The organism is Streptomyces sp. NPDC002324 (assembly GCF_053593335.1).
This window is the reverse complement of record NZ_JBSFCF010000002.1, coordinates 1-54,695: the sequence shown is the minus strand read 5'-3', so window position 1 is coordinate 54,695 and position 54,695 is coordinate 1. Positions and strand designations below refer to the sequence as shown.

At 70.9% G+C, this 54,695-nt stretch carries 56 protein-coding genes, 1 rRNA gene, 2 pseudogenes and 1 riboswitch (1 of these 60 running past the window's edge); of the genes and pseudogenes, 23 read left to right on the top strand and 36 right to left on the bottom strand.

Annotation, left to right across the window (positions count from 1 at the left end; genetic code table 11):
- Positions 1-989, bottom strand: partial view of a thiolase family protein gene (locus ACWCRJ_RS03255; RefSeq protein ID WP_450937654.1) — the 5' portion only. Its footprint begins 181 nt before the window's first position; only the first 989 of its 1,170 coding nucleotides appear in the window; the start codon lies at positions 987-989; its stop codon lies beyond the left edge, outside the window.
- Between the two features lie 103 nt (positions 990-1,092).
- On the opposite strand from ACWCRJ_RS03255, the gene ACWCRJ_RS03250 reads away from it, so the two are divergent.
- Positions 1,093-1,560, top strand: a complete 468-nt coding sequence (locus tag ACWCRJ_RS03250) for a winged helix-turn-helix transcriptional regulator (RefSeq protein ID WP_450937653.1) — start codon at positions 1,093-1,095, stop codon at positions 1,558-1,560.
- 24 nt (positions 1,561-1,584) lie between these two features.
- Here the strand turns inward: ACWCRJ_RS03250 and ACWCRJ_RS03245 are convergent, their stop codons facing one another.
- The 3 genes from ACWCRJ_RS03245 to ACWCRJ_RS03235 are packed head-to-tail and all read right to left on the bottom strand — an operon-like array spanning position 1,585 to position 4,441.
- On the bottom strand, positions 1,585-2,298 hold the full coding sequence (locus ACWCRJ_RS03245) for a cupin domain-containing protein (RefSeq protein ID WP_450937652.1): 714 nt from the start codon (positions 2,296-2,298) through the stop codon (positions 1,585-1,587).
- Complete coding sequence (locus ACWCRJ_RS03240) at positions 2,292-3,227, bottom strand: DUF6807 domain-containing protein (protein WP_450937651.1); 936 nt, start codon at positions 3,225-3,227, stop codon at positions 2,292-2,294. The genes ACWCRJ_RS03245 and ACWCRJ_RS03240 overlap by 7 nt, the downstream gene beginning before the upstream one ends.
- Entirely contained in the window at positions 3,224-4,441 is a 1,218-nt protein-coding gene (locus tag ACWCRJ_RS03235; RefSeq protein ID WP_450937650.1) for a Gfo/Idh/MocA family protein, read from the bottom strand. The genes ACWCRJ_RS03240 and ACWCRJ_RS03235 overlap by 4 nt, the downstream gene beginning before the upstream one ends.
- A gap of 359 nt (positions 4,442-4,800) precedes the next feature.
- Here ACWCRJ_RS03235 and ACWCRJ_RS03230 point away from each other — a divergent pair, with 359 nt between their 5' ends.
- The 3 genes and pseudogenes from ACWCRJ_RS03230 (at position 4,801) to ACWCRJ_RS03220 (ending at position 6,429) form a co-directional block, all read left to right on the top strand.
- On the top strand, positions 4,801-5,676 hold the full coding sequence (locus tag ACWCRJ_RS03230; RefSeq protein WP_450937649.1) for an undecaprenyl-diphosphate phosphatase: 876 nt from the start codon (positions 4,801-4,803) through the stop codon (positions 5,674-5,676).
- Positions 5,677-5,811: 135 nt separating this feature from the next.
- On the top strand, positions 5,812-5,991 hold the full coding sequence (locus ACWCRJ_RS03225; RefSeq protein ID WP_450937648.1) for a hypothetical protein: 180 nt from the start codon (positions 5,812-5,814) through the stop codon (positions 5,989-5,991).
- Positions 5,949-6,429 (top strand): annotated as a pseudogene (locus ACWCRJ_RS03220) (phosphotransferase-like protein). The gene ACWCRJ_RS03225 and the pseudogene ACWCRJ_RS03220 overlap by 43 nt, the downstream one beginning before the upstream one ends.
- A 239-nt stretch (positions 6,430-6,668) precedes the next feature.
- Here ACWCRJ_RS03220 and ACWCRJ_RS03215 read toward each other — a convergent pair.
- Positions 6,669-7,409 carry an SDR family NAD(P)-dependent oxidoreductase gene (locus tag ACWCRJ_RS03215; protein ID WP_046919543.1) on the bottom strand — a complete coding sequence of 247 codons (741 nt, stop codon included), beginning with the start codon at positions 7,407-7,409 and terminating at the stop codon, positions 6,669-6,671.
- A gap of 249 nt (positions 7,410-7,658) precedes the next feature.
- Here ACWCRJ_RS03215 and ACWCRJ_RS03210 point away from each other — a divergent pair, with 249 nt between their 5' ends.
- The 3 genes from ACWCRJ_RS03210 to ACWCRJ_RS03200 all read left to right on the top strand — a co-directional run bounded on the left by ACWCRJ_RS03210 (position 7,659) and on the right by ACWCRJ_RS03200 (position 10,983).
- Positions 7,659-8,627: an expansin EXLX1 family cellulose-binding protein gene (locus tag ACWCRJ_RS03210; RefSeq protein WP_450937647.1), complete on the top strand. Its 969-nt coding sequence runs from the start codon at positions 7,659-7,661 to the stop codon at positions 8,625-8,627.
- Between the two features lie 132 nt (positions 8,628-8,759).
- Positions 8,760-10,019, top strand: coding sequence for a serine hydrolase domain-containing protein (locus ACWCRJ_RS03205; RefSeq protein ID WP_450937646.1), 1,260 nt, complete (start codon positions 8,760-8,762; stop codon positions 10,017-10,019).
- A 130-nt stretch (positions 10,020-10,149) separates the two neighbouring features.
- Positions 10,150-10,983 carry a DUF6585 family protein gene (locus tag ACWCRJ_RS03200; protein WP_450937645.1) on the top strand — a complete coding sequence of 278 codons (834 nt, stop codon included), beginning with the start codon at positions 10,150-10,152 and terminating at the stop codon, positions 10,981-10,983.
- Positions 10,984-11,043: 60 nt separating this feature from the next.
- Here the strand turns inward: ACWCRJ_RS03200 and ACWCRJ_RS03195 are convergent, their stop codons facing one another.
- Both ACWCRJ_RS03195 and ACWCRJ_RS03190 read right to left on the bottom strand, forming a co-directional pair.
- Positions 11,044-11,169, bottom strand: a complete 126-nt coding sequence (locus tag ACWCRJ_RS03195; RefSeq protein WP_450937644.1) for a hypothetical protein — start codon at positions 11,167-11,169, stop codon at positions 11,044-11,046.
- A gap of 119 nt (positions 11,170-11,288) precedes the next feature.
- On the bottom strand, positions 11,289-11,888 hold the full coding sequence (locus ACWCRJ_RS03190) for a hypothetical protein (protein ID WP_450937643.1): 600 nt from the start codon (positions 11,886-11,888) through the stop codon (positions 11,289-11,291).
- A gap of 430 nt (positions 11,889-12,318) precedes the next feature.
- On the opposite strand from ACWCRJ_RS03190, the gene ACWCRJ_RS03185 reads away from it, so the two are divergent.
- A complete protein-coding gene (locus tag ACWCRJ_RS03185) occupies positions 12,319-12,912 on the top strand; it encodes a DUF4291 domain-containing protein (RefSeq protein WP_450937642.1) in 594 nt (197 codons plus the stop codon).
- 74 nt (positions 12,913-12,986) lie between these two features.
- Here ACWCRJ_RS03185 and ACWCRJ_RS03180 read toward each other — a convergent pair.
- Positions 12,987-13,175, bottom strand: a pseudogene (locus ACWCRJ_RS03180) (DUF4291 family protein); the annotation flags it as partial.
- A gap of 41 nt (positions 13,176-13,216) precedes the next feature.
- Here ACWCRJ_RS03180 and ACWCRJ_RS03175 point away from each other — a divergent pair.
- Complete coding sequence (locus ACWCRJ_RS03175; protein ID WP_450937641.1) at positions 13,217-13,711, top strand: nuclear transport factor 2 family protein; 495 nt, start codon at positions 13,217-13,219, stop codon at positions 13,709-13,711.
- 193 nt (positions 13,712-13,904) lie between these two features.
- Complete coding sequence (lnt, locus tag ACWCRJ_RS03170) at positions 13,905-15,479, top strand: apolipoprotein N-acyltransferase (RefSeq protein ID WP_450937640.1); 1,575 nt, start codon at positions 13,905-13,907, stop codon at positions 15,477-15,479.
- On the opposite strand, the gene ACWCRJ_RS03165 is transcribed toward lnt, so the two are convergent.
- The gene (locus ACWCRJ_RS03165; protein ID WP_450937639.1) at positions 15,425-16,333 is read right to left on the bottom strand and encodes a Gfo/Idh/MocA family protein; all 909 of its coding nucleotides are present in this window, start codon (positions 16,331-16,333) and stop codon (positions 15,425-15,427) included. The genes lnt and ACWCRJ_RS03165 overlap by 55 nt on opposite strands.
- A gap of 73 nt (positions 16,334-16,406) precedes the next feature.
- Here ACWCRJ_RS03165 and ACWCRJ_RS03160 point away from each other — a divergent pair, with 73 nt between their 5' ends.
- Positions 16,407-16,919: a DinB family protein gene (locus tag ACWCRJ_RS03160; protein WP_450937638.1), complete on the top strand. Its 513-nt coding sequence runs from the start codon at positions 16,407-16,409 to the stop codon at positions 16,917-16,919.
- A 165-nt stretch (positions 16,920-17,084) separates the two neighbouring features.
- Positions 17,085-17,597: a hypothetical protein gene (locus ACWCRJ_RS03155; RefSeq protein WP_450937637.1), complete on the top strand. Its 513-nt coding sequence runs from the start codon at positions 17,085-17,087 to the stop codon at positions 17,595-17,597.
- Positions 17,598-17,627: 30 nt separating this feature from the next.
- Here the strand turns inward: ACWCRJ_RS03155 and ACWCRJ_RS03150 are convergent, their stop codons facing one another.
- From ACWCRJ_RS03150 to ACWCRJ_RS03120, 7 genes are all read right to left on the bottom strand, one after another.
- Positions 17,628-18,233, bottom strand: coding sequence for a hypothetical protein (locus tag ACWCRJ_RS03150; RefSeq protein WP_450937636.1), 606 nt, complete (start codon positions 18,231-18,233; stop codon positions 17,628-17,630).
- Positions 18,234-18,390: 157 nt separating this feature from the next.
- On the bottom strand, positions 18,391-19,074 hold the full coding sequence (locus tag ACWCRJ_RS03145; protein ID WP_450937635.1) for a uracil-DNA glycosylase: 684 nt from the start codon (positions 19,072-19,074) through the stop codon (positions 18,391-18,393).
- Positions 19,075-19,206: 132 nt separating this feature from the next.
- Complete coding sequence (locus ACWCRJ_RS03140) at positions 19,207-20,787, bottom strand: ABC transporter substrate-binding protein (protein WP_450937634.1); 1,581 nt, start codon at positions 20,785-20,787, stop codon at positions 19,207-19,209.
- 187 nt (positions 20,788-20,974) lie between these two features.
- The gene (locus tag ACWCRJ_RS03135; RefSeq protein WP_450937633.1) at positions 20,975-21,742 is read right to left on the bottom strand and encodes an SDR family oxidoreductase; all 768 of its coding nucleotides are present in this window, start codon (positions 21,740-21,742) and stop codon (positions 20,975-20,977) included.
- A gap of 12 nt (positions 21,743-21,754) precedes the next feature.
- Positions 21,755-22,516 carry a 3-oxoacyl-ACP reductase FabG gene (gene fabG / locus ACWCRJ_RS03130; RefSeq protein ID WP_450937632.1) on the bottom strand — a complete coding sequence of 254 codons (762 nt, stop codon included), beginning with the start codon at positions 22,514-22,516 and terminating at the stop codon, positions 21,755-21,757.
- A gap of 171 nt (positions 22,517-22,687) precedes the next feature.
- The gene (locus ACWCRJ_RS03125; protein ID WP_450937631.1) at positions 22,688-23,098 is read right to left on the bottom strand and encodes a DUF3037 domain-containing protein; all 411 of its coding nucleotides are present in this window, start codon (positions 23,096-23,098) and stop codon (positions 22,688-22,690) included.
- Positions 23,095-23,850, bottom strand: coding sequence for a HipA family kinase (locus tag ACWCRJ_RS03120; RefSeq protein WP_450937630.1), 756 nt, complete (start codon positions 23,848-23,850; stop codon positions 23,095-23,097). The genes ACWCRJ_RS03125 and ACWCRJ_RS03120 overlap by 4 nt, the downstream gene beginning before the upstream one ends.
- Positions 23,851-24,049: 199 nt before the next feature.
- Between ACWCRJ_RS03120 and ACWCRJ_RS03115 the strand changes: the two genes are divergently transcribed.
- Positions 24,050-24,535, top strand: coding sequence for a Rieske (2Fe-2S) protein (locus tag ACWCRJ_RS03115; protein WP_450937629.1), 486 nt, complete (start codon positions 24,050-24,052; stop codon positions 24,533-24,535).
- Here the strand turns inward: ACWCRJ_RS03115 and ACWCRJ_RS03110 are convergent.
- Positions 24,522-25,226 (bottom strand): cysteine hydrolase, encoded by a 705-nt coding sequence (locus ACWCRJ_RS03110; protein WP_450937628.1) that lies wholly within the window; start codon positions 25,224-25,226, stop codon positions 24,522-24,524. The genes ACWCRJ_RS03115 and ACWCRJ_RS03110 overlap by 14 nt on opposite strands.
- A 108-nt stretch (positions 25,227-25,334) precedes the next feature.
- On the opposite strand from ACWCRJ_RS03110, the gene ACWCRJ_RS03105 reads away from it, so the two are divergent.
- The gene (locus tag ACWCRJ_RS03105; RefSeq protein WP_450937627.1) at positions 25,335-25,796 is read left to right on the top strand and encodes a pyridoxamine 5'-phosphate oxidase family protein; all 462 of its coding nucleotides are present in this window, start codon (positions 25,335-25,337) and stop codon (positions 25,794-25,796) included.
- Positions 25,797-25,854: 58 nt separating this feature from the next.
- Here ACWCRJ_RS03105 and ACWCRJ_RS03100 read toward each other — a convergent pair whose 3' ends face one another.
- On the bottom strand, positions 25,855-26,763 hold the full coding sequence (locus tag ACWCRJ_RS03100) for a LysR family transcriptional regulator (protein WP_450937626.1): 909 nt from the start codon (positions 26,761-26,763) through the stop codon (positions 25,855-25,857).
- Positions 26,764-26,837: 74 nt separating this feature from the next.
- Between ACWCRJ_RS03100 and ACWCRJ_RS03095 the strand changes: the two genes are divergently transcribed.
- Complete coding sequence (locus tag ACWCRJ_RS03095) at positions 26,838-27,767, top strand: DMT family transporter (protein WP_450937625.1); 930 nt, start codon at positions 26,838-26,840, stop codon at positions 27,765-27,767.
- 13 nt (positions 27,768-27,780) lie between these two features.
- Here ACWCRJ_RS03095 and ACWCRJ_RS03090 read toward each other — a convergent pair whose 3' ends face one another.
- On the bottom strand, positions 27,781-29,112 hold the full coding sequence (locus ACWCRJ_RS03090; RefSeq protein ID WP_450937624.1) for an aminotransferase class I/II-fold pyridoxal phosphate-dependent enzyme: 1,332 nt from the start codon (positions 29,110-29,112) through the stop codon (positions 27,781-27,783).
- A 35-nt stretch (positions 29,113-29,147) separates the two neighbouring features.
- Between ACWCRJ_RS03090 and ACWCRJ_RS03085 the strand changes: the two genes are divergently transcribed.
- Positions 29,148-29,834, top strand: coding sequence for a pyridoxamine 5'-phosphate oxidase family protein (locus tag ACWCRJ_RS03085; RefSeq protein WP_450937623.1), 687 nt, complete (start codon positions 29,148-29,150; stop codon positions 29,832-29,834).
- A gap of 364 nt (positions 29,835-30,198) precedes the next feature.
- On the opposite strand, the gene ACWCRJ_RS03080 is transcribed toward ACWCRJ_RS03085, so the two are convergent.
- The gene (locus tag ACWCRJ_RS03080) at positions 30,199-31,209 is read right to left on the bottom strand and encodes an EamA family transporter (protein WP_450937622.1); all 1,011 of its coding nucleotides are present in this window, start codon (positions 31,207-31,209) and stop codon (positions 30,199-30,201) included.
- A gap of 138 nt (positions 31,210-31,347) precedes the next feature.
- Entirely contained in the window at positions 31,348-31,908 is a 561-nt protein-coding gene (locus ACWCRJ_RS03075) for a Clp protease N-terminal domain-containing protein (RefSeq protein ID WP_450937621.1), read from the bottom strand.
- 314 nt (positions 31,909-32,222) lie between these two features.
- On the opposite strand from ACWCRJ_RS03075, the gene ACWCRJ_RS03070 reads away from it, so the two are divergent.
- Positions 32,223-32,651: a type II toxin-antitoxin system Rv0910 family toxin gene (locus ACWCRJ_RS03070; protein ID WP_450937620.1), complete on the top strand. Its 429-nt coding sequence runs from the start codon at positions 32,223-32,225 to the stop codon at positions 32,649-32,651.
- A 182-nt stretch (positions 32,652-32,833) separates the two neighbouring features.
- Here ACWCRJ_RS03070 and ACWCRJ_RS03065 read toward each other — a convergent pair whose 3' ends face one another.
- The gene (locus tag ACWCRJ_RS03065; RefSeq protein WP_450938135.1) at positions 32,834-33,472 is read right to left on the bottom strand and encodes a PadR family transcriptional regulator; all 639 of its coding nucleotides are present in this window, start codon (positions 33,470-33,472) and stop codon (positions 32,834-32,836) included.
- A gap of 110 nt (positions 33,473-33,582) precedes the next feature.
- Here ACWCRJ_RS03065 and ACWCRJ_RS03060 point away from each other — a divergent pair, with 110 nt between their 5' ends.
- The 3 genes from ACWCRJ_RS03060 (at position 33,583) to ACWCRJ_RS03050 (ending at position 35,988) form a co-directional block, all read left to right on the top strand.
- The gene (locus tag ACWCRJ_RS03060; RefSeq protein ID WP_450937619.1) at positions 33,583-34,233 is read left to right on the top strand and encodes an HAD family hydrolase; all 651 of its coding nucleotides are present in this window, start codon (positions 33,583-33,585) and stop codon (positions 34,231-34,233) included.
- 29 nt (positions 34,234-34,262) lie between these two features.
- Positions 34,263-35,042 carry an SDR family NAD(P)-dependent oxidoreductase gene (locus tag ACWCRJ_RS03055; protein ID WP_450937618.1) on the top strand — a complete coding sequence of 260 codons (780 nt, stop codon included), beginning with the start codon at positions 34,263-34,265 and terminating at the stop codon, positions 35,040-35,042.
- Positions 35,043-35,178: 136 nt separating this feature from the next.
- The gene (locus tag ACWCRJ_RS03050; RefSeq protein ID WP_450937617.1) at positions 35,179-35,988 is read left to right on the top strand and encodes a PhzF family phenazine biosynthesis protein; all 810 of its coding nucleotides are present in this window, start codon (positions 35,179-35,181) and stop codon (positions 35,986-35,988) included.
- An 85-nt stretch (positions 35,989-36,073) separates the two neighbouring features.
- Here ACWCRJ_RS03050 and ACWCRJ_RS03045 read toward each other — a convergent pair whose 3' ends face one another.
- Both ACWCRJ_RS03045 and ACWCRJ_RS03040 read right to left on the bottom strand, forming a co-directional pair.
- A complete protein-coding gene (locus ACWCRJ_RS03045; RefSeq protein ID WP_450937616.1) occupies positions 36,074-36,874 on the bottom strand; it encodes a CPBP family intramembrane glutamic endopeptidase in 801 nt (266 codons plus the stop codon).
- 90 nt (positions 36,875-36,964) lie between these two features.
- Complete coding sequence (locus tag ACWCRJ_RS03040) at positions 36,965-38,479, bottom strand: glutamate--cysteine ligase (RefSeq protein WP_450937615.1); 1,515 nt, start codon at positions 38,477-38,479, stop codon at positions 36,965-36,967.
- A gap of 568 nt (positions 38,480-39,047) precedes the next feature.
- On the opposite strand from ACWCRJ_RS03040, the gene ACWCRJ_RS03035 reads away from it, so the two are divergent.
- Positions 39,048-39,632: a hypothetical protein gene (locus ACWCRJ_RS03035; protein WP_450937614.1), complete on the top strand. Its 585-nt coding sequence runs from the start codon at positions 39,048-39,050 to the stop codon at positions 39,630-39,632.
- A 400-nt stretch (positions 39,633-40,032) separates the two neighbouring features.
- Entirely contained in the window at positions 40,033-40,233 is a 201-nt protein-coding gene (locus tag ACWCRJ_RS03030) for a DUF5999 family protein (RefSeq protein ID WP_013005137.1), read from the top strand.
- 115 nt (positions 40,234-40,348) lie between these two features.
- Here ACWCRJ_RS03030 and gcvP read toward each other — a convergent pair whose 3' ends face one another.
- Positions 40,349-43,234 carry an aminomethyl-transferring glycine dehydrogenase gene (gcvP, locus tag ACWCRJ_RS03025; protein ID WP_450937613.1) on the bottom strand — a complete coding sequence of 962 codons (2,886 nt, stop codon included), beginning with the start codon at positions 43,232-43,234 and terminating at the stop codon, positions 40,349-40,351.
- A 172-nt stretch (positions 43,235-43,406) separates the two neighbouring features.
- A riboswitch (glycine riboswitch) is annotated at positions 43,407-43,503 on the bottom strand.
- Between the two features lie 124 nt (positions 43,504-43,627).
- Here gcvP and ACWCRJ_RS03020 point away from each other — a divergent pair.
- Positions 43,628-43,996: a PRC-barrel domain-containing protein gene (locus ACWCRJ_RS03020; protein ID WP_450937612.1), complete on the top strand. Its 369-nt coding sequence runs from the start codon at positions 43,628-43,630 to the stop codon at positions 43,994-43,996.
- A gap of 93 nt (positions 43,997-44,089) precedes the next feature.
- Here ACWCRJ_RS03020 and ACWCRJ_RS03015 read toward each other — a convergent pair whose 3' ends face one another.
- The 11 genes from ACWCRJ_RS03015 to rrf form a co-directional block, all read right to left on the bottom strand.
- Complete coding sequence (locus ACWCRJ_RS03015; protein WP_450937611.1) at positions 44,090-45,442, bottom strand: DNA polymerase IV; 1,353 nt, start codon at positions 45,440-45,442, stop codon at positions 44,090-44,092.
- Positions 45,443-45,499: 57 nt separating this feature from the next.
- Positions 45,500-46,183: a MerR family transcriptional regulator gene (locus tag ACWCRJ_RS03010; protein WP_450937610.1), complete on the bottom strand. Its 684-nt coding sequence runs from the start codon at positions 46,181-46,183 to the stop codon at positions 45,500-45,502.
- Positions 46,184-46,507: 324 nt separating this feature from the next.
- Positions 46,508-46,981 (bottom strand): bifunctional nuclease family protein, encoded by a 474-nt coding sequence (locus ACWCRJ_RS03005; RefSeq protein WP_005475662.1) that lies wholly within the window; start codon positions 46,979-46,981, stop codon positions 46,508-46,510.
- Between the two features lie 84 nt (positions 46,982-47,065).
- Complete coding sequence (gene ftsR, locus ACWCRJ_RS03000; protein WP_450937609.1) at positions 47,066-47,821, bottom strand: transcriptional regulator FtsR; 756 nt, start codon at positions 47,819-47,821, stop codon at positions 47,066-47,068.
- A 41-nt stretch (positions 47,822-47,862) separates the two neighbouring features.
- A complete protein-coding gene (locus tag ACWCRJ_RS02995) occupies positions 47,863-48,834 on the bottom strand; it encodes an FHA domain-containing protein (RefSeq protein ID WP_078907371.1) in 972 nt (323 codons plus the stop codon).
- A gap of 62 nt (positions 48,835-48,896) precedes the next feature.
- Positions 48,897-49,772 carry a DUF881 domain-containing protein gene (locus ACWCRJ_RS02990; protein WP_450937608.1) on the bottom strand — a complete coding sequence of 292 codons (876 nt, stop codon included), beginning with the start codon at positions 49,770-49,772 and terminating at the stop codon, positions 48,897-48,899.
- 5 nt (positions 49,773-49,777) lie between these two features.
- The gene (locus tag ACWCRJ_RS02985) at positions 49,778-50,110 is read right to left on the bottom strand and encodes a small basic family protein (RefSeq protein ID WP_009343209.1); all 333 of its coding nucleotides are present in this window, start codon (positions 50,108-50,110) and stop codon (positions 49,778-49,780) included.
- A complete protein-coding gene (locus ACWCRJ_RS02980) occupies positions 50,107-51,012 on the bottom strand; it encodes a DUF881 domain-containing protein (RefSeq protein ID WP_450937607.1) in 906 nt (301 codons plus the stop codon). The genes ACWCRJ_RS02985 and ACWCRJ_RS02980 overlap by 4 nt, the downstream gene beginning before the upstream one ends.
- Before the next feature lie 98 nt (positions 51,013-51,110).
- Positions 51,111-53,606, bottom strand: a complete 2,496-nt coding sequence (locus tag ACWCRJ_RS02975; RefSeq protein WP_450937606.1) for a sugar phosphate nucleotidyltransferase — start codon at positions 53,604-53,606, stop codon at positions 51,111-51,113.
- A 116-nt stretch (positions 53,607-53,722) separates the two neighbouring features.
- The gene (locus tag ACWCRJ_RS02970) at positions 53,723-54,331 is read right to left on the bottom strand and encodes a CDP-alcohol phosphatidyltransferase family protein (protein ID WP_037704781.1); all 609 of its coding nucleotides are present in this window, start codon (positions 54,329-54,331) and stop codon (positions 53,723-53,725) included.
- 109 nt (positions 54,332-54,440) lie between these two features.
- A 5S ribosomal RNA gene (gene rrf, locus ACWCRJ_RS02965) occupies positions 54,441-54,557 on the bottom strand.
- Positions 54,558-54,695: the final 138 nt, after the last annotated feature.

Genomic DNA, 54,695 nt, shown 5'->3' with positions numbered 1-54,695 from the left:
TCGGCGCCCGTCTCCTGCTGCCAGGCGAGGACCACACTGGAGAACGCCTCGTTCACCTCGAAGAGGTCGATGTCGTCGAGGGCCAGCCCGGCCCGCCGGAGCACCTTCTCCGTGGCCGGCACGACACCTGTGAGCATCAGCAGCGGATCCGAGCCGGTGACGGCGAAGCTGTGCAGCCGGGCGAGCGGGCGCAGGCCGAGCCGGGCCGCCGTCTCCGAGGACGTGATGAGGACGGCCGAGGCACCGTCGTTGACGGGGCTCGCGTTCCCCGCGGTGACGTTCCACTCGATCTGCGGGAACCGCTCGGCGAACCCGGGGTCGTGGAAGGCGGGCCGAAGTCCGGCGAGGATCTCGGGTGTGGTGCCGGGCCGTACGCACTCGTCGCGCGTCAGGCCCTCCAGCGGCGCGACCTCGGCGTCGAAGAGGCCGCCGTCCCAGGCCGCGGCGGCCTTGCCGTGGGAGGACACCGCGAAGGCGTCCATCTCGTCCCGGCCGAGCGACCACTTCGCGGCGATCAGCTCGGCGCTGATGCCCTGCGGGACGAGCCCCTCGGGGAAGCGCGCGGCGACACCGGGGCCGAACGGGTCCTTGCCGGGCGGCACGTTGGACCACATCGGCACGCGGCTCATCGACTCCACCCCGCAGGCGACGACCATGTCGTACGCCCCCGACATCACGCCCTGGGCCGCGAAGTGCACGGCCTGCTGGGAGGAGCCGCACTGCCGGTCGACCGTGGTCGCGGGCACCGTGTCCGGGAAGCCCGCCGAGAGGACGGCGTAGCGGGTGGTGTTCATGGCCTGCTCGCCGACCTGGTCGACGGTGCCGCCGATGACGTCGTCGACGAGCGCGGGGTCGACGCCCGCCCGGTCGACGAGGGTGCGCAGCGTGTGGGCGAGGAGTTCCACGGGGTGGACATGGGCCAGGGCGCCGTTCGGCCTGCCCTTGCCGATCGGGGTGCGTACGGCTTCGACGACTACTGCGTCACGCATGGGCGGGCCTCCACGACTGCCGGGGGACTATCAGTGAGTAGGGATTTCAAACTCACCATAGTTCGGCGCGTTGGAAAAGCAAACCCTCCCCTAGACTGGGCGCATGCCCGCCTCCGCAGATCCGCGCCCCTGTTCCATCGCCGACGCCCTGGCGCTCGTCGGTGAGAAGTACTCGCTGCTGGTCCTGCGCGAGGTCTGCCTGGGCAACAGCCGCTTCGACCAGCTGGTCCGCAACATCGGGGCCCCGCGTGACGTACTGGCGACCCGCCTCAGGCGCCTCGTGGACGCGGGGATCCTGCACAAGCACGCCTACAGCGAGCGCCCGCAGCGCTTCGAGTACCGGCCCACGCAGGCGGGTCTCGAACTGGAGCCGGTCCTGATGACACTCATGGCGTGGGGCGACCGTCATCTCCGGAAGGACGACGACCGCCCCATGGTGGTCGAGCACATCTGCGGCAACGAACTGGTGCCGGCGGTCACCTGCACGGCCTGCGGCGGCGCGGTCCGCCACGAGGACCTGATGGCACACCCGCAGTCCCCCGGCTGGTCGGTGTCCGGACCGACGGCGTAGGCCCGCCCGGAGGCGCCGGGTCCGTCAGGTGCCCCGGTAGACGTCCAGCCGCCCGCACATCCCGAACTTCCCGTAAGCCGAGGGCTCCTCGGCCCGTACGACGGCGTCGGCGAGGTGGGACAGGTCCCCCCGCTCCAGCCGGTCCAGCTGCTCCCCCGTCGCGGCGGCGGCGGCCCGCGCCCCCCGCTCCCAGCGCGCCCGCCACTCGGCGAGCCGGGGCCGGACCAGCGCGGCGGCGGCCCGGTGGAACGCGGCGAGCGGCTCGGGGCCGGACGCGTCGCGCAGCGCCCGGTAGCCCTCCAGGGCGAGGTCGCGACGGGCCCGGGCGGCCCGCTCCTGTTCCTCCTTCGGGGCTTCCACCGGGATGCGGGTGGCGGCGGCGTACGTGTCCGGGTCGGTCAGGTACTCCGGGGGCAGCGTGAGCACGGCGTCACCCGCCTCCGGCAGCCCGCTGTTCTGCATGAGGACGGTGATCCGCAGGTCGTCCTCGTTGACCAGCCGGTGGATGGTGCCGGGCGTGAACCGGGCGACCGTCCCCGGCGCGAGCGGCGTGACCTCGTACCCGGAGGTCGTCAGCGTCTGTACGGCCCCCCGCCCGCCGGTGACGACGTACGCCTCCGAACAGGTCAGGTGCATATGGGGAGTTCCGCCGCAGACCCCGTCTGCCGCGGGCCAGTCGTAGACGGCCAGGTGCGAGACGGCGACCCCGCCGGGCAGTCCCTCGTATCCGCTCACCACGGGTGCGCCTTCAGGTACTTGGCGATCTCCTCCCGTTCCCAGGCCCCGTCCGCCACGACGACCCGGTAGCGACGGGTGAGCGTGTCGCCGGGAGCCAGCGCCAGCTCGTCGTAGAAGGCCCAGGAGGGGGCGACGGCGGCGAAGGGCTCGTTGCGGACGAACCAGTGCGCCGGGTGGGCGCCCTCGGCTCCCGTGTGGTCGTTCTCAGGGGCGTGCGCGAAGACGAGCGTGGCGTGTCCGTCGGAGCCGTCGTGCTCGCCCGAGTAGGCCAGCCAGGCGGCCTGCCGCCCCATCAGTTCGGGCCCCGCGGAGTCGGGCCCGATGATCCGCCCGTCCCGGAAGGCACGCGGGCCGCGCCAGAACAGGCCCGTGTATCCGGCCATCTCCCGCCCGGCGGTCGTGGGGCTGCCGAACAGCAGCGGCTCGTCGCGGCGGTTGGTGATCGCGCTCGTCCAGGTCAGCGCCCAGGACCCCGACCCGGTGTCCACGTCGTGGATCTCGATCCGGCGCTCCTCGTCGGCCCACAGCTCACCCGTGTGCGGGTGCCAGGTCAGCCGCTCGGCGATCACGACCCGCTCGCCGTCCGACTCGACGACGTCGAAGCCGGCGTGCGCCATCGAACCGACCCGCTCCGGGAGCGGCAGATACCCCTCCCCGTGCACGTACGAGTTGCCGCCCCACAGGTTCTGGCCCGACAGATGCGAGGCCGTCAGCTGCAGCCCCTTGTGCCAGCGGTGGTCGTTGGGCCGGAAGTCGGTGACGACGTCCCCGGCCAGCGTCCGGACCGGGTGCAGATACGGCTTCGGCGCCTCCCAGGCCGCCTCCGGCCGGTAGACGTAGCTCAACAGCTCGACACCGGTGGTGGGTTCCGTGACCGTGATCCGGTCGCCGTGGGCGTGGACGACGCGCAGCCCGTCGTGGAAGGTCATGCCGTGGTCTCCTCGGTCGCGTCGGCGGACACCTGGACGGTTCCGGGCGCCCACCCGGGGGCGCCGCCGTGCATGGCGGTGTAGTACGGATCGCCGGGCCCGATCTCCCCACGCCGCACGGTCACGTCGGTGAACGCCGACTTGTACAGGGCGGCGATCAGCTCCAGGCTCGTACGCCCGTCGGCGCCGCTGCTGCGCGGCCGCTCGCCGGCCCGCATGCTCGCCACGAGCTCGCGCAGCTGCGCCAGGTGCGAGCTGGGCACGTCCTCGCCGAAGTCCCGCCAGGCCGCCGCGTCGGCCTCCGGGGTCCCCGGGGCGGGGGTGACGGACCAGTCGGCGTTGGAGTGGCCGTACAGATGGGTCAGTTCGACGGTGGCGCGCTCGCAGTCGATGCGGATGCGGCTGACCTCGTCGGGGCTGAGGACGCTGTTGACGACGGTGGCCAGGGCGCCGCTCTCGAAGCGCACGAGGGCCGTGGAGACGTCCTCGGTCTCCACGTCGTGGACCAGCCGGCCGGCCATCGCCCGGACCTCGCTCCACGGGCCGAGCAGATCGAGCAGCAGGTCCATCTGGTGGATGCCGTGCCCCATCGCGGGCCCGCCGCCCTCCGTCGCCCAACGGCCGCGCCAGGGCACCGCGTAGTAGGCGGCGTCCCGATGCCAGGTGGTCTGGCAGTGCGCGACGAGCGGGCGACCGAGGCTCTGCTCGGCGATCAGCTGCCGTACGTGCCGCGCACCGGAGCCGAAGCGGTGCTGGAAGACGATCGAGGCGTACGGCCCGCCGCTGTCCGCCCCCTCCTCCGCCTCGACCGCGTCGAAGTCGGCCAGCGTCGGCACCGGCGGCTTCTCGCACCACACCCAGGCGCCGGCCCGCAGCGCGGCGATCGTCTGGTCCCGGTGCAGGGTCGGCGGGGTGCAGACGCTGACCAGGTCGGGACTCTGCTCCGCCAGCATGCGGTCCAGATCGGTGTAGCCGTGCGGGATACCGTGCTCCGCGCAGAACTTCGCCACCGCGTCGGCGTCGATGTCGACCGCCGCCACGACCTCGGTCTCGCCCTCCTCGGCGAGCCGCGCGAGCGCGGGCAGGTGGGAACCTCCGCCGATGGCGCCGATGCCGATGATCGCCGCACGGACACGCCGGCCGGCGAGCGGGGCCTGCGGTCGGTTCGGCCGGTGGTCCGCAGCCGGGCTCGGGTCGTTGCTGGGTGTGGACATGGACGTGATCAGCACTCCATCGAACGAGACATCGGACATCGGCCAACGCCTGGTGGCGGGGGCTCCGGCGGTGCGGCGGGCCCTCACGACGGCAAGCGCTTTCCCTCGCCAGCAAAGTATGTGCGGACATAGTGACTGGTCAACACCACGGATCCGGCCGTTCCACGCCTCGGGACGCCGACGCTCCACCCGTGCCGCGCACACCCTCCGCCCGCCTGCCGAGCGGCCCTGCGAAACCCCTGTGACAGGCCTGTCCCCACGGGGCGCTAGGCTGCCCCCAGCACCTGTGATCACCCGCCCCGCGGCGCGGCACGTCTTCCGTCGGCCCTCCACGATCAGCGCTTGGACCACGTAACTTCATGTCTTGGTTTGAATCCCTCATCCTCGGACTCGTCCAGGGGCTGACCGAATTCCTCCCCGTCTCCTCCAGCGCGCACCTGCGCCTGACCGCGGCCTTCTCCGGCTGGGAGGACCCGGGCGCGGCCTTCACCGCGATCACCCAGATCGGCACCGAGGCCGCCGTGCTGATCTACTTCCGCAAGGACATCGCCAACATCATCTCGGCGTGGTCGCGCTCGCTGTTCAACAAGGAGATGCGCCGCGACCACGACGCCCAGATGGGGTGGCTGGTGATCGTCGGCTCCATCCCGATCGGTGTCCTCGGCGTGACCCTCAAGGACCAGATCGAGGGCCCGTTCCGTGATCTGCGCCTCACGGCGACCATGCTCATCGTCATGGGCATCGTCCTGGGCGTCGCGGACCGCCTGGCGGCCCGCGACGAGACGGGCGGCAAGCACCGCGCCGCCCGGGAGCGCAAGAGCCTCGAACAGCTCAGCGTCAAGGACGGCCTGATCTTCGGCCTCTGCCAGGCCATGGCCCTCATCCCCGGCGTCTCCCGCTCCGGCGCCACCATCAGCGGCGGCCTCCTCATGGGCTACAAGCGCGAGGCCGCGGCCCGCTACTCCTTCCTGCTCGCCATCCCGGCCGTGATCGCCTCGGGCGGCTACGAGTTGAAGGACGCGATGGAGGGCGGCCACGTCTCCTGGGGACCGACGATCTTCGCCACGATCATCGCCTTCTTCGTGGGCTACGCGGTCATCGCGTGGTTCATGAAGTTCATCTCCACCAAGAGCTTCATGCCGTTCGTCTGGTACCGCATCGCGCTCGGCATCGTCATCGTCGTCCTGGTGTCCATGGGCGTGCTGAGCCCGCACGCGGGCGAGTCGGCGGGCTGAGGCGGGCCGAGGCGGGCCGATCCGCGCCGGCATGATCGGACCGTTCCGTCCCGACTCCCTTCCGTGACCAACCACATACGGCATCCGTAGCCGCCCCGTAGCGCACTGTCAGCCGGGGCGCCTACTCTTGTCGACATGTCCCCCGATCCCCTTGTCCGTGGTTCCGTGCGGTCCGCCGACGACCTGAACGACCGGATCCGAGCGCTGTGGCGGCGCGCCGGCGCGTCGCTGTCGGCCCAGGAGCGGGCCGAGTACGAGCTGTTGGTCGCGGAGTGGGCCGCGGCGATACGCGCGGACGTCGTCGAAGCCGCGTGAACCCGCACGGCAAGTCGAGCATCGCTGCGGAACTGCTCCGCGTCCTCGACGAACCGTCCTTCCACGATGACGCCGCCCCCCGCGGCCGCCGGCATGGCCGCCGCGGGCAACCTGGTCGTCATGGACCACGTCCTGAGCGCGGAATGGCGCCTGCGGGACTGCCTCGACCTCTTCGTGCCGCAGGACGTGGTGTTCGTCGGGGTGCACTGTCCTCGCGCCGAACTCGAACGCCGCGAGCGGCAGCGGGGCGACCGGCCACCGGGACTGGCCGCGCAGCAGCAGGCCCAGGTCCACGCGCACGGCCTCTACGACGCCGAGTGCGACACGAGCCGGGCGGATCCGCCGCAATGCGCGGCCCGCATCAAGGACTTCCTGTCCCACAGACCGACACCGCCCGCGTTCCAACGCCTACGCGACGAACGGGACACTTCCGGCTGACCGCACCCCGGACAGGGGCGCGGGGAACCGCGTGACCACACCCCGGACAGGGGCGCGGGGAACCGCGTGACCACACCCCGGACAGGGGCGCGGGCAACCACCGGCCGACCTGCCCCCGACAGGGGCGCGGGGAACCGCGCGAGCGACCACCCACAAGCGGCAGTCGACCGACACCCCGGGCCTACCCGCACGACCCGCACGACCCGCAGACGGACCGCGAACCCCACCCCCACGCCGCGTCAGCGACCGCCCGACACCCGCAGCACCGCACCCGTGGTGTACGACGCCTCCGGGGACATGAGCCAGGCGATGGCCGAGGCGATCTCGTCGGCGCGGCCGGGGCGCCGCAGCGGTACGGACGCGGCGATACGGTCGGCGCGCTCCGGGTCCCCCATCCGCGCGTGGATCTCCGTGTCGATCACCCCGGGCGCCACCGCGTTGACCCGGATGCCGTCCGGCCCGAGTTCCTTCGCGAGCCCCGTCGTCAGCGCGTCGACCGCGGCCTTGGTCGCCGCGTAGTGGACGTACTCGCCGGGGCTGCCCAGCGTGGCCGCCGCCGAGGACACGTTCACTATGACGCCGCCCCCCGCGGCCGCCATCACCTTGGCCGCCCGCCTCGAACACAGCAGCACGCCGAGGAGGTTGACCTCGACCACCCGCCGCAGCACCTCCGTGTCGGTGTCCGCCAGCCTGCCGAAGGGGCCGGTCACCCCGGCGTTGTTGACCAGCCCCGTCACCGGTCCGATCCGGTCGGCCGCCGTCTCGAACAGCCGGTCCACGTCGGCCTCCACCGAGGTGTCCGCCCTGACCGTGACACAGCGCGCCCCGTTCGCCCGTGCCCCCGTCGCGATCCACTCGGCGGCCGCCCCGTCGTGCACGTAGCCCACGACCACGTCGTGCCCGTCCGCCGCGAGCCGCAGACAGGTCGCGGCGCCGATCCCCCGGCTCCCACCCGTGACCACCGTGACCGGTCGTGACATCCCAACCCCCCTGAAGCGAACGTGGTCCACGCGGTCGCGCGGCCACCGAAGACCCGGCGATCGATCATCCTACGATCGCCGCCCGATCGGCGGCTCACAACGAGGGCAACCATTCCGGCCCCGGCGGCAACCCAAGAGTGGAAGGCTCCTCCACACGAGCCCCACACACCTCACACCTTCCCCCGAACCACACTTTTCCGGACCCGCTCCTCCTCCCCCGAACCACGCACGGAACCGAAGGATTTGAACGTGGCAGCCCGTTCCCATCGCTCCTCCCCCCGGCCCAAGCGGCGCACCGCCCTCATATCCGTCGCCGCTGTCGCGGCCGCCGGACTCGCCGCGTCGCTCGTCATCGCCTTCGGCCCCGACCGCGGAAGCGACACCGAGGCCGCCGGGAAGGTCGGCGCCGCACCCGTCGCCACCACCTCCGAGGCGACCGCACCCTCTTCCGAGGCACCGAAGCGGAAGCCCTCCGCCACGCCCTCGAAGTCCCCGTCCCCGTCGCCCTCGACATCCGGACCCACCCGGTCGGCGTCTCCGACCACCGACGCCACCCCGCCGTCACCCGCCACCACCCGCCAGGGCGGATCCGCCTCGGGACAGCCGGCCGGGCGGATCCGTCCCGGGGTCGAGTACCAGGGGATCGCCACCTTCTACGACTCCGACGGCAGCGGAGCCTGCTCGTACGACCCCAGTGACGACGTCATGACGGCGGCGATGAACACCACCGACTACGAGGTCTCCCAGGCCTGCGGGGCCTACGTGCGCGTCCGCGCGGCGAGCGGCGCCGCCATCACCGTCCGGATCACCAACGAGTGCCCGGCGCCCTGCAAACCCGGCCAGCTCGACCTCAGCGCACAGGCCTTCGCCAAGCTGGCCACCCCGTCCCAGGGCCAGATCCCGATCACCTGGAGCCTGGTCAGCCCGGACACGTCCGAGCGGATCTCGATCCGGTACAAGACGGGTTCCAGCCAGTACTGGTGCGGCATTCAGGTGATCGGTCACCGCAACCCGGTGGCCCGGCTGGAGGTACGCGCCGGCGGGGCCTGGACCCGACTGCCCCGTACCGAGTACAACTACTTCCTCTCCGAGCAGGGCGGCGGGTGCGGGGGCGCGCTCAGGATCACCGACATCTACGGGGAGCGGCTGACCGTCGACGGGCCGGCGGTACGGCCGAACGTCGTACAGCCGACCGGGGTGCAGTTCACCGCGCGCTGACCCCGCCGTCCTTCTTCCGCACCGCGAACGGCTCGCGGGGTCGATCGGCCGGACAGCGCAAGCTCGCGCGCGAGCGACCCCGGTCCAGCCGATGCTGAGGGTGTCCTGCCCACCGATCCTCCCGGGACCCTCATGTCACTCACCCCCGCTTCCCGCCCGCACAGCCGTACGCGTACCCGTACGCGCACCCGTACGGGTCCTCGCTCCCGCCGCGGTCTGCGCCTGTCCCTCGTCGCTCTGCTCGGCGCGTCCTGCCTGGGCGGCCTGCTCCTGGCCCCCGCGGCGGGCGCCGCCGACGACACCGTCCCGGGGCACGGCTCCGGCGGGAGCGAGCAGACCCTGCAACAGCAGCTCGAAGAACTGGTCGGCGCTCCCGGAGGGCCGCCAGGTGTGATCGTCGTCCTGCAACGGGACCGTACGTCACGCGTCCTGCGCGCCGGGGTCGCCGACCTGGAGACCGGCCGTCCGATCGAGCCCACCGACCACATGCGGATCGCCAGTACGGCGAAGGCGTTCAGCGGAGCCGTGGCACTGAGCCTGGTGCGGCGGGGTGCGCTCGGCCTCGACAGCACCATCGGCCGCACCCTGCCCCGTCTGCCGCGCGCCTGGCGGTCGGTCACCTTGCGCCAGTTGCTGAACCACACCAGCGGACTGCCGGACTACAGCGAGGACCCGGAGTTCCTGGAACTGCTGCTCGCGGACCCGCGCCGCACCTTCGACCCGCGCCGGCTGCTGGACTTCGTCGCGGACGAACCGCTGCGCTTCCGCCCCGGCTCCCGGTACCGGTACTCCAACTCCGACAACATCGCCGTCGCCCTGATGGCGGAGGCGGTGACCCGCCGGCCGTACGAGGAGCTGCTGAGCCGGCTCGTGTACCGGCCGCTCGGCCTGACCGACACCAGCCTGCCGCTGGGTTACGAGATGCCGGAGCCGTACATGCACGGCTACGCCGTCGAGCCGCCCGCGCCGCCGGAGGACGTCAGTGAAGCGCTGAGCGCGTCCGGTGTCTGGGCCTCGGGCGGGATCGTCTCCACCCCGCGTGACATGACCAGGTTCATCCGCGGCTACGCCGCCGGGGAGCTGACGTCGAGATCCGTTCTGCGCGAGCAGCGCCGCTGGATCGAGGGGGCGTCCGAACCGGCCGGCCCCGGCCGCAACAGGGCGGGACTCGCCATCTTCCGATACGACACCCGCTGCGGGGTGGTGCTGGGGCACACCGGGAACTTCCCCGGCTACACCCAGCTGATCGCCGCGACCCCCGACGGCCGCAGATCCCTCACCTTCTCGCTCACCACCCAGGTGAACAGGAGCCTCGCCCCCGGCCTCCTGGAGCGGCTCCGCGCGGTCGAGGAGAACGCGGTCTGCGAACTGCTCGGCCGAAGGGGCGACTGACCCTCCCGACAGAGCGGAGACGTCTACCGCTTTTCAGCCAGGCGCCGTAGCATCCCGAGGATGTTCGCATCGTCAACTCGGCTTGCACGCAAGCCGAGTTGAGGGCGAGTGACGCGTGGGGGGAGTCGCGATGATGGCCCGGAACCTCTGGGACGAGATCCCGTCGACAGTGCCGGCAGCGGCGGCGGAACGACAGCTCGGGGACGGCCGATATGCCTTCCGCGCACGGACGAGTGCGGTGTCCTGGTGGGGCTCCTTCATGCTCCTCCTGGTCACCGCGTTCTGCGTGATGATGGTCTTCGTCATCAGCGGTGAGAGCGAGTGGACCAACGCGATCCTCTTCATCGTCCTCGGCGGATGCGCCTTCTTCGGGGCGATCGCCGTTCCGCTGGCCGCACTGTTCAGACCCGTCACCTGGTGTGCCGTGTTCGAGGACGGGGTGGTCTACCAGTACGGTTCGCGGCCACCGATCGCCGGGTCCTGGGACGAGATCACCGGATGCCGACGCCATGCGACGCAGCACGAACGCAACGGGGTCACCGTGTCGACCACGCATTCCGTGTACGTCCAGACGCCGGCCGGCAACTTCATGGTGTCGGGCGACACGCCGGAGGCGCAGCACCTGGGCACCCTCATCGCGGACGGCTGGCTCGCGGTACAGAGCCAGGGCGCGGAGGAGGACGCGAGGGCGCGACTGGCCGAACTCGGCACGCTGTTGGAGACCGGGGGACGGGCGGCATTCGGCCCCTTCACGGTGAGCCTGGCCGGGCTGGAGCACTCCGGCCGTGTCCTGCCCTGGGAGACGATCAGCGAAGTCGATCTGATGGGGTCGACCATCCACGTCCTGGTCACCGGTGAGCGCAAACCGGCGGCGCGGGAGCCGGTCTCCGACGTGGCGGACAGCGTCCTGTTTCTCGCCGTCGCGGACGCCCTACGGCGATCGGCGCGGCAACCGGCGCAGTGAGCGGTCCCCCGGCACGCACCGCCGCCGCCCGTCGGCAGCGCGCCCGCTCCGCGGGTCTCGTCACCGCAGATGGCCCAGCGCGTCCTCCGCCACCGGAAACGGCCGCTCCACCGGCAACGACGCGGCCGCCCGGTCCGGTTCCCCCGCACGCACATGACCGTGCACCTCCCGGGCGAGCGGCGTCACGTCCTCGATCCGGCTCGATCGAGCCGAACCGAGAGCCGGTCCGCTCCCTGGAAGGCGCCGGAGCCCTGCGAACTGGCAGAATGCCGGGCGCGGACGCGCCCGGCATGACGCATCGACGTTCAGGAGCCGCCGAGCTCCTTGCGCCACGAGTCGAAGTCGAGCTCCTGGGATCCGAACTCTTCCAGCCAGTTGACGAACCGGGCGCCGTACTTCTTGCCGCCCGACCCCAGGATCTCGTCCGCTTCCGCTTCGGTGGGCGGGGTCAGGTCGAACGTCTCCTTCATCCAAGCCATGTACGCCTCGTGCCCAGGGCTGTGCTCCTCGTCGGGGTCCGCCTCGCGCTCCTCGTCCCAAGAGATGAACGACTCGTCGTCGATCGCGAGCAGCCGGAACAGGTTCCGCAGGCCCTCGATGATGTCGAGATCACCTTCGTCACCGAAGCGGATGACAGGAAGTGTGGCGAGGTCGGTGCGGTCGTCGCAGTGCCACAGGGCGTAGAACGAACCCGAACCGGTGGCCTGCGCGAAGGGGGTGAGCCGGTCGAGGTGGCCCCGCACCTCCTCTTCCCGCCCCTCAAGACACAACCACTCCACCAGGCCGGCGTCGGGTTGGGCGTACTCGTAGAACTCGAATCCATCCGAGAAGTAGTCCTCTCCAGGGCCGTCGGAGAACTCCTTGAGCAGATTCAGTTCGGGAATGGGCGAGTAGGCGTCGGCCATGGCATCTCCGGTGCGGAGTCGAATAGGTGAGATATGCGGTGCGCACGCTATCGCCCGGGACTGACACCGATGGCTGCCCTGTTCGAAAAATAGGCACTACTAACGCAAATCTACCCACCCTCTCGCGCCCAGGCTGACCACGCGTGCGAACACCAGGCCCGCATCATGCGTGCCCACATCAAGCGCCCCGCCAACAAGTCGCTCAAGACGGCCGAAGCCGGGTGAACAAGCCTGGCTCGGTCTCGGTCAGGACCCCGCGGTCGGCCGGCCGCTTGAGCTTGAGGCGGACGTTGTTGATGTTGTTGGGAACTCCGCCATGATGTACAGCCCCCGACAACCCGCACGTTGCTGCGTCCGACGTGCACCGTCGCAATGGGCGACGGTCGAAAATCGTTGGCCTGCCGACCTGGACGACTCCACGCTGTACGCCATGGAAGAACCGCACCGCAGGATCCGCGCGCTTCACACGGCGTCGACGATCACCGTCTACCAGGCGTACTCCCCTGGAATCGGGCTGCCCGCCATCCGCGACGGCCGCTTTCCCGCCGCGTGGAAGCCTGACCGCATGACGTGGATCAAACCCAGTTTCATGTGGATGATGTACCGCTCCGGCTGGGGCATGAAGGAGGGTCAGGAGACCGTTCTCGCCATCGAGATCACTCGCGACGGCTTCGACTGGGCGCTGCGCCATGCCTGCCTGTCGCATTACGTCCGCGGACTGCATCCCGATCGCGACACCTGGCAGCGTGACCTCAAGCGCGCACCGGCCCGTGTCCAGTGGGATCCCGAACGCGATCTGCACCTGCGTCCCCTGCCGTACCGCTCGCTGCAACTGGGGCTCTCGGGTGAGGCATCGTCGCGTTACGCGGACGAGTGGATCGTGTCCATCGGCGACGTCACCCCGCTCGCCCACGAGATCCACGCACTCGTCAGGGACGGCGAACCGGACTCGGCTGCCCGACTGCTCCCCCAGGAACAGGAGTACCCCGCCAGTGCAGAACTCCTGGCCCACCTGTGTCCCTGACCGGCACTCCGGGCACAGCCGCCGGCATCACCCACGGGTCGCATGGCGGCGAGGGTCTGTGAACGCTGCTTGATGATCCAGGTCATCCGGTCCCGCTTCCACCCGGCCGGAAAACGACCGTGGCGTGTGGCGGGGCCGGCGATCCGCGGGCTGTACGCCTGGTGGACGGTGACCGTGTCGGCGGTGTGCCGGGCACGGATACGGAACCTGGGCTCGCTCTCCGCGAGGTGTTGATCCCTGACATATCCCCCATCCGCGCGCACGCCCCTTGGCGTGGCGCGTCTCCTGCCCCAACACTGAGCCGATGACACAGCGCGTGGAACTCGCGACGGTGATGGACCGACTCGCCGTCGACGGCCTGATCACCGAGTACGCGGTGGCGGTGGACGACGGCGACTGGACGGCCTACCGGGAACTGTTCGCGCCGGGGGGACGCGCGGACTACCGCTCGGCCGGCGGCATCGAGGGCGACGCCTCGCAGGTGGCCGGATGGCTGGCCCGGAGCATGGAGCTGTTCCCGATGCGGCAGCATCTGATCGTCAACCGCCGGGTGCGCTTCGGGTATCTGGAGCAGGACACCGGCGACACCGCCCAGGTCCAGGCGGACTACATCAACCCGATGCGCTTCGCGGGCCACGACGGCGGATCCACCGCACCCGACTTCGTCTGCGGCGGCCGCTACGCGTTCACCGTGACCCGCACCCCCGACGGCTGGCGCCTGCGCGAGGTCCTCGTCCAGGAGAAATGGCGCCGCGCCCCGGAGGGCCTCACCCCCGCCCAGCGGCCTTCCCCGGCCTGAGCGCGCCCCGGCCCGACCACCGACGGGGCGGGGCCGAAGGTCCGCCACTCGGCCCCACCGCGTTCCCCTCCCCGGCCTCCGAACCACCCCACCCGTACCGAGCGCACCACCCCGCCCCGCCCACGCCCCCTGTCGGAGATCGTCCCCGGCGCGCACACTGGAGGGACGCTCAGTGGCGGGAGGGAGGCGCTGTATGCAGACGCCGGACTGGGTCGCCTCCCCGTGGCGGCGACGGTCGGCCGTCGTCGTGGCGGGTGCTCTGCCCGTGCTCGCCTTCCCGGCGCCGGGTCTGTGGTGGGCTGCCTACGCGGCGCTGGTGCCGTGGATCCTGCTGATCCGCACGGCCCCGACCGGGCGCAGGGCGGCGTACGACGGCTGGCTCGGCGGCTTCGCGTTCATGCTCGCGATGCACCACTGGCTGCTGCCGAACCTCCACGTCTTCACCTTCCTCATCGCCGGCCTGCTGGGCGCGTTGTGGGCGCCCTGGGCATGGCTGACGCGCCGGTTCCTGGCCGGTACGCCCTCGCCGGGGCGGGTCGCCGCCGCGCTGCTGGTCGTTCCGTCGGGCTGGCTGATGATCGAACTGGTCCGCTCCTGGCAGGGTCTGGGCGGGCCGTGGGGCCTGTTGGGGTCCAGCCAGTGGCCGGTGGAGCCGGCGCTGCGGCTGGCCTCGGTCGGCGGGGTCTGGCTGCTCAGCTTCCTGGTCGTGACCGTCAACGTCGCGGCGGCCGTACTGGTCTCGGTACGCGCCTCCCGGGCGCCGGCGCTCGCCGGTCTCGTCGCTGCGGCCGTCGCGACGTCGGCGGTGTGGCTGTGGTCGCCGCGACCCGACGTGCGGGGCGACGTGCGCGTCGCCGTCGTCCAGCCCGGTGTGACCGACGGCCCCGACGCCCGGTTCGCCCGTGAGGAGGCGCTCACCCGGCGGCTCGCCGGGCGGGACGTCGACCTGATCGTGTGGGGCGAGAGCAGTGTCGGTGCCGACCTGGCCGACCGCCCGGATCTGTCCGACCGGATCGCCGCGCTGGCCCGTGCGACGCACACCGACATCCTCGTGAACGTCGACGCCCGCCGCTCCGACCGCCCCGGCATCTACAAGAGTTCGGTGCTCGTCGGCCCCGACGGTCCCACCGGCGACCGGTACGACAAGATGCGTCTCGTGCCGTTCGGTGAGTACATCCCGATGCGCTCGCTGCTCGGCTGGGCCACCTCGGTCGGCGAAGCGGCCGGCGAGGACCGCCGCCGCGGCACCGAGCAGGTCGTGTTCGACGCCGGGAAGGGGCTGCGGATCGGCCCCATGGTCTGCTTCGAGTCCGCTTTCCCGGACATGAGCCGCCATCTCGCCCGGGACGGCGCCCAGTTGCTGCTCGCGCAGTCGGCGACCTCGTCGTTCCAGCAGAGCTGGGCGCCCGAGCAGCACGCCTCGCTGGCCGCGTTGCGGGCAGCCGAGACCGGCCGCCCCATGGTCCACGCGACGCTCACCGGCGTCTCGGCGGTGTACGGCCCGGACGGCGGGCGGGTGGGCGCGTGGCTGGGCACGGACGAGAGCCGGGCGGCGGTGTACGAGGTGCCGCTGGCCGACGGCACGACGCCGTACGTCCGCTTCGGCGACTGGCCGGTCCACGCGGCACTGCTGGTCCTGGTCGTGTGGGGCGCCTTCGAGGGCGTACGGGCCATGCGGCTGAGGCGGGGGACGGGGCCTCGGCCGGCCGCACATCAGGCGGCGGACCGGTCCTCGACCGCCCGAACCACCCGCTCGCACAGTGCATGAGTCGCCAGCGCGTCCCGGGCGCTGAGCACCCTGCCCGCGCTCACGGTGTCGAGGAAGGCGAGGACGGCCTGCTCGATGCCGCGCTGCCGGGACACGGGCACCCAGTCGCCGCGCCGCCGCACGGACGGCTGCCCCTTGTGGTCGACGACCTCGGCGAGATTCAGCACCTGCCGCTTGGTGTCCTGCCCGGAGACTTCGAGGATCTCCTCCGCCGAACCACTGAGCCGGTTCATCACGCCCAGCGCGGTGAACCCGGCCCCGGAGAGCTGCAGCACCACGTGGTGCAGCAGCCCGCCCTCGGTGCGGGCACGCACGGTCACGTCCTCGATCTCCCCCGGCACCAGGAACCGCAGGGTGTCGACGACATGGATGAAGTCGTCCAGGATCATCAGGCGCGGCAGTTCGGGCAGACCGATGCGGTTTTTCTGCATGATGATCAACTCGCGCGGATGGTCGGCGCATTGGGCGTACCCGGGCGCGTACCGCCGGTTGAAGCCCACGGCGAGCCCCACGTTCCGCTCCTCCGCGAGCCGTACGAGCCGTTCGGAGGCGTCGAGTTCGTACGCGAGCGGCTTGTCGACGTACGTCGGCACACCCGCCTCGATCAGCCGCTCCACGATCTCGGGGTGGACCGCGGTCGGCGCGTGCACGAAGGCCGCGTCCAGGCCCTGGGCGAGCAGCGCGTCGAGATCGGTGTGCCGCTGTCCCTCCGGGACACGCAGGGCGTCGGCGACTCGGGTGAGCGTGGCGGGGGTCCGCGTCTGCAGATGGAGTTCGAGCCCCGGTTGGGTGCCGAGCACCGGCAGATACGCCTTCTGCGCGATGTCGCCGAGCCCGATGCAGCCGACCTTCACTGGGGTCTCCCGTCCTCGGTGTGCCGTCGTATTGCCTCGTCGGCAGCATACGGGGGCTGCCAGGATGGCCGGCATGACCATTCAGCGCACCGAACCCTCCCTCACCGCCGACGAACGGACCATGCTCGAAGGCTGGCTCGACTACCACCGCGAGACTCTGGCGATCAAGTGCGCGGGCCTGGACGACGCCCGGTTGAGAACCGCTTCGGTGCCGCCCTCGGAGCTGTCCCTGCTGGGGCTCGTACGGCACATGGCCGAGGTCGAGCGCATATGGTTCCGCAAGGTGCTCGTGGACGACGACCAGGGGCCCCTCTACTTCAGCGAGGAGGACCCGGACGGGGAGTTCCATCTGACGGAGGCGGACACCTGGGAGGAGGCCCATGACACCTGGCGGAAGGAGATCGCGATCGCCCGGCGCAACGCGGAGGGTTTCGCCCTGGCCGATGTCGCCAAGGCCGTGCACCGTCGGACGGGCGAGGCACCGAGCCTGCGGTGGATCTACACCCACATGATCGAGGAGTACGCCCGCCACAACGGCCACGCCGACCTGTTGCGAGAGCGCCTCGACGGAACCACCGGATACTGAGCGAACCCTGACGCCGGGCGCCGGCCGGGGGCGGGTGCGCGGGGCGGTCGCACGGGTGCCGGGCGAGGCGCACCACGTCGTCGGCGGTCCCCGGCGTCACCCGTGTGGGGGCATCATCCGCTTGATCCTTCCCCAAGGCGGCCCGGAAGCAGCAGAGTTGCGCGCGTGCATCGACCGACCACCACCGCAACCGCAACGCTCCTGGTCACCGTGGCCGTCTCGGCCCTCACCGGCTGTGTGACCGCGCAACACCCGCCCTCGCCGCAGGCGCCGGCCCTGCCGTCCGGGCCGGCCGAGCCCCGCCCGGACGGCACCGGCGCGACGCGGATCGTGGAGGCGCCGGCGCGGGAGGCGCTGGCGCTGATCGGCCCGCCCCGGGATTCCCCATCGAGCGCGTCCGAGGCACCGGAGCCCGCCGCGCCTGCCCCCGCCACCCCCGCGCCCACGACCGACACGCCGCCTCCCGCGCCACCACCCCGGGAGAAGCGCCAGGCTCCCCCCGAGCGGCACGGACCGCCCCCCGGGTCCCGGCCTCATGTCGAGATCCCGCCGCTCCCCGAGAAGCTCCCGACCGAGCGGCCCAGGAACTCCGACGTGTGCGCACTCGGCCACAAGTACGGCGGCTGGGGAAGGGACACGCCCCAGGCGGCCATCTGCAGGGACGTCTACGGCCGTTGAGGCGCCCTCGACGGTCGCGCACTCCCGGCGTCAGGGCCGCTGTCTCGGCGGCCCCGGCGTGTCCCCTCCACCGGGGCCCGCCTCGTCGAGCCGGGCCTCCAGCCGGCCGAGGGCGGTGCGGACGCCGTCGCCGTGACCGCCGTCCTCCAGCGCGGCCAGCGCGACCCGGGCCAGCCGCAGATGGCTGCGGGCCGCGTCGGGGCGGCCCAGCCTGGCGTAGTCGGCGGCGAGGTTGAGGTGGAGCGAGGGGTAGAAGGCGCGCACCGCGAGCTCGTCGTGGTGCTCCCGGGGGCGGGCCGCGGAGTGGTCCGCGTCATGGTGCGGAGGGTGGTGCACGGGGTGGCCGGTGGAGTGCTCCGCGGTGTGCTCCGCCGAGCGGCCGTCGGACAGCTCGTCGGCCGCCGACAGCGCCCTGAGGTCCCAGGCCAGCTCGGTGTCCGGATCGTCCTGGGTGTCGGCCATGTAGTGCGCCAGCGTGCAGCGGTGGAGCGGGGTGCCGTCCTCGCCGATCTCCGCCCAGAGCTGGAGCAGACGGTGCCGGGCCTCCTCGCGGTCACCCCCGTGGTGCAGCATGACAGCCTGTCCGATCCGGGTCATCAGGGCGTCCGGTGCCACCTGCTCCTGTCGCTCCACCACCGCGTCCTCCGCACTCCTCGCCCCCTGTCCCGCCTGTCCCTCCCGACGCTAACGGCAGGCACCGGCAAACCCGGTCAGGCAGCCCCGTACGGCCGCGGGGGTGCCCCGGCGGCCGTACGGGCGCAGACGCGGGTGAGGGGGCGGACGAGCTTTCGCGTCAGCCGATGTCGGGAATCGTCCAGTCGATCGGCTCGTGGCCCTGCCGGGCGACGGCCTCGTTGATCTGCGTGAACGGCTGCGAGCCGAAGAACTTCTTGGCCGACAGCGGCGAGGGGTGGGCGCCCTTCACCACCACGTGGCGCTCCTCGTCGATCAGCGGCAGCTTCTTCTGCGCGTAGTTGCCCCAGAGCACGAAGACCGCCGGGTCGGGCCGGTCGGCGACGGCGCGGATCACGGCGTCGGTGAACCTCTCCCAGCCCTTGCCCTTGTGCGAGTTGGCCTCGCCCGAGCGGACCGTGAGCACCGCGTTGAGCAGCAGCACGCCCTGCTGGGCCCAGGGCAGCAGATAGCCGTTGTCCGGGATGGGGGTGCCCAGCTCGGCCTGCATCTCCTTGTAGATGTTCCGCAGGGAGGGCGGGGTCTTCACTCCGGGCCGCACGGAGAAGCACAGGCCGTGGCCCTGGCCCTCGCCGTGGTACGGATCCTGGCCGAGGACGAGGACCTTCACGCTCTCGTACGGCGTGGCGTCGAGTGCGGCGAAGACCTGCTCGCGGGGAGGGTAGACGGGACCCTTGGCGCGCTCCTCCTCGACGAACTCGGTGAGTTCCTTGAAGTAGGGCTGCTGCAGTTCGTCCCCCAGGACCCCGCGCCAGGACTCGGGCAGCATGGCGATGTCGGTCACGTCAACGTCCTCCGGTGTGCGCTCACTTCACGGCCGCGCAGCACGCGGCCATGGGCTGCCGCGCGAGGCGCGGCCGCCGTCAGAGCACAGAACCTACAGGCGCCCACTGACAACGGGACCCGGCACCCGGAATTACCAGCTGGTCTTCCAGGACAACTGCCACATGGTCATCATCGTCGCGGGGTCGATGACGTTCTCCAGGCCGGCGATCTCCTCGTTCGCGGCCGTGTACGCCTTGCCCTGCCACAGCGGGATCAGGCGGGCGTCGTCCACGAGGATCTGCTGGGCCTCCTCGAACTCCTTGGAGACGGCCCCGCGGTCGCTCTCGGCACGCGACTCGGGGAGCAGCTTGTCCGTGATCTCGGGGGACTTGTACGGGGTGCCGAGCGCGTTCTGCTCGCCCACGAAGGGGGCGATGAAGTTGTCGGCGTCGTTGAAGTCGGGGTTCCAGCCACGCCCGAAGATGGGGTACTCGCCCTTCTGGTAGCCCTCGGCGTAGGTCTTCCAGGGCCGGCTCTTGAGCGTGACCGAGAACAGGCCGGACGCCTCCAGCTGCCGCTTCAGCTCCTCGAAGGCGGGCTTGGTCTGGGAGCCGTACCGGTCCGAGGTGTACCAGAGCGTGAGAGGAACCGTTTCGGTGATGCCCGCCTCGGTGAGGATGGACTTCGCCTTGGTGGCGCTGGGGTTGCCGTAGTCGTCGAAGAAGCCCGTCGTGTGGCCCACCAGACCCCTGGGGATCATGGAGTACAGCGGCTCGACGGTGTCCTTGTAGATGTTGTGGGCGAGTGCCGGCCGGTCGAGGACCTGGGCGATCGCCTTGCGGACCGCGGGGTTCTTCGCCCAGGGGTCCTTGGGGTTGAACACCAGATAGCTGATCTCGGTGGTGGGGCTCTCCACGAGCTGGAGGTTCTCGCTGTCGTGGTTGGCCTGGATGTCCACGATGTCCGAGGCGCCGAGACCCCGGTAGATGACCGAGATCTTCTTGTCCTTGAGGGCCTTGACCATCTGGTCCGACTGCTGGAAGTACTCGATGGTCACAGCGGAGTTCTTGCGGTCCGCGAGGCCCTTGTAGTTCTCGTTGCCGACCAGCTCGGCCTTCTTGCCGTCCTCGTAGGAGTCGAGGTCGTAGGGTCCTGAGCCGGTGATCTCGGTGCCCTCACGGAGCTTGTCCGCGGGATAGTCCGCGGGGTCCACGATCGACATGGCGGGCGTGGTGAGCACGAGCGGGAAGGTCGCGTCGGGCTGGCTGAGGTGGAAGACGACCTCGCGGTCGCCCTTGACCTGCACCCGGGAGAGCGTGGTCAGCAGGCCCGCGGGGCCACCGTTGACATTGATCTTCTTGATCCGGTCGAACGAGTACTTGACGGCCTGCGCGTCCAGTGTGTGCCCGTTGGAGAACTTCAGGCCCTCGCGCAGCGTGCAGCTGTACACGGTGCTGGAGCTGTCCGTGAACTCGCAGCTCTCGGCGGCGTCGGGCTCGGGCTCGGTACCGCCGGGCGCGTAGCCGAGCAGGGGCTGGAAGACGTTGCGCATCAGCTCCCAGGAGCTGTCCCAGGCCGCGGCCGGGTCCAGGGTGCTCGGCGTGCTGGTGGTCCCCACCACGATGGGGTCCGCGTCGTCCGAGGCGTCCGAGGAGAACACGCCACACCCGGTCACCATGGATATGGACGCGATCACCGCGAGTGGCGGCAAGTATCGGTTCCGGTTGAACACGCGCATGCTCCTCGAAATGCCGTACCAAGAGTGGGCGAACGATACCGCAGGCCCCGCGAGCGGCCACCGCTCGGCTGGCAAAGCCCTTGATCAGTTCGCTGTGACGGCGTTGTCGAGCCCCTGTGGGGGATGCGAACGGGCGCCGGAGACGTTCGGAGAAGCGTGCTCCGGCGCCCGCCGTACTCTGTCAGGCCATCCCGGCGTTGAGGAAGATGCCGCCGTCGACCACGAGGGTCTGGCCGGTGACCCAGTCGGACTGCTCCGAGGTGAGGAACGCGGCGGCGCCGCCGATGTCGGAGGGCACGCCGAGCCGGGCGAGCGGGTAGGCCGCCGCGGCCTCGGCCTCCCGGCCCTCGTACAGGGCCTGGGCGAACTTGGTCTTCACCACCGCGGGCGCGATCGCGTTGACCCGCACCTTGGGCGCGTACTCGTGCGCCAGCTGCAGGGTCAGGTTGATCATGGCGGCCTTGCTGATGCCGTAGGCGCCGATGAACGGCGACGCGGAGACACCGGCGACGGAGGCGATGTTGACGATCGCGCCGCCGTTGTCCTTCTGCCAGGCGTGCCAGGTCCGCTGGGCGAAGCCGAGGGCCGAGACGACGTTGGTCTCGAACACCTTGCGGGCCACGTTCAGGTCGAGATCGGCGATCGGCCCGAAGACCGGGTTGGTGCCGGCGTTGTTGACCAGGAAGTCGACACGGCCGAAGGCCTCCATCGTGCGTTCGACGGCGAGTGCCTGGTGGGCCTCGTCGTGGGCCTTGCCCGCCACACCGATGACGCGGTCGGCGCCGAGCTGCTCGACGGCCTTCTTGAGCGAGTCCTCGTCGCGGCCCGTGATGCAGACCCGGTCGCCGCGCGCGACGAGGGCCTCGGCGATGCCGTGGCCGATACCGCGGCTGGCGCCGGTGATGAGGGCGACCTTGCCCGAGAGCTCGGGGAGTTCCACCGAAGTCATGTTCCCGATCCCTTAGTTGAGCGGTCCGCCGGCCACGTACAGCACCTGGCCGGAGACGAATCCGGCGTCCTCGCCGGTGAAGTAGGCGATGGCGCCGGCGATGTCCTCGGGCCGGCCCACGCGCTGGACGGGGATCTGCGTGGCGGCCGCCGCCTGGAACTCCTCGAAGCCCATGCCCACACGGGCGGCGGTGGCGGCGGTCATGTCGGTGACGATGAAGCCGGGCGCGACGGCGTTGGCGGTGACGCCGAACTTGCCGAGCTCGATGGCGAGGGTCTTGGTCAGGCCCTGCAGACCGGCCTTGGCGGCGGAGTAGTTGGCCTGGCCCCGGTTGCCGAGCGCGGACGACGAGGACAGGTTGACGATCCGGCCGAACTTGGCCTCGACCATGTACTTCTGAACGGCCTTGGCCATCAGGAAGGCGCCCCGCAGGTGCACGTTCATGACGATGTCCCAGTCGGACGCGCTCATCTTGAACAGCAGGTTGTCGCGGAGCACGCCCGCGTTGTTCACCAGGATCGTCGGGGCGCCCAGTTCCTCGGCGATCCGGGTGACGGCGGCCTCGACCTGGGCCTCGTCGGAGACGTCGCAGCCGACCGCGAGCGCCTTGCCGCCGACGGCGGTGATCTTCTCGACGGTGTCCTTGCACGCGGCCTCGTCGAGGTCGATCACCGCGACGGCACGGCCTTCGGCGGCCAGTCGTACGGCGGTCGCGGCACCGATGCCGCGCGCGCCACCGGTGACCACGGCGACACGCTGCTCAGTGGTGGACATTGCTGGTTCTCCTCGCCCTTGGGATGCGGCTCCTGCGGCGCCCCCTCTTGGTGAGCGACCGCTTAGTACCTTCAGCACACGTGACGCTAGAAGTCCTGGCACCCGGTGTCAACGTTCCCCCAGGTGTGATCCCTTACGTCGGCCCCCGCCGGGGCCCACGCGCACCGACCGTCACCGCACCAGCAGGGCGAGCAGCCGCTCCGCCTCCGCCGCCGGATCCGCGGTGAGCCCAGTGTGCACCGGTCCCGCCCGGACGACCGTGGAACGGGGCGCGACGAGCCACCGGAACCTCCGTCCGGCATCGTCCCGGGCGGCCTGCCCGGCCGCATCTCCCCCGGCGCACACCTGCTCCACGGCGCGCAGCGCGGCGCGTACGCCCTCCACGTCCGCCCCCGGGTCCAGGGCGAGGAGCTTGGTCTCGTCGAGATGCGTGCGGGCCGCCACGAGGGCCCGGGAGCGGCTGTACACGAGAACGCCCGCGTTGAAGCACTCCCCGCGCTCGATCCTGGGCACGACCCGCAGCAGCGCGTACTCGTAGACGTCCTGCCCGGTCGCCCCGGTGGCCAGGAAGCGGTCGCTCACTTGATCCCCTCGATGCGTTCGTGAATGTCGGCGGCGCGGGCGAGCAGCGGTTCCGCGTACGCCCGCCGCAGCGCGTCCGGCGTCTCGAAGCCGGGCTCGTCGGCCAGCCAGACGTCCGGGATCTCGGCGGTCACCTCGGCGAGCAGGTCCGCGGTGACCAGGGGCGCGAGGTCGGCGGCGGCCGCGGCGACATCGGGGGCGAAGCGCGCGAGGGCGTGGTCGGCGGCGTCGTACGGCTTGGCCGCGGAGGCACGGGCGCCCGGCCAGTGGTGGTGCCAGATCATGGTGGCGCCGTGGTCGATGAGCCACAGGTCACCGTGGCGCGTCAGCAGGTTCGGATTGCGCCAGGAGCGGTCGACGTTGTTGATCAGCGCGTCGAACCAGACGACCCGCCCGGCCTCCTCGGGACCGACCTCGAAGGCGAGCGGGTCGAAGCCGATGGCGCGGGCCAGGAAGTCCATGCCGAGGTTGGTGCCGCCGCTGGACTTGATCAGCTCCTGCACCTGCTCGTCGGGCTCGCCGAGCCCGAGGACGGGGTCGAGGTCCAGGGTGACGAGGCCGGGCACGCGCAGACCGAGCCGCCGGGCCAGCTCACCGCAGACGACCTCCGCCACGAGCGTCTTGCGGCCCTGCCCCGCTCCGGTGAACTTCAGGACATACGTGCCGCGGTCGTCGGCCTCGACCAGACCCGGCAGCGAACCGCCTTCCCGCAGCGGCGTGATGTACCGGGTCACGCTGACTTCCTTGAGCATCGCCCCAGGTTACCGGCGTACCGCGGACACCCGGAGTCGACCCGTCCGCGCATGACGGACCGACAGCTTCCGGACAGCTGTTTTTGACGCTCTCATGATCCCGGACAGGCCAGGATGTGCACCCTGTCTGAACGTTCAAGCACGGCCCCGCCGTATCCATGGGCGAAAGTGCGAAGCCATCTCGGAAGGAACCGCCAGCATGTCCAGCGAAACGATCAAACCCGCTTCGATTCCGGGCCGTCGTACCGTCATGGCGGCGGCCGGCGTGGCGGGACTCGCCGTCGCGCTGACCGCGTGCGGATCGGAGGACACCCCGTCGACCTCCACCTCCGACTCGCCCGGTGCCGGGGCGGGAGCCGGGGGCGACTCCACCGCCGAGGCGAGCGGCGGCGCGGGGGGCACGGAGATCGCCAAGACCTCGGACATACCCGAGGGCGGCGGCAAGATCTTCGAGAGCGAGGGTGTCGTCGTCACCCAGCCGAAGGCGGGCACCTTCAAGGCGTTCTCCTCGGTGTGCACCCACTCGGGCTGTGCCGTGAAGACGATCGCCGACGGCGTGATCAACTGCCCCTGTCACAACAGCAACTTCTCGATCGAGGACGGCAGCGTCAAGAGCGGCCCGGCCCCGAAGCCGCTGCCGGCCAAGGAGGTCAGCGTCTCGGGCGATTCGATCACTCTGGCCTGACCTTCGTCAGGCACGCCGACACCTCGTCCGTGGTAGCGACCGTGGCGACCAGCGCGAGGGTGTGGCGGATCATCGCGGGGGTGTAGTCGGCAGGCACCCCCGCGATGGCGTCCCCGGGCACGACGACGCGGTAGCCGCGGTTCACCGCGTCGAACACCGCGTTCGGCACGGCCACGTTGGCCGAGACACCGGTGACGATCAGCGTGCGGCACCCCAGGTTGCGCAGCAGCGCGTCCACGTCCGTGCCCGCCAGCGGGGACAGCCCGTGCAGCCGCCGTACGACCAGGTCCTCCTCGGTCACCTCGACGGGCGGCGCGACGCGTACGGCATCGGTGCCCGCCAACTGCCGTACGGGCAGCCGCTGCGCGGCGCGGAACAGGCGGGCGTTGTGGCTGGCGCCCCGCCCGTCCGGCCGGCGCTCGGCGACGGCGTGCATGACCTGCACCCCGCTCCGGTGGGCCGCGTCGACCAGCCTGGCCACATTGGCGAGCGCCCCCGACGAGCGTGCCTCGTCGGCGAGTTCGGGCAGCGCGCTGTCGGGTCCGACGACACCGCGCTGGCACTCGACGGTGAGCAGGACGGTGGTGGCGGGATCGAGCAGCCCGTCCAGTTCCCGCTGCCTCTTCGACCCACTCGCGTTCGACCCACGCGCGTCACTCGCGTCACTCGCCTCACTCGCGTACGACGGCATGACGTTCCCCTTGTCGCCGGCGATCGGGCGGGCGAGCGTAACGCCCCTTGCACATGGACGGAAGACGTCCGATCCTCTTCTGACGTCACGTCAGCGGAGGGGATGTCGATGACCGCCACGCAGCGCCGGGGCCGGAAGATCATGATGGAGCCCGCCGAACTGGACGAGTTCCTCGGCGCGCGGCGCACCTGCCGGGTCGCGACGGTCTCGTCCGACGGCGCACCGCACATCAGCCCGCTCTGGTACGTCTGGGACGGCACGTCGCTGTGGCTCTACTCGATCACCCGCAGCAGACGGTGGTCCGCGCTGCGCCGTGATCCGCGCGTCGCCGTCGTGGTCGACGCGGGCGAGGAGTACGGCGAACTGCGGGGCGCCGAGCTGTCCGGCACCGTCGAGTTCGTCGGCGAGGCACCGCGCACGGGCGAGCCGGTCCCCGAACTCGTCGAGGTGGAGCGGCGGTTCGCCCGCAAGAACTTCGGCATCGACGAGATGCCGCACGACGGCCGACACGCCTGGCTGCGCCTGACACCGGACGCGATCGCGTCCTGGGACTTCCGCAAGCTGGGGTAGCCGCGGATCACCACCGCGCCCGCGCGGCCCGCTCCGCGCACGCCGGAGCGGCAGTGCGTCAGGTCGAGCCGCACGCGGCCCCCGCCGCCCGCAGCGCCTCGACCGCCGCCCTGATCGACGGCCGCCGGTCGGCGTCCGCGCGCCACACCGCGTAGACGCTCCGGTGCACCCGGGGGCGCACCGGCACCGTCCGCATGCCGGCCGGCATCGGGTCGCGGCCGAGCCGGGGCGCGATACAGACACCCAACCCGGCGGCGACCAGGGCGAGTTGGGTGTGATGCTCGCCGGCCCGGTGGGCGATCTGTGGCTCGATGCCGTTGGCGCGCAGCGTGTAGAGCAGCCATTCGTGACAGAACTCGCCCTCCGGCCAGGCGACCCACGGCTCCTCCGCCAGCTCCCGCAGGTCGATCTCGTCCCGCCCGGCGAGCGGGTGGTCCTCGGGCAGCGCCACCTCCACCGGATCGTCGAGGATCGCGGCCCGGGCGAGACCCTCGGGCACCGGCAGCGGCTTGTTGTACCAGTCGAGGACGACGGCCAGGTCGGCGTCGCCCCGGATCACCGCGCTGATGGCGAGTTCGGGTTCCGTCTCCCGCGAGCGCACTCGCAGCGCCGGATGGTCCTCCCGCAGCGCGCGGAAGACGGCGGGGAACAGCCCCCGGACGGCCGTGGGGAACGCGGCCATCCGTAGTTCGCCGACGACCTGGCCGCGCTGCGCCTCCAGGTCCGACTGCGCCAGCTCGACCTGCGACAGGATGCGCGCGGCATGTTCGGCGAGCAGCCGCCCCGCGTCGGTGAGGCGCACGCCCCGCCCGTTCTTGGCGAGGAGCCGCTGCCCGACCTCCCGCTCCAGTTTGGCCATCTGCTGGGAGACGGCCGAGGTCGTCACATGCAGCCCCTCGGCCGCCCCGCTGACCGAACCGTGCCGGGCGAGCGCGTCGAGCGTGCGCAGACGCTCCAGATTCAACATATAAGAGATGCTACGAGATTCAGCTCATGAATTCTCGCTTGTGCTACAAGATTGTCGGCAGCATCGTTGAGGTCATGACCACCGCCGCGCCCACCCGAACGCCCGCCGCCCTGTCCGCACGCACCCGCGCCGCCCTGGACTGGCGCCTGCGCTTCGCCTTCCTCTCCCTCGTCTGGGGCTTCAGCTTCCTCCTGATCAAGGTGGGCACGCAGGCCTACGCCCCGTTCCAGGTCACGTTCGGGCGGCTGCTGTTCGGCACGCTGGTGCTCGCGGTGGCGATGGCCGTGAAGCGGGAGCGGCTGCCGCGCGGCATCCGCACCTGGGGGCACCTCACCGTGGCGGCCCTGCTCCTCAACGCGCTGCCGTTCTCCCTCTTCGCCTACGCGGAGCTGACCATCCCTTCCACCCTGGCGGGCATCTGCAACGCGACCTCGCCCCTGTGGGGCATGGCCCTCTCCCTGGTCGCGCTCTCGGAGGACCGCCCGACCAGGGTGCGGGTCGCCGGTCTCGGCCTCGGCTTCCTCGGCGTGCTCACCGTGCTCGGCGCCTGGCAGGGCTTCAGCGGCCTGGACGCCAGGGGCACCACGATGGCCCTGCTGGCCTCCCTCAGCTATCCGATCGGCTGGATCTACGTCCGCCGCACCCTGGCCGGCACCAGCGCGTCGCACCTGTCCCTCACCGGCGCCCAACTCCTGCTGGCCACCGCCCAACTGGCCTTCGTCACACCGCTGTTCACGACCCTGCCGGGCCGTTTCCCGGTTCTCCCCCTGCTGGCGGTCGTCGCGCTGGGCGCCCTCGGCACGGGTGTCGCCATGCTCCTGCAGTACGGCCTCGTCTCAGAGGTCGGCCCCACGACCGCCCAGATGGTCACCTACTTCATCCCGGTCATCGCCACGGCCGCCGGGGTGGCGATTCTCGGCGAGTCCCTGACCTGGTCGACCCCGGTCGGCGCGGCGATCGTTCTGGCGGGAGCGGCCCTGACACAGGCGAGGCCGCGCACCTGAACCCGCCGGACCCTCACACGTATCCGCCGCCGGAGCCCGGCCCGACCGCCGAGGCCACCGCCTCCGCCACCCTCCCGATCTCCTGCTCGGTGAGGGTGGAGACCGTGATCCGGATCCCCTGCGGAGCGTTCATCCGGAAGCGGGCGCCGGGCGCGACCGCCCACCCGGCGTGGAGCAGCCGGGCGACCGCGCCGGTCTCGTCCGGGACCCGGACCCAGACGTTCATCCCGCTGACCCCGTGCGCCTCGATCCCGCGCAGGGCGAGAGCGCCGATCAGCGCGTCCCGCCGCCTCCCGTACGCCGCCGCCACGGCCGTGGCGTCCACCGCGCCGCCGGACCACAGCCGTACGACGGCCCGCTGCACCAGCCGGCTCACCCAGCCCGGCCCCAGCCGCTGCCGGCCCCGCACCCGGTCGACCGTGACGGCGTCCCCGGTGAGCACCGCGAGCCGCAGGTCGGGGCCGTACGCCTTGGCGACCGACCGCACGAAGGCCCAGCCGCGGGTGGTCCCGGCCAGTGGATGGAGGGGCTGGTCGACGATCCGGTGACCGTGGTCGTCCTCGATGAGCAGGGTCTCGGGATGCTCCCCGAGCACGGACCGCAGGGCCCGCGCGCGTGCGGCGCTCACGGCCGCGCCGGTGGGGTTCTGCGCCCGGTCGGTGACGATCAGGGCCCTCGCCCCGGCCTCCAGCGCCGCGCGGACGTCGTCGGCGAGCGGCCCCTCGTCGTCGACGCCGACCGGCACGATCCGCAGTCCGAGCGCCGGCACGAGGTCGAGCACGCTGCCCCACCCGGGGTCCTCGACGGCGACGGCGTCCCCGGGTCTGAGGTGGGCGGCCAGGACGCGTTCGATGGCGTCGAGCGAACCGGAGGTGACGGTGACCGGCCCGTCCGGCACCCCGTCGGCGTCCAGTTCGGCGCGCGCGATCCGCGCCAGCTCGGGCTCCACCGACCCCGACCCGTACAGCACCGGCTCTCGGTCGCCCTGCTCGGCGGCCGCCGCGAACGCCTCGGCCAGACGCGGCAGCAAGGTGGTGTCGGGATTGCCGTCGGCGAGGTCACGCACGCCCTCCGGTACCTCCACCCGGATGTACTCGCGCCCCGTCGTCGCCGGCCGGGGCCGCACACGGCTCCCCCGCCGCCCGGCGGTCTCGATGACCCCCCGCTCACGCAGCGTGCGGTAGGCGGCCGCGACGGTGTTCGGGTTCACCCCGAGTCGTTCCGCCAACTCCCGCATGGATGGCAGTAGTTGACCGGGCATCAGCTCACCCGCCCCGACCGCCCGCTCGACGCTCGCCGCGATTTCCGCCGCGCGCCGCCCGGTGACCATGTATTCTCCTAGCACAAACCAAACTATGCACTAGTGCAATGGGGAGCGCAATGACGGGGACACCACAGCCGACGACATCACCGGCCGCCGCCTACGACCCCACCGACCGCACCGTCCCGACCCGGGGCGCGCAGAAGGCGTCGTACGACAAGGACCTGGTGCACGCGATACTCGACGAGGGGTACGTCTGCCATCTCGGCTTCGTCCGCGACGGCGCCCCGGTGGTGCTGCCCACGCTGTACGGCCGGGTCGGCGAGACGCTCTACGTGCACGGTTCGACGGGTTCACGCCCGCTGCGGATGACGGGCCAGGCCGACCCGGGGCTCCCGGTGTGCCTGACGGTGACGCACGTGGACGGGCTGGTCCTGGCCCGCTCCGCCTTCCACCACTCGATCAACTACCGCTCGGTCGTGGTGCACGGCACCGCCCACCAGGTCACCGATCCGCAGGAGCGGCGGATCGCCCTGGACGCGCTCGTCGACCACGTCGTACCGGGTCGCTCGCAGGACTCCCGGCCCGCCAACGCGAAGGAGTTCGCGGCCACCGCCGTGATCCGCCTCGACCTGAACGAGGTCTCGGCCAAGACCCGCACCGGCGGAGTCAACGAGGAGCCCGAAGACCTCACCCTCCCCCACTGGGCCGGCGTCGTCCCCCTCCGCAAGGGCTACGACACCCCGATCCCGGACCCCGACCTGCCGCCCGAGACCGAACTCCCGGCCTACCTCAAGACCCTCTAGCGCACGCCGCGAGACCCGGGCCCCTCAATGGCGAGGAGCCCACCCGGTCCCCACAACCCCGGCACGCGCCCCTCCAGGGGCGCGCGGGGAACTGCGCGACGAGCCCCCACAGACGCAGAACGCCCGACCCCGGCCAAAGCTCGGGGCCAGCCCTGGCCACCGCCTCCGACACGCGCCCCTCCAGGGGCGCGCGGGGAACTGCGCGACCAGCCCTCACTACCCGCGGACGCCCCCTCCCCCACCCGAAGCACGGGCTCCCCCTCCCCACCGGCCCCCACCAACACCCTCAGGGGCACGAGGAACTACGCGACCAGCCCCTCACAACCCGCACCCGACAGCCGGCCCAAGCCCCCGACCCACCACATCACCGCCCACCCCCCACCGGCAGCTCAGCCTCAACCCCCGCCTCACCGGACGCCACCGACCGCCCCGGCGAACCCTCCCCCACCGCAGACCGCTGCGCGACGAACGCCCCGGCCAGCACCACGACCCCGCCCACGATCTGCGGCGCCCACAGATGCTCACCCAGCAGCACCCACGCGAGCACGGTCGCCACCACCGCCTCCAGGCACCCCAGCACCCCGGCCACCTGCGGCGACAGCCGTCGCACGGCCACCACCCCGGTCACATAGGCGACCACCGTGGCGATCAGCACCACCCACCCGAGCAGCAGCCACGCCGGTACGGCCGTGCCGTCCATCCACGCGTCGCCGCCGAGCACCGCCCACTTCATCCCCCACGGCCGTGCCACCACCGTGAGCACGGCCGCGCCCACCAGCAGCCCGTAGGCAATCACCCCGAGCGGATCCGGCGCTTTCGCCCCCGCGTCGCCGCCCTGGTCGGACAACACGAAGTACCCGGCCTGACAGCAGGCGGCCCCGAGCGCGAGCAGCAGGCCCAGCGGGTCGAAGCTCAGCCCCGACCAGATCTCGACGACACAGGCGAGGCCGCCGACCGCGAGGACGACACCGACCGCGGCGGCCCGCGTCACGGGCCGGCGCTGCACGAACCGCACCCACCCGAGGACGATGGCCGGCCCGAGGTACTCCACGAGGAGCGCGACGCCGACGGGGATACGGGAGATCGAGGCGAAGTAGAAGGCCTGCACACCGGCCACGGCGAACAGCCCGAAACCGACGAGCAGCGCGGGCCGCCGACGCACCAGATCCCGATGGCGCACCGCCCACGGAAGCATCACCAGCGCGGCGCCGACGACCCGCAGCCACACCACGTACAGCGGGTCGAGCCCCGCCTCGATGAGCGGCTTGGCCGCCGTGCCCGATCCACCGAAGGCGAGCGCGGACCCCAGCGCGAGCACCAGCCCGACCCCGCGCCCGCGTTGCCCCTGACTCTGCTGAGACGTATGCACCGGCACATGATGTCAGCCGGCGACAGGAGCGTCATTCCCCATGACACCTGTCTCACCGGCTGGACGACGGCCGGGCCCAACTCCACGGCCGGGCCCACCGCGCCCACCTCCACGGCCGCGCCCACCTCCACGGGGCGCCACGCCTCAACAACCCCCGTCCCCGCTCACCACCCGCCCCTCGACACAGCCCTCGCCCACTTCGGCGATCCGCCGCGCCACCACGCCCCCGTCGACACCGACCTTGCCGAGCACCTCTACGGCCCGCGAACCGGTCGCCGCGACGAGCACCGCGAGCAGATCGATGCCGCGGGCCGCCCCCGCGCCCCGCAGCACGGCACGGTCGTACGCCTGCGTCATCGCCCGGGCCGCCACGGGTGACCACCCGGGCCGGCCCGGCACACCCGGGACGACACCGGTGTCCTCGACACCGATCTGCCAGCGCAGCCCGTACCCGATGCTGCGCTGCACCAGATAGCCGAGCAGCCGGGCGACCTGCGGACCGTCGAAGACGGCGCGGACCTCGGGGTCGGACTCCACGAGGGAGTGCAGCAGATGAGCGGTGTCGATCTGCCGGTCGTCGTCGCGGAGGGCCCGTCTGCGCGCACCGGCGACCACCGAGGCCAGCTCATCCGTGAGCCCGCCCTCGATCTCCAGGTGTTCCGGACCATGGTCGGCGGCCGACTGCCGGGGAATACGGGGTAGCACGCCTCCCACCCCATCAGTCCCGGCGCCTCCAGGGCATCCTCGAAAGGAAGCATCTTCCCCTCCGGCACAGGTTGCGTAGGGAGGAGCCACTTCTCCTCCCTACGGATGAGATCCGCCCGCGCCACCTCAGGGGCGCGCGCGGCCTTGCCCCGCGCCCGGTACGCAACCGCGTGGCACCGGCACCCGTCCCTCACCGCATGGATGCGGGCGCCGGCCGGCGGCACTCCGATTCCTGACGGTTCATCAGTATTGAATGTTCCGGGCCCCGAGGCTACGTTCCGCGACACCACCGTCCGAGACGAAGGGGTTGTCGCATGGCCGATGTCAGCGCGGAGGCACGCATCGAGGCGCCCGCCGAGCAGGTCTGGGCCCGGCTCGTCGACTGGTCCGCGTACGGCGAGTGGAACACCACCCACACCGGCTTCCCCAAGGGCGGCCCGCAGACCCTCACGGTGGGCGGCACCTTCCAGGAGAACCTGAAGCTCATGGGCTTCCCGGCGGAGGTCGAGTGGACCATCGCCGAACTGGAACCCGCCCGCACCCTGGCCATCCGCGGCAAGGGCCCCATGGCCGTGGACCTCGCCACCCGCTACACCCTCACCCCCGACGGGGACGCCACCACGGTCCGCATCGACGGCGCGTTCACCGGCGCCGCCGTCTCCCTGATGGCGGGCAAGCTCAGGGACTCCGCCACGGCCGCGCTCGACGAGTCCCTGCGCAAGCTGGGCGCCCTCGTGACCTGACCTCGCGCCCGCCCCTCACCACCCGCGCCCCCACTCACACCCCCTACGGGGCCCACACCCACACCACCCCACCCACCACGCATCCACGCATCCACGCATCCACCGACCCCAAGCACACGAGAGCGCCCCGCGAAGATCTCTCTCCACGGGGCGCTCCCGCACCGGTCACCCGCACACTGCCGTCAGTCCTCGTCGGCGAGGATCAGATACAGCTTCTTGCGGGCTTCGTTGATCACCGTCAGCGCCTTGTCGCGCTGGTCCTTGTCGCCGGTCTTCCAGACCTGGCCGAACGCCTCCATCAGACCGAAGCCGGCCTGCCGGATCTCGCTCAGCGCCTCCCAGTCGACCCCGCGCGAGGCCTCTTCCCAAGGGGCCTCGGGCCCCTCGTCGGCCGCGGTGCGACCGGCCTCGGTGAGCGAGAACAGCTTCTTGCCGCCCTCGGTCGCACTGGCGATCAGCCCCTCGTCCTCCAACAGCTGGAGGGTGGGGTACACCGAACCGGGGCTGGGCTTCCACGCCCCGCCACTGCGCTCGGCGATCTCCTGGATCATCTCGTAGCCGTGCATGGGCCTGTCCTTGAGAAGGGCCAGGATCGACGCGCGTACGTCGCCCCGCCGCGCCCTCCCCCGGGGTCCGCCCCGGCCGCGCCCACCCCAGGGGCCTGCGCCGAACGGTCCGAACGGTCCGGGGCCACCATGGCCCGGCCCGAAGGGCCCGAAGGCGGCGCGCAGCGCCTCGGCGTCACCTCGGCCGCGAGGGTGCTCCCCACCACGGCCTCCATGTCCACGCTCGAATCCGAAGTCCTGTCCACGGGAACGCATCACGATCACTCCATTCCATCGTTGATCTGTCGCGATGCCTCAACGATATATCGGGACCTGTCGCCTGACAACCCTCGTTTCGACAAGGGCTCCGTGATCTACTGCCGCGCATGCCTTTGTTGCTGCTCGACCTGGACAACACCCTGATCGACCGCGACGCGGCCTTCCGCGCCGCCGCGGCCGCCTTCCTCACCGCCCACGGCCTGCCCGACACCGACCTGCCCTGGGTGGCGGCCGTCGACGCCGGCGGCTACACCCCTCGCCCGGAGGTGGCCTCCGCCCTCACCGACCGCTACGCGGGCGCGGTATCGCCCGACGCCGTCAGCACCCTGCTCGACACCGGCGCCGCCGACCGCGTGGTCCTGGCGCCCACCACCCGCGAGGCGCTCGACCGAGCGCGGGCCGGCGGCTGGACCTGCGTGATCGTCACCAACGGCCGGACCGCTCAACAGGAGACGAAGATCCGCCGCACCGGGCTCGACCGTCTCGTGCAGGGCTGGGTCGTCTCCGAAGCCATCGGCCGTAAGAAGCCCGAGCCGGAGATCTTCCACGCCGCTGCCGCCACCGCAGGGCTTCCGCTGTCCGGCGCCTGGGTGATCGGCGACGCGCCCCACGCCGACATCGCGGGCGCCGACGCCCTCGGCCTGCGCAGCGTCTGGGTGGCGCACGGCCGAGCCTGGAACGAGGGCGCCTACCGGCCCACCCACATCGCGGCCGACATCGTCTCCGCGTTCCACCACGTCTTGAGCACCATGGACTGATCCGCCGTCCGGTCCTCTAGGGTGCGGAAATGATCTCCGACAGCTATCTCTCCGCGCTGTTCTCGCTGGACGGCCGGGTCGCCGTGGTGACGGGCGGCAGTTCCGGCATCGGCAAGGCCATCGGTACGGCTCTCGCCCGGGCCGGCGCGAGCGTGGTGATCGTCGCGCGCAAGGAGGCCGAGCTGCGGGCCACGGCCGGCGAGCTGACGGCGAACGGCTGCCGGGCGGCCTGGGTGAGCGGCGACCTGAGCACGCGGGCCGGTGTGCGCGCGGCGGCCGAGCGGGCGGTCGAGGCGTTCGGGGAGCCCGACATCCTCGTCAACAGCGCCGGCGTCAACCTACGGCCGCCACTGAGCGAACTGGGCGAGGATGTGTGGGACACCACCATGGCCCTGAACCTGGACGCGCCCTTCCTGCTGGGCCAGCGCTTCGGACCCGGCATGGCCGCGCGGGGCTACGGCCGCATCCTCCACATCACCTCCCAGCAGGCACACCGGGCGTTCGTGCGAAGCGGCGCCTACGGCGTCTCCAAGGGCGCGCTGGAGTCGCTGGCCCGCTCGCAGGCCGAGGAGTGGTCACCCCACGGCGTCACCTGCAACACCCTGGTCCCCGGATTCGTCCCGACCCCGCTCAACACCCGGCTGTCGTCCGACCCGGAGCAGGTGGCGGCCCTCGCCGCACGCACCCTGGCCGGGCGCAACGGCCTGGCCGACGACTTCGCCGGTGCCGCCGTCTTCCTGGCCGGCCGCTCCGCCGGCTACATCACCGGCCAGTCGGTCTTCGTCGACGGCGGTTTCTCGGTCCACTAGCGCGCCGCGCCACCACCTGCGGGCCGCATCAAACGCCCCTGCCCCCGGAACGGCGCCCGAACCGCCCTCGAAACGAGTCCACCACCCCGGAATTGGCCTTGGCCCGCAGCTCCACCGACCCCCTAGCGTCCTCCCCATGCGCATTCGTATCGTGGACGCCTTCACCGACCGCCCCTTCTCCGGCAACCCCGCGGGAGTCCTCCTCCTCGACGCCTTCCCGGACGACATCTGGCTGCGATACGTGGCCAGAGAGGTCAACCACGCCGAGACCGCGTTCGCCCATCCCCTCCCGGCGGGCGGCGAGGCCGACTGGGCGCTGCGCTGGTTCACGCCGGTCGCCGAGGTGGCGATGTGCGGCCACGCCACCCTGGCCACGGCACACGTCCTGAGCAGTACGAACACCCATCAGGGCTCGGTACGGTTCGCCACGCGCAGCGGGGTTCTCACCGCCACGCCCCACCCGGACGGCTCGCTCACCCTCGACTTCCCGACCGCGCCCCTCACCCCGGTGGCCGTCCCGGACGGAGTCGCCGAGGCGCTGGGCGCCGAACCGCTGAGCGCCGTCGACACCGGCCCGAACGTGGGCGACCTCCTGGTGGAGCTGGCCGACGAGAAGACGGTCCTGGGTCTCGCCCCCGACCTCCGGTCCCTCGGCCGCTACTCCGAGCGCGGCATCATCGCGACGGCCCCTGCCGCGGACCCCGCAGCCGGCCACGACTACGTCTCGCGCTGCTTCTTCCCCAACCTCGGCATCGACGAGGACTCGGTCACCGGCAGCGCCCACACCGCGCTCGCCCCCTTCTGGTCCGCACGCCTGGGCAGCCCGGACCTCACCGGCCTGCAGGCCTCCCCCCGCTCCGGCCGGGTCCGCACCGAACTCCGCGGCGACCGCACCCTGCTCTCCGGCCGCGCGGTCACGGTCGTCGACGGCGAACTCCTCGCCTGACAGCCCCGCCGGCCCGACGCACGCCCCTCCCCCGGTCCGCCGACCGCACGCCCCGCCTCCGACGGCCCGACCCCACGGCCACCCTTCACGCGGTCGGCAGCCAGCCCACCTTCCCCGCCAGCAGCGCGTACCCCACGAACGCCCCGATGTCGAGCAGCGAGTGGGCCACCACGAGCGGCCCCACGCGCCCCCAACGCCGGTACAGGTAGACGAAGACCACGCCCATCACCATGTTGCCGACGAACCCGCCGATGCCCTGATAGAGGTGGTACGACCCACGCAGCACCGAGCTGGCGGCGAGCGCGCTCCCCGGTGACCAGCCCAGCTGCTGGAGCCGGCGCAGCAGATACCCGACCACGATGACCTCTTCGAGGACGGCGTTCTGGATCGCGGAGAGGATCAGCACGGGGTACTTCCACCACACCTCGGGCAGCGCCTCCGGCACCACCGTGAGGTTGAACCCGAGGCCGCGGGCCGCCAGATAGAAGGCGATGCCCGTACTGCCGATCACGGCGGCGATCGCCGCGCCCCGGCCGAGGTCGGGCCACGGCTTCGTACGGTCGAACCCGAGGGTGCGCAGTCCCGCGCCCTCGCGCAACAGGAAGTGCGCGACCAGGGCGACGGGCACCAGGGCGGTGGTGATGCCGAAGAGCTGCCACGCGAGGTCGAGCCAGGGCCGGCCCGGGGCGGCCGAGGCGTTCATGGTGGCCGCCTGGTCCTTCAGCCCGCCCGGCCTGGTGACCGATCCGATGAAGCTGATCAGCGCGGACACTCCGCTCGCGCCGAGCGAGACCCCGAGCACGAGCAGTGTCTCGTCCCGCAGGATCCGCCGGCCCGGCCGCTCCCACGGCACCGCGCCCTCCGCCGCCTCCGCCTGCCCCTGCACCCACGCCTCCAGTTGTCCGGCCCCGCCGAGGGTCCATCATCACCCGCGGCGGTCCGGGACTTTCCGGCGGCTGCCCTCGAAGGCGGCTCCTCAGCCCAGCGGCACCGGCTCCGGCAGCCCGACCGGCCAGCTGTGCACGGGCTCCCCGGAGTGCATGAGCTCGCCGTACCGCCGCGTGGTGGCGGCCAGCGCCGCATCCCGTCCGAGCCCCTTGGCCAGCGCCCGGTGGAACGTTTCCACCTGCCAGGACGCCCCGTTGACCCGCCGTCGGCAGCGCTCCTCGATCACACCGAGATAGAAGTCCCGGTCGACCGGCTCGACCCCCCACGAGTCCAGTCCCACCTCGGCGAGCGGCAACAACTCGTCCCGTACGAGGTTCACGGCGTCCACCGGCCCCACGCCGCCGTAGCGCCCACGCGGCCACTGCAACCGTGCGTCGATGCCGTGCCGGCACGCCTCGTCGAAGTTGGCGGCGGCCGCCTCGAACGGCAGCCGGGTCCACACGGGCCGTGACTCCTCGGCGAGCGCGCGGACGACGCCGTAGTAGAAGGCCGCGTTGGCGATCACGTCCGTGATGGTCGGCCCGGCGGGCAGCACGCGGTTCTCGACCCGCAGGTGCGGAACCCCGTCGGCGATGCCGTAGACGGGACGGTTCCAGCGGTAGATCGTGCCGTTGTGCAGGGTGAGTTCGGCGAGTGAGGGGATGCCGCCCGCGTCGAGGACGCCGATCGGATCCTCGTCGTCGCAGATGGGCAGCAGGGCCGGGAAGAAGCGCAGGTTCTCCTCGAAGAGTTCGTACGCCGAGGAGATCCACCGCTCCCCGAACCAGGTGCGCGGCCGTACGCCCTGGGCCTGGAGTTCGGGCGGGCGGGTGTCGGTGGACTGCTGGAACAGGGGCGGCCGCGACTCCCGCCACAGCTCGTGCCCGAACAGGAACGGCGAGTTGGCCCCGATGGCGACCTGCGCGGCGGCGACCGCCTGGGCGGCGTTCCACACATCGGCGAACCGTCCCGGGGTCACCTGCAGATGCAGTTGCACGGAGGTGCAGGCGGCTTCCGGCGCGATGGACTTCGAGGTGCAGACGAGCCGCTCCACCCCGTCGATGTCCAGGGTGAAGTCCTCACCTCGGGCGGCGACGATCTGGTCGTTCAGCAGGGTGTAGCGGTCGCCCGCGGAGAGGTTCGAGGAGACCAGGTCGTCACGGCCCAGCGTGGGCAGAATACCGATCATCACGATCCCCGCACCCACCTCGATCGCTTTGCGGTCGGCGTAGGCGAGGGACGTGCGCAGCTCCTCGGAAAGCTGGTCGAATACCCTGCCGTCCAGCCGATGTGGAGCTATGTTGACTTCCAGATTGAACATGGCGAGTTCTGTTTGGAAATCTCGACTCGCAATCCGTTCGAGTACTTGCGCATTCATCATTCTCGGCTGACCGTCGCCGTCGACGAGGTTCAGCTCGATCTCCACACCCATGAGGTTCCTGGGGCGGTCGAACCGCTTCTCCTCCAACAGTCGCGCCAGCCCCGTCAGACACTGCCGGAGCTTGTCGCGGTACTGCTGGCGATCGGAGAGGCCAAACGGCCCCGCCACGACCTTCTCCCCCATCGAAGTGTCCCTCCTCGGATGGGCAGGCCGACGCCTCGGCCACTGGTGTCCCGGGTCCACGGTTCATGATGCCCAGGCAGAGCCAGCGGTAACGTCCCGAGCGGGACCTGCACACGCTAGGCTGAGCGCGGTCACCTCCGACCCTATTTCGTCGGCATGCTTCTGGCACATTCAGCGGGCAAGAAAGAGTACGCGCTTTCTGCGGCGCCCTTTCGTAAAAAGCGCCGACGACAACCGGCCGTCCGTTACGCGACGGTAATCCGAGGTCACCGCCACACTCCCCCCGGAAATAGGGGTGACACCCATGTTCCGGCGTCCTGATACCGCCTTGCTCTTCATATCCGGAGCGGCTAGACGAAACCTTGTGTGAACACGTGTCGTATAAACTTCGCAAACGAGGCTGAGAGTCGGCACTCGCGGTCCTCGGTCCTGCCGTCAGGCCACACGCGGCGGACCCCACCCACGCACCCGGACCCGGGCACCCGTCTCCCCGATCCCCGAGAGCTGACAGCGCCGTCCGCCCCCGCCCTCGCGCCACCGTGCCTGTCGAATGGAGAGGCGACCCACCATGCCGCTGCATGTCCCCCCGGCTCCCGCGCCCGCCCTGCGCACCGTCCTCACCGCACTCGGTTCTCCCACCGCCGTCCACGAGGCGCGAACTCCCGCCCTGAAGAACGCCCAGGGGCCCGCCACGCCCGAACTCCCGCTGCCCGTCCACGTACTCGACCGGATCACCCCGCAGGGCACGGGCATCGCCCGGCTCACCGGATGGCGGTTCCTGATCCGCTGCGGCGACCGCGCCGTGGCCGCCGCCGAGACCCGACTGACCCCGGACGGCTGGGCGTTCTCGCACTTCTTCGAAGGCCCGTACATCACCTCGACCGAGCGCGCCCTGCGCCAGGCCGACGTCATGCAGCAGCCCTACCAGCCACGCCTGCTGTCGGTGCCCGAGCTGTACATGCTCACGCTCTGGCTGCACGCCGATCCCACCGCAGACGGCGCCACCGGCGACCCGGCCCCGGCCGACCTGCTGGTCCCGCTGGCGCCCGCACCGCCCGGTATCGCCGCCCACCGGCCCCACCGGGTCACCGACCTCCTCCCGGTACTGACCACCCGGTTGGCACCCGCCCCCCTGCTGGGATCACCCGCCTGAAATCCGGATCGCCTCGCCTTTCGCACCCCTCGCGCCCCGACGCCGATATCCGGTGACGGGGCGCTTGTTTCCGACTACGCGGAATTACCGCTCCTTCGGGCGTCAAAACGCTCGTACGAGCTATTCCCAGCTCTTCCCCGCAGCCGGACTAGCCCCATCCGACCATGGCGTACCACCCGAAAGGACAGTGCGAGAGGGATGAACCATCCGGGCGGGCGATGCGTCATCAACCTGTGAAGAAGTCGTGCTGCGAAATGCCTGCGGATCGACGCCCGTGGGGCAACACTGGGACCGGACCGATTTATCACAACGGGGGGCGGCCATGAACGGGGCTTCACGCCGCGGGACAGACAAAACAGCCATCTCAGACCACACGACCAACCGAAAGATCCCAACAACCATGTGCCAGCACCAGCCACTGTGCCCGACTGCCGAATCCGCCGACCGGGAAGGCGCCCGACTCGTGGCGCACCACCCGGAGCAGGGATGGAGCCTGCTGTGCAACGGCGTTCTGCTCTTCGAGGACACCGGTGAGCTCCTGCCGGACGGCCAGATCATCGCGCCGCACCGCCCGATGGGCACCGTGGTGACCGCCGCCTGAGCCGCACTCACGTGCGCGCAGGGCGAGCGCCCCGCACAGGGCGCCCGCCCGGACAGAAGAGGGGCCGGCCGGAGAAGCACTCTCCGAACCGGCCCCGACGCGTATCCGCGTCCGACTACTCTTCGTAGGCGTCCAGCGGCGGGCAGGAGCAGACCAGGTTCCGGTCACCGAACGCCTGGTCGATCCGGCGCACCGGCGGCCAGTACTTGTCCGCGCGCGAGACCCCGGCCGGGAAGACCGCCTCCTCGCGCGTATAGGCGTGCTTCCACTCGCCGCCGAGCGCGCCCGCGGTGTGCGGTGCGTTCCGCAGCGGGTTGTCGTCCGCGGGCCACTCGCCCGAGCCGACCTTCTCGATCTCCGCGCGGATCGCGATCATCGCCTCGCAGAACCGGTCCAGCTCGCCAAGGTCCTCCGACTCCGTCGGCTCGATCATCAGCGTCCCGGCCACCGGGAACGACATCGTCGGCGCGTGGAAGCCGTAGTCGATCAGTCGCTTGGCGATGTCGTCGACGCTCACCCCGGTCGACTTGGCCAGCGGCCGCAGGTCGATGATGCACTCGTGCGCCACGAGCCCGCCCGGGCCGGTGTAGAGCACCGGGTAGTGCGGCTCCAGCCGCTTGGCGATGTAGTTGGCGCTGAGCACCGCCACCTGCGTGGCCCGCTTCAGCCCCTCACCGCCCATGAGCCGGACGTACGCCCATGAGATCGGCAGGATGCCCGCCGAGCCCCACGGCGCCGCCGAGATCGGGCCGACGCCCGTCTCCGGACCGGCCGCGGGCTGCAGCGGGTGGTTCGGCAGATACGGCGCCAGGTGCTCGCGCACCGCCACCGGACCGACGCCCGGCCCACCGCCGCCGTGCGGGATGCAGAACGTCTTGTGCAGGTTCAGGTGCGAGACGTCACCGCCGAAGTGGCCCGGCTTGGCCAGCCCCACCAGCGCGTTGAGGTTGGCGCCGTCGACGTACACCTGGCCGCCCGCGTCGTGCACCTGCGCGCAGATGTCGGCCACGTGCTCCTCGAACACGCCGTGCGTCGACGGGTACGTGATCATCAGCACGGACAGTTCGTCGCGGTACTGCTCGATCTTCGCCCGCAGGTCCTCGACGTCGATCTCGCCGTCGTCGGCGGTCTTCACGACGACGACCTTCATGCCGGCCATGACGGCACTCGCCGCGTTGGTGCCGTGCGCGGAGGACGGGATGAGGCACACCGTCCGCTGCTCGTCACCTGCCGCCCGGTGATACCCGCGCACGGCCAGCAGCCCGGCCAGCTCCCCCTGCGAGCCCGCGTTCGGCTGCAGGGACACCTTGTCGTACCCGGTGGCCTCCGCCAGCCGCTCCTCCAGCTCACGGATGAGCGTGAGATACCCCTGCGCCTGCCCGGCGGGCGCGAACGGGTGCAGCTGCCCGAACTCGGGCCACGTCACCGGCTCCATCTCGGTGGTGGCGTTGAGCTTCATCGTGCAGGAGCCGAGCGGGATCATGCCCCGGTCCAGAGCGTAGTCCCGGTCCGCGAGCCGGCGCAGGTAGCGCAGCATCGCGGTCTCGGAGCGGTGGTCGTGGAACACCGGGTGCGTCAGGTAGTCGTCCGACCGCAGCAGCTCCTCGGGCAGCGTGTCCGCCGCGGCGGCGTCCAGGACCTCCACGTCGCCCTCCACGCCGAACGCGGTCCATACGGCGCCCAGCTGGGCCCGCGTGGTGGTCTCGTCGCAGGAGACCGACACCAGACCGGCGTCCACGAGGTGCAGGTTCACGCCATGTTCCCGCGCGGCGGCCACGACCTCAGCGGCCCGACCCGGCACCCGCACGGTCAGCGTGTCGAAGTACGACCCGTGCACGACCTCGATCCCACCGGCCGTGAGCCCCGCGGCGAGCACGGTGGCGTACCGGTGGGTACGCCGGGCGATGGTCCGCAGCCCCTCCGGACCGTGGTAGACGGCGTACATGCCGGCCATCACGGCGAGCAGCACCTGCGCCGTACAGATGTTGCTGGTCGCCTTCTCCCGCCGGATGTGCTGCTCCCGCGTCTGCAGGGCCAGCCGGTACGCCTTGTGCCCGTCGGCGTCCACGGACACCCCGACGAGCCGTCCGGGCAGGCTGCGCGCGAACTTCTCCTGTACGGCCATGTAGCCCGCGTGCGGCCCGCCGAAGCCCATCGGCACACCGAACCGCTGTGTGGTCCCGACGGCGATGTCGGCGCCCAGCTCACCGGGCGGGGTCAGCAGGGTCAGCGCCAGCAGATCGGCGGCGACGGTGACGAGCGCGCCGAGTGCGTGGGCCTGTTCGACGACCGGCTTCAGATCCCGTACGACACCGGAGGCGCCCGGGTACTGCAGGAGCACCCCGTTGATGTCGCGCGAGGCGATGTCGGCCGGGATTCCCTCGCTCAGATCGGCGACGACGACCTCGACACCGGCCGGCTCGGCGCGGGTCCGGATCACGGCGATCGTCTGCGGCAGCGCGTCCGCGTCGACGAGGAAGAGGCCCTTCTTGTTCTTGCCCATGCGCCGCGACAACGCCATGGCCTCGGCGGCGGCGGTGCCCTCGTCGAGCAGCGAGGCCCCGGAGGTGGGCAGCCCCGTCAGCTCGGCGACCACGGTCTGGAAGTTCAGCAGGGCCTCCAGCCGCCCCTGGGAGATCTCGGGCTGGTACGGGGTGTAGGCCGTGTACCAGGCCGGGTTCTCCATGACGTTGCGGAGGATGACGGGCGGTGTGAAGGTCCCGTAGTACCCGAGCCCGATCATCGAGCCCAGCACCTGGTTGCGGTCCGCGAGGGAACGCAGCTCGGCGAGCACCTCGGCCTCGGTACGCGCCCCGGGGAGGTCCAGCGCCTCGGCGTTCTTGATCACATCCGGGACCGCGGCCGCCGTCAGCTCGTCCAGCGAGCCGTACCCGACGTGCGCGAGCATCTTGGCCCGGGCCTCGGCGTCCGGGCCGATGTGGCGCCGCTCGAAGGGGATTCCCTGTTCGAGCTCGGAAAGCGGAATGCGATGGGCGGTCATTACGGAGGCCTCCTGGTCTGACACGACCTTCGAGGGGCACCACGGCACGGGCGCCCCGACGGCCTCCCCCTCTGTCATCTCAACCTGAGAGCTTCACCGGTCCAGGTACAAACCGGCTTTCACCGTCGGTGAGAGCGGGAGCCGTGGCACCCGCTCTGCTTTCCAGAGTGACCTCGTCCGTGCGGTACGTGAGCCTGAGAGATTCCGGGGAGGATTTGCTCCTTCGGCGCCTCCGGATGGTGTCCGGAGGACTCTCCCGCACGGGGTCAGCAGCCGCTGCCAGCGTATCAGCGCGGGCAACGCACAGGTCTTCGAGTGGCCGCCACTCCCGATGTGCCTTTTCGTAGTGGTGAGAGACGATTTGCAACCCCTTGGCGACCACCTGGAGGGCCCGTGCAGACCGACATCGATCCGCGCCACCTGATCGGCCGCAAGGCGTTCGACCGCAAGGGCAGCAAGATCGGCACCGTGGACGAGGTCTACCTGGACGACGCCACCGGCATCCCCGAGTGGGCCGCGATACGCATGGGCCTCTTCGGCCGCGACGCCTTCGTCCCCCTGGAGCCCAGCGAACTGTACGAGGGCACCCTACGCATCCCCTTCGACCGCGCCCTCATCAAGGACGCCCCCGACTTCGGCGTGGGCCGCCACCTCTCCCCGGAACAGGAACTCCAGCTCTACCACCACTACGGCCTGGACATAGCCCCGCCCCCGCCCCTGGACCGCGACTTCGGCGACGTGGCGAAGCGCGACGACACCTGAGCCGATCCCCGCCGCACCCGCGGCCGGCACGAAGGCACCGGACGGCCGACGCGCCCTCGCGCCACCCCGGTGCCACCTGGCGCCACCGTGGCCTCAGCCCAGCACCCCACCCGGCACCAGCGGCAACGGTTCCGCCGGCTCCAGCGCGGCGTCGTCCGTCCTGAACGTCCGCACCCGCCCCGGCCCCACATCGAGCGGCGTCTCGAACCGCACGGTGACCCGCCCGAGCCCGCTCCCCTGCACCCAGCCGTGCCCGTACTCGGCGTGCCGCACATCGTGCCCGGCCCTGAAGATCCGCTCCCCGCCCGCGCTCTCCTCCGCCACGGGCACCTCCACGCTGCCTCCGGCCTCCTCCTCGACGAGCTCCGGCTCTCCCGCCGCCTGTGCGAACAGGTCCTCCTGCGTGTAGTCGGCGAGCCCGCTCACCCCGACCCCGAGCAGCCGCACCCCACCCGTCGTGTCCACGGCCTCCAGCAGCCGGGCCGCGGCCTCGCGCACCACCGCGGGATCGTCCGTGGGTCCCCGCAACGTCTCGGACCGGGTCAGCGTCGAGAAGTCGTACCGTCGCACCTTCAGCACGATCGTCCGCCCCGACAGTCCGGCCTCCCGCAGCCTGCGCACACACCGGTCCGCGAGCAGCTGCACCTCCATCCGGACCCGTACCCGGTCATGGATGTCCACGTCGTAGGTGTCCTCCACCGACACCGACTTCGTGTCCCGCTCGGCCACCACCGCCCGGTCGTCCCGTGCCAGCGCCATCGCGTACAGCCCGTGCCCATGGGCCTTGCCGAGCAGTCGTACGACCTCGTCCTCCCCCGCCTCCACGATCTCCTCGACCGTGGTGATCCCGGCCCGCCGCAGATGGTCCCCGGTCGCCGGGCCCACCCCCGGCAGGATCCGCACGGACATCGGTCCCAGCAACGCCCGCTCGGTCCCCGGCTCGATCAGCACCAGCCCGTCCGGCTTGGCCTCCTCGGAGGCGATCTTCGCGAGCATCTTGGAGGCCGCGAGCCCCACGGAACCCGTCAGCGCGGTCATGGCCCGTATGTCCGCACGCAACCGCTCCCCCACGAGCCGCGCCGACGCCTCGTCCGAGGCCGCGCCCCCGGCCTCCAGATCCACGAACGCCTCGTCCAGGCTCAGCGGCTCCACCAGCGGCGACAACGCACGCAACAACCCCATGACCTGATCGCTGATCGCCCGGTAGAAGGTGAAGCGCGGCGTGAGATACGCGGCGTTCGGCGCGAGGCGGCGCGCCTGCGCCATCGGCATCGCCGAATGCACCCCGAAGACCCGCGCCTCGTACGAGGAGGTCGCGACCACCCCGCGCGGCCCCAGCCCGCCGACGACAACGGCTTTCCCCCGCAGACTCGGCTTCGACGCCTGCTCCGCCGAGGCGTAGAAGGCATCCATGTCGAGATGCAGGATCGTGGGCGCGGTTCTCACAGCTCCGATGCTGCCCTACGCCACTGACAACGCCCCACCCTGAGGCCGGGGCGCCCCTCAGACCGCCCGGTTGCGCCGCCGTGCCAGCTCGTCCGCCGGATTGTGGCCCACGAGCGTCTCCCCCGTGTCGACCCGCTCCCCGTGCAGCTGCGAGAGAGCGCTTTCGACATCACGCCAGACCACCCCCACGGCGATCCCGAAAACCCCCTGGCCGCCCTGGAGCAGGGCGTGGACCTCGTCGGGCGACGTGCACTCGTAGACCGTCGCACCGTCACTCATGAGCGTCATCCGCTCCAGATCACTGAAGCCCCGCTCCCGCAGGTGCTGCACGGCGGTGCGGATGTTCTGCAGGGACACTCCCGTGTCGAGGAACCGTTTCACGATCTTCAGGACGACGACGTCCCGGAAGCTGTAGAGCCGCTGCGTCCCCGAACCCTGGGCGGAGCGCACACTCGGCTCCACCAGGCCCGTGCGAGCCCAGTAGTCGAGCTGGCGGTAGGTGATGCCGGCGGCCGCGCACGCGGTGGGACCGCGGTAGCCGACCTGCTCGTGCGGCTCGGGCGCCGCCTCCGCGCTGTCCTGCACGGCCGTGGGCCGCTGCGGGACGTGACCGGCCGCGCTGCCCTGATGGGGCTCCCCCCAGCCCGGGCGCGGCCGAGAGCCTGGGGGAGGGTACGGCCCGCCGTCCCCCAGCCTGCGTCCGGGGGCACCCCCAGCCGTGCCGTCGCCGCTGCTTCTCACGCCGACCTCCGTCCTTGACCTGCCTCATCGACGGTAGGCAGCCGCCCGGGGTGCGTCAACGACCATCGCACTCGCCACGCCGAGTGATAATCACCCTGAGAGTGGTTTCCCGTGCCCTTCCGCGGGGAAAGGCTAGCCGAATGCGCTCCGATCGGACCGTCCGACGACGCACCGCTCCCGGGCCGGTACCGCCCCGGGCGGCGTCCGCCACGGACCGGGCCCGCGCCCGCAGGGCCGTCGAAGCGGAATCCCCACCCGCGCGCACAGGGCCGCCGACGAGGGGCGGTCAAGGCCCGTCGGCCCGGTACGACCGCCTGCCCGGCCTCACTGGCTGTTCGTTCCGAAGTCCTCGGGCGAGATCTGGTCGAGGAACTCGCGGAACTTCTCCACCTCGTCCTCCTGCTCGTCCGGGATCGCGATACCCGCGTCGTCGAGCACCCCGTCACTGCCGAAGATCGGCGTCCCGGTACGCAGCGCCAGCGCTATGGCGTCGGAGGGCCGGGCACTCACCTCGACCCCACTGGCGAACACCAGCTCCGCGTAGAAGACGCCCTCACGCAGGTCGGTGATGCGCACTTCCGTGAGCTCCTGGCCGACAGCCTCCAGCACGTCCTTGAACAGGTCGTGGGTCAGCGGTCGTGCGGGGGCCATGCCCTGTTGGGCGAAAGCGATCGCCGTCGCCTCCCCCGGCCCGATCCAGATGGGGAGGTAACGGTCGCCTCCCACTTCGCGCAGGAGCACGATCGGTTGGTTGGAGGGCATTTCCACCCGGACACCTACGACATCGAGCTCGTTCACACAGCAACCCTAGGCCGTGCTCGGGATGTTTGGGTAGTCGGGCTCGGATCGGCCGACCGATCCGCCACAGGCGAACACCGCCCCTCAGCGCAGCCGTACACCCAGCGCGCTGCGCACGAGAGCGGCGTGCAGCTTCACCGTCAGCCCCGCCAGCTCCCGTACCTGGTCCTCCGCATGCGCTCTGGTCTGCGGGTTACGGTGGCGCCGCAGGGGCGCGACCACCTGATCGACGAGTCCCGCCTCACGGTCCGCCGCGGCACGCATCACCCTCAGGTGCCGAGGCTCGATACCGAATCGCCCCAGTTCGACCACAAGCGTGGCGATGGTGAGAACCTCGGCGTCGTACGACCCGTCCGACAGCGGTGCCACCAGCCCGTACGACTCCCACTCGGCCAGCTGCTCCTCGTCGATCCCGGCGCCCGCGATGAACTCGCCCCGCCCGATCCGGGCGGCCGCCGGCTCCTCGGGCTCGCCGAGGAGCTCGCTCAGGCGCTCGCCGTCGTCGACGTCACGCTGACGCCCCACGGACGGCAGACGGACGTCCTCGCCCCGCTCCAGGGCCTCCAGATACTCACGGATCACCTTGAGCGGCAGATAGTGGTCCCGCTGCATCCTGAGGACGTGTCCGAGCCGCTCGACGTCCTCGGCACTGAACTTGCGATACCCCGAGGGTGTCCGCTGCGGCTCGATGAGCCCCTCGGACTCCAGGAAACGGATCTTGGAGATGGTTACCTCGGGGAACTCCTCACGCAGCATGTTCAGCACGGTGCCGATGCTCATGAGGTCACTGTCCGCGGCGGCGGTGCCGTGATCGGCACCACCGCTCGTTGTTCGAAGCATGGACCTTCCCTGGGGTACCCCGGATCCGGTCCGGGGGCGGGTCAGTAGCCCCGCTGGCTCGCGTAGAAGACCAGCCGGTACTTGCCGATCTGCACCTCGTCGCCGTTGTGCAGGGCGACCTGGTCGATCCGCTCACGGTTGACGTACGTCCCGTTGAGGCTGCCCACGTCGGCGACCGTGAACGAGCCGTCCTGGCCTCGGCGGAACTCCACGTGGCGGCGCGACACGGTCACGTCGTCGAGGAAGATGTCGCTCTGCGGGTGACGGCCCGCCGTGGTGAGATCGCCGTCCAGCAGGAAGCGGCTGCCCGCGTTCGGCCCACGGCGAACGACCAGGAGCGCCGAGCCGAGCGGAAGCGCGTCGACGGCGGCCTGGGCCTCGGGAGAGAGCGCCGGCAGCTGGGTCTGGCCGGTGACCTCGGAGTCGTAGGCCTCGAGACCGGAGATGGAGATGGTCGAGGTCGTCTCGGACGGACGCTCGGCGGTCGCCCCGGCCCGCAGCGGAGCACCGCAGTTCGAGCAGAAGCGGCTGTTCTCCGCGTTGCGGTTACCGCACCTCGTACACACCAGGGCCGACATCGACGGATCCTCCTGCCGCGGCTGCCCCGCCGGGGCATGGGACGCATACGGGTCTGAGCTGAACCCTCCACCCGTACCTGAGGTTGACGGTTCCCCGAAACCTATGCGGCCCGACTGCGCAGGGTCAACAGACGGCGCGCCCTGACCTCCGGAAATGTCACTTCCCGGACCAGCGACCTGGTCCCGGAACATGGGGCGCTCGCCACCCTGCCCCTCCGCTTCCGAAGGCTGCACGCGATGGCGTGAGGTCGCGTTGTCGCTGCCCTCTCGCGCGCTCTTGCCGAACAACTTCGCAAACAACTTCACGGGCGATTCCCCTTGACCGAAACAGACCCGCCCGTGGGGCAGGACGAACCCTGACTGAACACACCGGCCGACCCGGACAACCTCACAACGTCCGTATCCACCAGACAGTTTCCACCACGCACCACCCAATCGGTGCGCCGACCCCCCCGCAACCTCATGCCCTCGCCGGACGGGCCCCATGCACCTGCGGTTCACTGGGAGGACGACCGAGCGTAGTCAGGCCGCTTCGCCGCTCGCAAGGCGTCCACAACGATCTTCTCCGCCCGCCGCACGGTCACGGTGGCCTGCTCCTTCTCCAGTGTCTGCACCACGCCTCCGGGGATGTTCAGTGCGGGCTCCAGGTCCTTCGGGTTGCCGATGACCTTGAAACGAAAGGGCTGGGTGATCTTGTTCCCGTCGACACTGATTCCCGCACCGGAATCGGTCAGATAAGTGCTGGCCACCACCCGTACGCCGTTCACCTGGATCGCCTCGGCGCCGGCCGCGCGCAGCTCCTGGATCGCGTCGAGCAACATGTCCGCCTCGACCGTCCCCTTCGTGTCGTCGATCGTCAGTGTGATACCGGGTCCCTGCGCCGCCACCGTGCCCGCCAGAATGCCGAGTTGCCGCTCCTTCTCGACCGTCTGCTTGCGTGCCTCCTCGGCCTGGTCCGAGCTGTTCTCCAACTCGGTGCGCTGATCCTCCAGACCCTGCTTCTCCTCCTCCAGACGCTGCGTACGGTCATCCAGTTCATCGAGGATGCGTACGAGATCTTCCTGACGTGCTCCGCGCAGCGCGCTGTCGTCGTTGTTGGAGGCCACCTGGATGGCCAGTCCGAAGCCGAGGCCGAACAGCAGGACCGCCACGATGAGTTGGGCGCGGGTGAAGCGCGGCGGCCACAGCCCCTGCGCCAGACGCTGCCGCCCCGTCTGCTTGTTCTCTTCCTCCCGAGGAGCCTCGCCGGCCTGCGGGGCGGCCGTGGAGGGCACCTCCTGGGGCAGTTCCCGGCGCAGCCGAGTCGTCGGCGCGTCGTCCTCTCCCCGGCCCGGGGTCGGCTCGGGCTTCGGCGTCTCGTCCCGCTCGTTCATCGGCCTCACGCCCGGAAGACGTGCCGGCGGATCGCCGCGGCGTTGGAGAAGATGCGGATACCGAGGACGACCACGACGCCCGTGGAGAGCTGGGCACCGACGCCCAGCTTGTCGCCGAGGAAGACGATCAGGGCGGCCACCACCACGTTCGACAGGAACGACACCACGAAGACCTTGTCGTCGAAGATGCCGTCCAGCATCGCGCGCAGCCCACCGAAGACGGCGTCGAGCGCCGCCACCACGGCGATGGGGAGGTACGGCTCGACGACCGCCGGTACCTCGGGCCGGACCAACAGTCCGGCCACGACTCCGAGGACGAGGCCCAGTACGGCGATCACGATGTGCCCTTCTCTGTGCTCGGTTGTGCTGTTCGTACGATCACGCTCGGCGCGGCCGGCACCTTGACGTCACCCTCCACGGAGATGCTCGTCCTGATGCCGAAGTTCTCCTGGAGGGCATGCAGATACAGCCCGTCGGGGCTGTTCTGGAACTTGGTGCTCAACCGCTGCCCGTCGCCCACCGCGAGGACCGTGTAGGGCGGTGCCAGCGGCTTGTTGTCGACCAGTATCGCGTCGCCGGCGGCCCTGATCGCCGACAGCGCGGTGAGCCGCTGCCCGTTGATCGAGACCGCCTCGGCACCCGAGGCCCACAGGCCGTTCACCACGCGCTGCATGTCCCGGTCGCGCACCCGCCCGGTGTCCGAGAACCCGGACGTCTCACGCGGGTCACCGTCACCGCCCTGCGCGGCGCCCTTGGAGTCGTTGACGACGAGCCGCACCCCGGGGCCGTGCACCTCGACGGCGCCCGACAGGACGCCCACCAGGTCGTTCCCGTCACTGCCGCCGTCGTCCTTCAGCGCCTTGCGCTGCCGCGCGCCCACGTCGTCACGGAGTGCGTCCACGGAGTCCTCCAACTCGTCCGCGGCCGTCGTCTCCTGCTGAATGCGGTCGATCAGCTCCTCGCGCTCCTTGGCGACCACGGGAGCGCTTATCCGCGCCTGCGCCGCGCCCACCGTCACCACCAGGGCGGCAAGCACCAGCCCGACCGCGAGCCCCAGCTTGGCCCGCACGGTCTTGGGCATGCCCTCGGTGCCCGCGGCCTTCCGGCGGGCGGCGGCCTCGGCGTATCCGTCGTCGAGGCTGTGATCCATGACGTTGTTGAGCAGCGACATGGAGGCGTCCGGACGCGACGGGCGCGTGGGTGTGCTCCGAACGGGGGGCTGCTGCGGCATGCCGCACATCGTCGCACGTCGCGGCCACTACCTCCGAACGGCCCCACCGGCGTGCCGGACAGGCCCCGTTGGGGGCACTTGTCCGGCACGCACGCGCGCGGGGCGGTTCAGCGTCCGGCGCTGTCCACGACCGCCGACCACTCGTCCAGGAGAGCCTGCGCGGAGGCGTCGTCGGTTCCCTCGGCCCACAGATGGGTGACGGCCTCGGCCGGGTCCGGCAGCACCATCACCCACCGACCGTCCGTCTCCACGACCCGCACCCCGTCGGTCGTGTCGACGAAGCGGTCACCGGCCGCCTCCACGACCCGGCGCATCACCAGGCCCTTGACGGCCCACGGGGTGGCGAGATCCCGCTTGAGGACATGCGCCCGCGGAATCCGCGCGTCGATCTGGCTGAGCGTGAGCTGCGTCCGGGCCACGAGCCCGATGAGCCGTACGAAGGCCGCCGTGCCGTCGAAGACACTGCTGAACTCCGGCACGATGAACCCACCGCGGCCGTCACCGCCGAAGATCGTCGTCTCGTCCCCGCCGACCCGCGTGAGGTCGTCCGGCGAGGTGGTCGTCCACTCGACCTGCGTGCCGTGGTACGCCGCGACCTGCTCACCGATCCTGGTGGTGGTCACCGGCAGCGCCACCCGGCCGCTGCGCCGCTCCGCGGCCACCAGGTCGAGCATGACCAGCAGGGCCCGGTCGTCCTCGACGATCCGCCCCTTCTCGTCGACGAGCGACAACCGCTCTCCGACGGGGTCGAACCGCACACCGAACGCCGCTCGCGATGACGCCACGATCTCGCCGAGCCGCACCAGCCCGGAGCGCCGCATGTCACCGGTCTCCGTCGGCCTGGACTCGTCCAGACCGGGGTTGATCGTCAACGAGTCGACACCGAGCTTGCCGAGCAGGCTCGGCAGCACGAGACCCGCGCTGCCGTTGGACGCGTCCACGACGACCTTGAGCCCCGACTCGGCGATGCCCGTCGTGTCGACGTTCCGCAGCAGCGAGCCGGTGTACGAGTCGAACACGCTGGCCGGGAAGTGCAGGTCCCCGATCTCCCCGGGGAACGCGCGGCGGTACTCCTGCCGCGCGAACACCCGGTCCAGCTTCCGCTGACTGCCTTGCGAGAGGTCGGCGCCCTGCCCGTCGAAGAACATGATGTCGACGGAGTCCGGGACCCCCGGCGTCGTGCGAATCATGATCCCGCCGGCACTGCCCCGCGCGGTCTGCTGCCGCGCCACCGGCAGCGGTACGTTCTCCAGGTCCCGTACGTCGATGGCGCTGGCCTGCAGTGCCGAGATGACCGCCCGCTTCAGTGCACGGGCGCCTCGGGAGTGGTCCCGGGCCGTGGTGACCGTGGAGCCCTTCTTGAGCGTCGTGGCGTACGCTCCGGCGAGCCTCACGGCCAGTTCCGGGGTGATCTCCACATTCAGGATGCCGGAGACACCACGGGCACCGAACAGATGCGCCTGCCCCCGGGACTCCCAGATCACCGAGGTGTTGACGAAAGCGCCGGCCTCGATCGTCTTGAACGGGTAGACCCGCACATTCCCCTGGATGATCGATTCTTCGCCGACGAGGCACTCGTCGCCGATCACCGCGCCGTCCTCGATCCGTGCGGCGCGCATGATGTCGGTGTTCTTGCCGACCACGCAGCCACGCAGATTGCTGTGCTGCCCGATGTAGACGTTGTCGTGGACCACGGCCTTGTGCAGGAAAGCGCCGCTCTTCACGACGACGTTCGAGCCCACGACGGTGTGCTCCCGGATTTCGGCGCCGGCTTCGACCTTGGCGTAGTCCCCGACGTACAGCGGCCCGCGCAGTACGGCGTCGGGGTGCACTTCGGCGCCTTCGGCGATCCACACTCCGGGTGACAGTTCGAAACCGTCGATCTCGACGTCGACCTTGCCTTCGAGCACGTCGGCCTGAGCCTTGACGTAGCTCTCGTGCGTGCCGACGTCCTCCCAGTAGCCCTCGGCGACATAGCCGTAGACCGGCTTGCCCTCCTTCATCAGCTGCGGGAAGACATCGCCGGACCAGTCGACGGGAACGTCGGCCTCGACATAGTCGAAGACTTCGGGCTCCATCACATAGATGCCCGTGTTCACGGTGTCCGAGAAGACCTGACCCCAGGTCGGCTTCTCCAGGAACCGCTCGACCTTGCCTTCCTCGTCGACGATGGTGATACCGAATTCCAGGGGATTCGGCACCCGCGTCAGACAGACAGTGACCAGCGCACCCTTTTCCTTGTGGAAATTGATGAGCTCGGTGAGGTCGAAGTCCGTGAGGGCATCGCCGGAGATGACGAGGAACGCGTCGTCCTTCAGCGCTTCCTCGGCGTTCTTCACGCTCCCGGCGGTACCGAGTGGCTTCTCCTCATTGGCATAGGTGAGCTCCATCCCGAGCTCCTCGCCATCACCGAAGTAGTTCTTGACCAGTGACGCCAGGAACTGGACTGTAACGACGGTCTCATTGAGCCCATGCCTTTTGAGCAGCCTGAGCACATGCTCCATGATCGGGCGGTTCACCACGGGCAGGAGCGGCTTGGGCATGCTCGAGGTCATGGGGCGAAGGCGTGTGCCTTCACCTCCGGCCATCACGACGGCCTTCATGTCGGAAGCGTCCTCCTTGAAGAGACGAGGGTCTAGCCGACTTCACCCGTCCGGAGTGTCCCGCACTTTTTCAAAGCGGGCCATCGAGCCACCTACGGCCGCCCCATCGGGCGGGCTCAATCGGCCATGGCGTCCGCACTGACGAGTCGGCGGACCTGAACCACGTAGAGGATCCCTGCCCACCAATAGAGCGTTGTACCCCATCCGGCGAACGCCCATCCGAAAATAGCAGCGAGTGACGAGATCCATCCACTTCCGTCACTGAGCAGGAGCAACGGGAAGGCGTACATCAAGTTGAAGGTAGCCGCCTTGCCGAGGAAGTTCACCTGCGGCGGCGGATAGCCGTGCCGTCTGAGGATGCCCACCATCACCAGCAGGACCAGCTCACGCAAGAGCAGTAGAGCGGTCAACCAGAATGGCAGAATCTCGCGCCAGGTGAGGCCCACGAGGGTTGACAGAATGTACAGCCTGTCAGCCGCGGGATCGAGGAGCCGGCCCAGGCTGCTGATCTGGTTCCAGCGCCGCGCCAGCATGCCGTCCAGATAGTCACTGACGCCGCTGAGAGCGATCACCAGGAACGCCCAGCCGTCGACCTTGGGGCCGCCGAACTCGGGCCAGAGAATCAACCACAGGAAGACGGGCACACCAACGAGCCGCGCCATGCTGAGAATGTTCGGGATGGTGAGGACCCGGTCCGTCTGGACCCGGGTCTCCTGTACCTCCACCCGGGGGCCTCCTGTGGGAAATGAGCCAACGATGCCCCCTGACCCTACCTCAACGCAAAAAAGCTCTGGCTCCTGGGCGGTGTGCCCAAGAGCCAGAGCTATAAAAGGAGTTCGGCGGCGTCCTACTCTCCCACAGGGTCCCCCCTGCAGTACCATCGGCGCTGTAAGGCTTAGCTTCCGGGTTCGGAATGTAACCGGGCGTTTCCCTCACGCTATGACCACCGAAACACTATGAAACACTCAACCGCACCACACCCGTGACCATGGGCATGGGGTTGTTCGTGGTTTCAGAACCAACACAGTGGACGCGAGCAACTGAGGACAAGCCCTCGGCCTATTAGTACCAGTCAACTCCACCCGTTAC

What these genes read in the sequence shown, in the direction of transcription:
- ACWCRJ_RS03100 (WP_450937626.1), bottom strand. Translation starts at nt 26,763, where the DNA reads ATGTTGAATCTGGAGCGTCTGCGCACGCTCGACGCGCTCGCCCGGCAC.
- ACWCRJ_RS03230 (WP_450937649.1), top strand. Translation starts at nt 4,801, where the DNA reads ATGTCTTGGTTTGAATCCCTCATCCTCGGACTCGTCCAGGGGCTGACC.
- ACWCRJ_RS03225 (WP_450937648.1), top strand. Translation starts at nt 5,812, where the DNA reads ATGTCCCCCGATCCCCTTGTCCGTGGTTCCGTGCGGTCCGCCGACGAC.
- ACWCRJ_RS03030 (WP_013005137.1), top strand. Translation starts at nt 40,033, where the DNA reads ATGTGCCAGCACCAGCCACTGTGCCCGACTGCCGAATCCGCCGACCGG.
- fabG (WP_450937632.1), bottom strand. Translation starts at nt 22,516, where the DNA reads ATGTCCACCACTGAGCAGCGTGTCGCCGTGGTCACCGGTGGCGCGCGC.
- ftsR (WP_450937609.1), bottom strand. Translation starts at nt 47,821, where the DNA reads ATGCTTCGAACAACGAGCGGTGGTGCCGATCACGGCACCGCCGCCGCG.
- ACWCRJ_RS03110 (WP_450937628.1), bottom strand. Translation starts at nt 25,226, where the DNA reads ATGCCGTCGTACGCGAGTGAGGCGAGTGACGCGAGTGACGCGCGTGGG.
- ACWCRJ_RS03250 (WP_450937653.1), top strand. Translation starts at nt 1,093, where the DNA reads ATGCCCGCCTCCGCAGATCCGCGCCCCTGTTCCATCGCCGACGCCCTG.
- ACWCRJ_RS03120 (WP_450937630.1), bottom strand. Translation starts at nt 23,850, where the DNA reads ATGCTCAAGGAAGTCAGCGTGACCCGGTACATCACGCCGCTGCGGGAA.
- ACWCRJ_RS02990 (WP_450937608.1), bottom strand. Translation starts at nt 49,772, where the DNA reads ATGAACGAGCGGGACGAGACGCCGAAGCCCGAGCCGACCCCGGGCCGG.
- ACWCRJ_RS03205 (WP_450937646.1), top strand. Translation starts at nt 8,760, where the DNA reads ATGTCACTCACCCCCGCTTCCCGCCCGCACAGCCGTACGCGTACCCGT.
- ACWCRJ_RS03105 (WP_450937627.1), top strand. Translation starts at nt 25,335, where the DNA reads ATGACCGCCACGCAGCGCCGGGGCCGGAAGATCATGATGGAGCCCGCC.
- ACWCRJ_RS03050 (WP_450937617.1), top strand. Translation starts at nt 35,179, where the DNA reads ATGCGCATTCGTATCGTGGACGCCTTCACCGACCGCCCCTTCTCCGGC.
- ACWCRJ_RS03190 (WP_450937643.1), bottom strand. Translation starts at nt 11,888, where the DNA reads ATGGCCGACGCCTACTCGCCCATTCCCGAACTGAATCTGCTCAAGGAG.
- ACWCRJ_RS03200 (WP_450937645.1), top strand. Translation starts at nt 10,150, where the DNA reads ATGATGGCCCGGAACCTCTGGGACGAGATCCCGTCGACAGTGCCGGCA.
- ACWCRJ_RS03040 (WP_450937615.1), bottom strand. Translation starts at nt 38,479, where the DNA reads ATGGGGGAGAAGGTCGTGGCGGGGCCGTTTGGCCTCTCCGATCGCCAG.
- ACWCRJ_RS03035 (WP_450937614.1), top strand. Translation starts at nt 39,048, where the DNA reads ATGCCGCTGCATGTCCCCCCGGCTCCCGCGCCCGCCCTGCGCACCGTC.
- lnt (WP_450937640.1), top strand. Translation starts at nt 13,905, where the DNA reads ATGCAGACGCCGGACTGGGTCGCCTCCCCGTGGCGGCGACGGTCGGCC.
- ACWCRJ_RS03115 (WP_450937629.1), top strand. Translation starts at nt 24,050, where the DNA reads ATGTCCAGCGAAACGATCAAACCCGCTTCGATTCCGGGCCGTCGTACC.
- ACWCRJ_RS03095 (WP_450937625.1), top strand. Translation starts at nt 26,838, where the DNA reads ATGACCACCGCCGCGCCCACCCGAACGCCCGCCGCCCTGTCCGCACGC.
- ACWCRJ_RS02980 (WP_450937607.1), bottom strand. Translation starts at nt 51,012, where the DNA reads ATGTGCGGCATGCCGCAGCAGCCCCCCGTTCGGAGCACACCCACGCGC.
- ACWCRJ_RS03065 (WP_450938135.1), bottom strand. Translation starts at nt 33,472, where the DNA reads ATGCGTTCCCGTGGACAGGACTTCGGATTCGAGCGTGGACATGGAGGC.
- ACWCRJ_RS03060 (WP_450937619.1), top strand. Translation starts at nt 33,583, where the DNA reads ATGCCTTTGTTGCTGCTCGACCTGGACAACACCCTGATCGACCGCGAC.
- ACWCRJ_RS03135 (WP_450937633.1), bottom strand. Translation starts at nt 21,742, where the DNA reads ATGACTTCGGTGGAACTCCCCGAGCTCTCGGGCAAGGTCGCCCTCATC.
- ACWCRJ_RS02975 (WP_450937606.1), bottom strand. Translation starts at nt 53,606, where the DNA reads ATGAAGGCCGTCGTGATGGCCGGAGGTGAAGGCACACGCCTTCGCCCC.
- ACWCRJ_RS03235 (WP_450937650.1), bottom strand. Translation starts at nt 4,441, where the DNA reads ATGTCCACACCCAGCAACGACCCGAGCCCGGCTGCGGACCACCGGCCG.
- ACWCRJ_RS03160 (WP_450937638.1), top strand. Translation starts at nt 16,407, where the DNA reads ATGACCATTCAGCGCACCGAACCCTCCCTCACCGCCGACGAACGGACC.
- ACWCRJ_RS03085 (WP_450937623.1), top strand. Translation starts at nt 29,148, where the DNA reads ATGACGGGGACACCACAGCCGACGACATCACCGGCCGCCGCCTACGAC.
- ACWCRJ_RS03240 (WP_450937651.1), bottom strand. Translation starts at nt 3,227, where the DNA reads ATGACCTTCCACGACGGGCTGCGCGTCGTCCACGCCCACGGCGACCGG.
- gcvP (WP_450937613.1), bottom strand. Translation starts at nt 43,234, where the DNA reads ATGACCGCCCATCGCATTCCGCTTTCCGAGCTCGAACAGGGAATCCCC.
- ACWCRJ_RS03055 (WP_450937618.1), top strand. Translation starts at nt 34,263, where the DNA reads ATGATCTCCGACAGCTATCTCTCCGCGCTGTTCTCGCTGGACGGCCGG.
- ACWCRJ_RS03215 (WP_046919543.1), bottom strand. Translation starts at nt 7,409, where the DNA reads ATGTCACGACCGGTCACGGTGGTCACGGGTGGGAGCCGGGGGATCGGC.
- ACWCRJ_RS03175 (WP_450937641.1), top strand. Translation starts at nt 13,217, where the DNA reads ATGACACAGCGCGTGGAACTCGCGACGGTGATGGACCGACTCGCCGTC.
- ACWCRJ_RS03070 (WP_450937620.1), top strand. Translation starts at nt 32,223, where the DNA reads ATGGCCGATGTCAGCGCGGAGGCACGCATCGAGGCGCCCGCCGAGCAG.
- ACWCRJ_RS03185 (WP_450937642.1), top strand. Translation starts at nt 12,319, where the DNA reads ATGGAAGAACCGCACCGCAGGATCCGCGCGCTTCACACGGCGTCGACG.